Genomic DNA, 57,362 nt, shown 5'->3' with positions numbered 1-57,362 from the left:
AAAGAGTGTTGATGATGTGCCACCTGTGAGGCAAGGCCTCTCCGCGATCTCGCGGGCCCGGTGACCGCACCCCGATCAGCACACCAACTTGACTTGCACGTCTTGACGTTGACGGACACTCAGGTCTACAACTCTCCCTTGTTTGCCGGATCCGTGGCGCCGGATCCGGCACGTGGCAGGAGCCGCGTTCCCGGACTTCCCTTTCCACCAGGGCACTTCAGCCCACAGAGTCCGAAACCCCCGCGGCCCGGCACGGCCGCTTCCCCCCTGGCCCGTGCCGTCCGCCCCACCGCCCGGCCCGGCCGGAAGCCTTCAACCCCCGTGGGCCTCCGGCCGGTCACCGGCCGGCCGGCGTTGTCGGCCCGTCGCGTACGGAGAAGGCGTCACGGGCCGGCCACGGCGAACTCGCGCGCCCCAACCCCCAGTTCACCCACCCTCGAAACACCCCCAGTTCCCCACCCCCCAAAGAACCCCCCGGTTCCACTTCGGAAGAAGAGGTACACCCGCATGCGCACTCGCACCGTCCTCACCCTCGTCGGCTCCGTCGCCGCGCTCACCCTCCCCTTCACCGTCCCGGCGTCCGCCGCCGACACCCCGGTGCTCACCACCGGCAGCCTCGCCGGTACGCCCGTCGCCGTCGGCGATGTGCTGACCGCGCCCCTGGCCACCGGCACCAGCGCCACCCTGTACTCCAGCGCGACCGGCACCAGCGGCATCAAGTGCACCTCGTCGCAGTTCACCGCGACCGTCACCGACAACCCGACCGCGCCGGGCACCGCCACCGAGTCCGTCTCCGGGCAGAGCTTCGACAGCAGCAGCTGCACGAGCAACGTCCTCGGCGTCACCGGTGTCACCAGCATCACGGTCGACAACCTGCCCTACACCACCGCGGCCGCCTCGGACGGCACCCTGACCGTCACCCCGGCCAGCGGCTCCACCATCCAGACCACGGTCAAGCTGAAGACCCTGCTGGGCAGCATCACCTGTGTCTACCAGGCACCCAGCCTGAGCGGCACGGCCAGCAACACCGACACCAGCATCAACTTCACCAACCAGGCCTTCACCAAGACCTCGGGCTCGTCGCTGTGCTTCAGCGCGGGCTACTTCACCGCGAAGTACGCCCCGGTGACGGACAACGGCGCGGCGGTCTACACCAACTAGGCAGTAAACAGGGCCTGTTCGCGCCGAGCTAGCGTCGGCGCAGTCGCAGGGCCAGGGCGGCGCCCCCGGTGAGCACCAGCACCGCGGCGGCGCCGCCCGCCAGCATGGGCGCCGAAGGGCCGCCCGAAGAGGCGTCGACGTCGGACGCCACCGGACTGCTGCCCGGCGCGGTGGTCTCCTCGGCGGGGGAGGCCTTCTGCGCCGCGGCGGACGCCGTGGCACTGGCCGAAGTGCTCGCAGCCGTAGAGGACTTGGCTGCCGACGGCGACGGACTCGCCGTCTTCTCCTTCGAACCGGCCGTCCCCGTCGTGGACTTCGACGAAGGAGTCGCGCCACCGGGGAACACCACGTCCGAGCACGAGTAGTACGTGTCCTCGGTGCTGCTGTTCTGCCAGATCGTGTAGATCAGTTGCCGCCCCGTCCGGCCCGTCGGCAGCGTCGCCTTGATGCGGTACGCGCCACCCGTCAGCGGCGGGTCCTTCACCTCGGCGAAGGGCGTCGTCGGCAGCTCGGACCAGGTGAGCGGCTTCGACGGGTCGTAACCGGCCTTCGTCAGATACAACTTGAACGTACCGGTGTGCGCGATCGTCGACGCGTACGTCATCGTCAGCTTCGCCCCCGGAGCCAGCCGCGTCGACGGAAAGTCGCTGCGGGCGAGGTCGAGCCCCTTGTAGTCGGACAGCCCGCCGCTGCACAGCTTCCCGTCCGGGATCAGCTGCCGGTCCCGCCCGTTGATGTTCGGGACCCGGACGTTGTCCCAGAACGTGAAGGGCTGCCCGTTCGCCGCCACGGCCGCCTTGCAGGCCGCCGTCCCGGCCGCGCTGCCGCCGTCCGGCGAGCAGGCGTACACCCGGCTGACCGGATACGTCGGCGCCCCGTGCGCCTGCGCCGGACCCGCCGCCCAGACGGTGAGCAGCAGCGGGGCCATGGCGGCGCCCGCCATGGCGGTGCGATGTGCGGTCATCCGGGACATCCGGAACGTCTCCTCGGCCGGGGCGGGAACGGTCTGTCCGTGTCATACGGCCCCCGGACCCCACGCGTTCAGTCCGCCCCCACCGCCCCCGGACCCCACTCGTTCAGTCCGCGCCACCGCCGTGAACCGGGGCAGATCGGTCAACCGGTCGATGTCGAGGGCGGTTTCCGGCCGGATCGAGGGTTTCCCCCGTATCCATATGACCTTCTCTTTGCCTATCGTTTGGCCGCGGCTGACCCACAGGCAACCCCTGGTGAGGCGGCTCCCGTGCCCGGCGCTCTCTGGTCCGACCCCCCGCCGCTTCGACGACGAAGCGAATCGACCGCCGCTCCGCGCTGCTCGGAGTCCGGCCACGAAAGGCAAGCCCTTGCGCACTCCCACGGCATTCCCCACCGGACGGACCCTGATATCCGTCGCCGCCGTCTCCGCGGCCCTTCTCGCCACAGTGGCCACCTCGGCCGCCGTCGCCCAGGAACCCCCCACCCGGGCCGCCGCACCGGCCCTGCCCGGCCAGACCGAGGCCGCCCCTGGCGCCCTCGCCCAGCGCCTCATCGTCGGCTACAAGTCCGGCGCCGAGGAAGCGAGTTCGAACCGGGCCGCCGAGGCCGACGCCACCGCCAAGGGCAAGGAGACCGGCGAGGACGTCGACTTCCAGCGCCGCCTCGGCACCGGCGCCGCCCTCGTCGGTCTGGGTGACGCGCGTAGCACCACCGAAGTCGCCGACGTCATCGCCGAGTTCAAGTCCGACCCGCAGGTCTCCTACGTCGTGCCGGACCGGCTGAACACCCCGCAGGCCGACCCGAACGACACCGAGTACGGCAAGCAGTGGGACCTCTTCGAGTCCACGGCGGGCATGAACGTCCCCGCCGCGTGGCCGACTTCGACCGGCAGCGGGGTCACCGTCGCCGTCATCGACACCGGCTACGTCACCCACTCCGACCTCGCCGCGAACGTCGTCGCCGGCTACGACTTCATCGCCGACACCGCCGTCTCGGTCGACGGCGACGGCCGCGACAGCAACCCGGCCGACCCCGGCGACTACTACGCCGCGAACGAGTGCGGTACGGGCATCGGGGCGAGCAACTCCTCCTGGCACGGCACTCATGTGGCCGGCACCATCGCCGCCGTCACCAACAACGGCAAGGGCATCGCCGGCATTGCCTACGGCGCGAAGATCTCCCCGCTGCGCGTCCTCGGCAAGTGCGGCGGCTACGACTCCGACATCATCGACGCCATCACCTGGGCCTCCGGCGGCACCGTCTCGGGCGTCCCCGCCAACGGCAACGTCGCCAAGGTCATCAACATGAGCCTGGGCGGCGACGGCGCCTGCACCTCGGCCACCCAGAGCGCGATCACCGCCGCCGTGAACCGCGGCACCACGGTCGTCGTGGCGGCGGGCAACGACAACGACAACGTGGCGAACCACTCGCCGGGCAACTGTGCCAACGTCATCTCGGTGGCCGCCACCAACCGCGCCGGCGCCAAGGCGTCCTACTCCAACTACGGTACGGGCGTGGACATTTCGGCTCCCGGCGGCCAGACCGGCACCGGCACCGCCAACGGCATCTACTCCACGCTGAACTCCGGCACCAAGACGCCGTCCACCGAGTCCTACGCCTACTACCAGGGCACCAGCATGGCCACCCCGCACATCGCGGGCCTGGTCGCGCTCATGAAGTCGGCGAACTCCGCGCTCACCCCGGCCCGGATCGAGTCGGCCATCAAGGCCAACGCCCGTGCCCTTCCCGGCAGTTGCTCGGGCGGCTGCGGTGCGGGACTCGCCGACGCGGCCAAGACCGTCCAGGCCGTGAGCGGCAACGGCGGTACGACGACGGGGACCACCTTCTCCAGCACCGGCGCCGTCGCGATCCCCGACGCGGGCTCGGCCGTCGAGTCCCCGATCGCCGTCGACGGCCGCAGTGGCAACGCGCCTTCGGCCCTCCAGGTCGCCGTCGACATCACCCACACCTACCGCGGCGACCTCGTCCTGGACCTGGTCGCGCCGGACGGTTCGACGTACCGTCTGAAGTCCGCGAGCACCTCGGACTCCGCCGACGACGTCAAGGCCACCTACACGGTGGACGCCTCCGGCGAGACGGCGAACGGAACCTGGAAGCTGCGCGTCCAGGACACCGCCGCCCAGGACACCGGAACCCTCAACGGCTGGAAGCTCACCTTCTGATCCCACGGGTTCTGATCCCACAGGTCACACACAGAAACCGACCGGCCGACCCGTAACGGGAGATGCGCCTTCATGGGCGCCTCCCGCGGGGCGGCCGGTCGTCCGTGTGGCCGAGAACGGTCGCTGACACGTGCCAGGGATACCGAAAGTGGTCAACAGTCGGGGTGGGGGTGACAGAGAGGCGCAAGTGATGGGAACGTGAGGGGACTTGGTGGTCTCCGGGGGCGAGGTCTGCGCCGTCGGACGGTGAGCTACTGTGTACAGGGGGTAAGAAAAAACGGCATGGGCCGTTGTTTTTTCCTTCACGGGAGTGTTTCTGTCGATGGCGAGGCAGCTACGGGCCGAACAGACCCGCACGACGATCATCACGGCCGCCGCCGAGCTGTTCGACCGGCAGGGCTATGAGTCCACCAGCCTCAGTGACATCGTCGACCACGCCCAAGTCACCAAGGGCGCCCTGTACTTCCACTTCGCGGCCAAGGAGGACCTCGCCCACACCATCCTGGAGATGCAGGCCAAGGCATCGCGTCAGATGACCAGGGACATGGACAGCCGGGGCTACTCCTCACTGGAGACACTGATACGTGTCACTTTCGGCATGACCCGGCTGGCCGTCGAGGGCCCCATCTCACGAGCCGGACTCCGGCTCGCCGCAGGGGAGATCGAGGTACGGCCCCCGATGCCGCACCCCTTCACGGAGTGGCTCGACATTGCCGCCCGCAAACTCGCCGGCGCGGTCGCCGAGGCCGACGCGCACCCCGACATCGACGTCGACGCCGTCGCCCGCACCCTCGTGGGACTCTTCGTCGGTATCCGCGTCATCGGGCGTGCCCTGGAACCGGTTGCCCTCCAGCCCCGCAGAACCGCCGAGATGTGGCACCTGGTGATCCGCGGCGTGGTCCCCGTACCGCGCCGCGCCCGCTATCTCAGCCTCGCCGCGCGACTGGAGCGGGAGATCGGCGCCGGCTGACCCGCCCGGTACGGTGAGCCGCATGCCCGAAACCCCCGCCGCGCCCGTGATCCTCGGCAACGAGCCCGGCTCGTTCCCCCACAGCGTGCTGGCCGAACGGCACCCCGCGATCATCCACCAGGTACGCGAAGCCTTCCCCTACGGCCCCGCACAGCACCGCGCCCTCGACGCCCTGCTGAAGAACTGCACCGAGGGCACGATCCAGCCCCTCCCCTCCGACGCGCCCGACCACGGACAGTGGGCCGCCTGGGGCACCGACGAGTACGCCGGACAGTCCTGGTACGACGTCCCCTGGCTCTGGTCCGAGAGCTACTTCTACCGCCAACTCCTGCGCGCCGTAGGCTACTTCGGCCCCGGCGCCTGGCAGGGCATCGACCCGTTCCGCCCCTTCAAACGGGCCGAACTCGACGCACCCGAGACGGACGAGGAACTCGCCGCCCTCGACGCCCTGGAGGGCAAGTCGCCGCAGGAGCGCGGGCGGGCGCTGCTGCACGGCTCCCTCTGGGGCAACCGCGCGGACCTCGGCTTCCGCCTCTCCGCCGCCGGAGCGGAGTCCGCCGCGCAGGCTCCCGTCCCGGCCTTGGTCGCCGACGACGGCGACCGGTTGTGGCCGCTCCTCTCCGGCACCCTGTGCCTCGTCGCCGACAACGCGGGCCGCGAACTCATCCCCGACCTGCTGCTGATCGCCCACCTCCTCGACGAGGGGCGCATCGAGCGGGCGGTCCTGCACATCAAGCCCCACCCGTACTACGTCTCCGACGCCACCACCGCCGACGTCGTGGACGCCCTGCACCGGCTGACCGCCGCGCCGGGCGTGGCGTCGACGTACGGCCGCCGCCTCTGGTCGGCCATGGCGGACGGCCGCCTCACCGTGCGCGCCCACCCCTTCTCCTGCGCCCCGCTGCCCTACGCCGACATGCCTGCCGACCTCCGCGCCGAGTTCGCCGCGGCCACGCTGACGATCGTGAAGGGCGACCTCAACTACCGCCGCCTGGTGGGCGATTGCCGCTGGTCCCCGACCACACCCTTCGCGGACGTCACCGCGTACTTCCCGGGGCCGGTCGCCGCCCTGCGCACCCTCAAGTCCGATGTGATCACCGGCCTCGACGCCGACACGGAGGCCGCGCTGGTTGCGGCGGAGGGGCAGCGCTGGCGGACGGGTGGCACCCATGCGCTGATCCAGGTGCGGGCGTGAACGGGGTGTCCCCGGCGCTCGTCGTGCTGTTGGGTCGTTACTGACGTTCTTGTCGCACGAGGGGAGTACGACCGGGATGCGTATCGGAGTGGCACCGCACCGCCTGTGGCCCGACCGGGACGAGGAGGTGGACGCGGTCCTTCAAGTCGCCGTCCAGGCCGAGGAGTTGGGGCTCGACCACGTCTTCGCGAGCGGCCACGCGGTGGCCGGTCCGACAGGCGTGACCCCGGACCCGCTGATCCTGCTGTCCGCCGTGGCCGGGGCGACACGGCGGATCGGGCTGGTCACCAGCGTGCTGGTGCTGCCGCTGTACAACCCGCTGATCCTGGCCCACCAGACCGCCACCCTCGACCGCCTCTCCGGCGGCCGTTTCACGCTCGGCGTGGGCACCGGCTGGGACACCGAGGAGTACGCGGCCGTCGGCGTCCCGTTCGCGGGCCGGGGCCGCCGGACCGACGAACAGCTCGCTGTCGTACGGCAGTTGTGGAGAGGAGAGGGCTCCGCGCGGCTCGGAGTGCTGCCCCTCACCGAGGGCGGACCCGGCGTCTGGATCGGCGGGCAGAGCGACGCGGCACTGCGCCGGGCCCTGCGGTTCGGCGACGCCTGGCACGGCTCCGGGGTCGACGCGGAAGGGCTCACGCAGGTACAGGCGCGGCTCGACGCGCTCGGTGTCGAGGTGGGACGCGATCCCGGTGAACTGGCCCTGACGGCGGGCCTGTTCCTCGTGCCGCCCGGGTTCACTCCCGCGGTCGAGGTGCCGGGCCGCCCGCTGGGCGGAGCCGGCGCGAGCGCCGAGAGCGTACGGGACGAGTTGGGGCGGCTGGCCGACGCAGGACTGGTCTCCGCGTCCCTGTGGCTGCCGGTGGCCACGGAGGCGCTGCCGGACGCGCTCGCGTGGGTCGCCGGGGAACTCGTTTCGCATTTTTCCAAACAGTGAAGGTTTGTCCGACCGGCATGTGGTGATCATGTCAAAACGCTGGTATTTCTTGCTCGCATGACGACTTCGCGTCCATTACAAGTGGGAACAGGAAGGCCGGCGGCGGGCGCGATCGCGCTGGCACTCGTGCTCGTCGCCTGCGGGGACGGTGGGGACTCCGGCTCCGCGGGCGACGGAAAGCAGAAGATCCGGGTGGCCGCGTTGCCGCTGACCGACGCGGCGGCGCTCTACATCGCGCGGGACCGGGGACTGTTCGTCAAGGAGGGGCTGGACGTCACCGTCCAGCCCGTCCAGCAGAGCATCCAGGCTCTGCCCGCCCTGTCCAAGGGGCAGGTCGACGTGATCGCGAGCGCGAACTACGTCACCTTCCTCCAGGCCGACGAGAAGGGCACCCTCGATCTCCGCATCCTGGCCGAGGGTGTCCGCACGGCGCCGCACATGATGGACGTCCTGGTCCCCAAGGACTCGCCCATCAAGACCCCCGCCGACCTCAAGGGCAGGACGGTCGCCGTCAACATCCTCAACAACATCCAGTCGCTCACCCTCGACGCGATCCTGGACCAGCAGGGCGCCGGACACCCCACCTACCGGCAGATCGCCTTCCCGCAGATGGGTCCCGCCCTGCAGAAGGGCCAGGTCGACGCCGTGCACGCGGTCGAGCCCTTCGACAGCGCGATCCAGGGCGAGTTGAAGGCACGGGTGCTGCTCGACGGCGGGTCCGCGCCCGTCCGGTCCCTGCCGATCAGCGGCTACGTCACCACCCGCGCCTTCGCGGAGAAGCACGCCAAGGCCGCGGCGGCGTTCAAGCGCGCGATCGAGGCCGCCTCGAACATCGCGGCCCAGGACCCCTCGGCCGTACGCGCCGAACTCCCCAAGTACACCAAGGTGACCGCGGACCAGGCCAAGACCATCAACCTGCCCGCCTACCCGACCGCCACCGATGCCGCCCAACTGCGTCGGCTCACCGAACTCATGCGGAAACAGGGACTGTTGAAGAAACCGATCGACCCGGCCACGCTCCTCGTCAAGTGAACCGCCGCCAGGAACTCACTCTGGGCGCCCTCGGCGTCCTCCTGGCCTTCGGTGCCTGTGAGGCGGTCGGCAGAGCAGGCCTCGTACGACGGAGTTACCTGCCGCCCGCCTCGGAAGTCCTCGCGCGGGCAGTCGAGTTGGCGGCGGACCACGCATTCCTGGACGACGTGGCGGTCACCCTCCGGGCCTGGGCCCTCGGCCTGGGCATCGCCTGCGCGATCGCTATTCCCCTCGGTCTGCTGCTGGGCAGCGTCCCGGTGGTCGACGACGCGGTACGCGCGGTGATCGAATTCCTGCGCCCGCTTCCGTCCGTCGCCCTGATCCCCCTCGTCTCGCTCCTCCTCGGCTCCGGCACCGGGACCGAGGTCACGCTGATCGCCTACGCCTCGATCTGGCCCATCCTCTTCAACACCGTCTACGGCCTGGGCGAGACCGACCCCCTCGCCAAGGACACCCTGCGCGCCTTCGGCTTCGGCCGCCTGTCGATACTCCTGCGCGTCGAACTCCCCGCCACAGCCCCCTTCATCGCCGCCGGCCTCCGCATCTCCGCCGCCACGGCCCTCATCCTCGCGACAGCCACCGAACTCCTCTCCGGCTTCGGCCAGGGCCTCGGCATCTTCATCGCCCAGGCCCAACTGGCCACGGACGGCACGAAGGATGTGCTGGCGGGGGTGGTGTGGGCGGGGGTGCTGGGGCTGGTCGTCAATGGGGTGCTGGTGTGGGGGGAGCGGAGGGCCTTTCCCTGGACGGCGGGGGCTCGGGGGACGGCGGGGGCGGTGCGCGGGAAGCCGCGCGCGGCGGGCGCGGGCGCTCCGGGCGGCCCCGGGGCGTGGAGGGGATTCGGCCGGGGCGGCGCACGGCGGGACGGTCACGGCGTCGCGCGGCGAGGTGGTTCCCGCGGGGCGGGGCAGACCGGGTCCGCTGCGGGGATCCGGGGCGGGCCTGACGAACCCGGTGCTCTACCGGCGGACGGCGCCACCGGCCGTCCGCCGGAACGCGGCGGTGGGGCCGCCGACAGCGGGACGTCGCCGTGAGCGGGGCATCGACCTCCGAGTCGCGCCGCCCCGCAGACCGTGGCGCGCCAGGTCGGACCGCACGCCTGGTCGGCGGTACCGCACACCTTGCCCGCGGTGCCCTCCCGCGTCTGCTGGTCCTCGTACTCGCTCTGGCCGCCTGGCAGTTGGCGGCCAGAGCACACGGCAGCGTCTACTTCCCGACGCCCGCCCGTATCGCACGCCATGCCTACGACCTGTGGTTCTCGGGGCCGGTCGGACACGCGTTCCTCACCCCGGCCGCCGTCGACACCATCCTGCCCAGCCTCGGGCGGATGTCCGCGGGGTTCGTGCTCGCCGCCGTCGCCGGGATCGGCCTCGGCATCCTGGTCGGGCGTTCGCCCCGGGCCTACGCCCTCTGCGACCCGGTGCTCCAGTTCGCGCGCGCGGTGCCACCGCCCACGCTCGTGCCGGTGTTCGTCGTCGTCTTCGACTTCGGTACGCCCATGCAGCTCGCGTCGATCGTGTTCAGCGCCGTCTGGCCGGTGCTGATCAACACCGCGGAGGGCGCCCGCGACACCGACCCGCTCCGGCTCGACGTCGCCGCCGTACTGCGACTGACCGCGGTCGAACGCCTGTGGTTCCTGCTGCTGCCCTCCGCGCTGCCCCGCATCTTCGCGGGCCTGCGGCTCAGCCTGTCGCTCTGCCTGATCCTCATGGTCTTCTCCGAGCTGCTGCCGGGCACCGCGAACGGCATCGGCTTCGCGCTCACCGACGCCCAGTCGCGCTCCGACCTGCTGACCGTGTGGGCGGTACTGGTCCTGCTCGGCGCCCTGGGATATCTGCTCAACTCCGGCCTGCTGGCGGTCGAGAGACGGCTCACCGGCAGGGGAAGCAGTAAGGAAAGGACCACATGAAGGGCACCGTCCTGGACGCCGTCGTCCAGTTCCTCCGCGACACCGGGATGACCACGGTCTTCGGCAACCCGGGCTCCACCGAACTGCGCATGTTCCGTGACTGGCCGGACGACTTCACCTACGTCCTCGGCCTCCAGGAGTCCACCGCCCTCGCCATGGCCGCGGGCCACGCGCTGGGCACCCGCAGTGCCGCGTTCGTCAGCCTGCACTCGGCCGGCGGTGTCGGCCACGCGCTCGGCGCCGTCTTCAACGCCCACCGCGACCGCGTCCCGCTGGTGATCCTGGCCGGCCAGCAGGCACGCTCCCTGCTCCAACTGCGCCCGTTCCTCGGCGCCGACCGGCCGGCCGAATTCCCGCGCCCCTACGTCAAGTTCGCCCACCAGCCGGAACGCGCCGCCGACGTGCCCGCCGTGCTCGCCGAGGCCCACCGCATCGCGATGACACCCCCGCGCGGGCCGGTGTTCGTCTCCGTCCCCGAGGACGACTGGGACCAACCGGCCGTCCCCGTCGAGCCGCGCACCGTGCACGCCGGCTTCACCGCCGCCCCGCACGCCCTGACCGCCCTCGCGGCCCGACTGGACGACTGCGCCCGCCCCGCACTGGTCGTCGGCCCGGGCGTCGACGACGAGGACGCCCTCCCCGAGGCCCGCGCCCTGGCCGAACGCACCCGCGCCGGCGTCTGGATCAGCCCCCTCTCCGGCCGCTCGGGATTCCCCGAGTCCCACCCCCTCTTCCAGGGCTTCCTGCCACCGGTCGCCGGCCAACTGGCCGCGCGGCTGAGGCCGTACGACCTCGTCGTGGCCCTCGGCGCGCCCGTGTTCACCTACCACTTCGACGACGGCGGACCGCTCCTGCACTCCGGCACCGAACTCCACCACCTGGACTGCGACCCCGCGCAGGCGGCCTGGCTGCCGACCGGCACCAGCATCGTCACCACCCTCAAGCCCGCCCTCGCCCAACTCACCTCGCTGCTCGGGCAGTCGGACCGCGAACCGCCCCCGCCCCGCCCTGCACCCACGCCACCGGAACCCGGCGCGGGACTCACCGCGGAACTGGTCCTGGACCACCTCCGCGCCCGGCTGCCCCGCGACCGCGTCCTCGTCGAGGAGGCCCCCAGCCACCGGGACGCCCTCCACGCGCGCGTGCCCGTCGAGACCTCGGGCGGCTTCCTCACCACGGGCAGCGGCGCCCTCGGCTGGGGCCTGCCGCTCGCGGTCGGCCGCGCGCTCGCCGACCGGCGCCGACTGGTCTGCGTGATTGGGGACGGTTCCGCGCTCTACTCGGTGCAGGCCCTGTGGACCGCGGCCCGGCACCGGGCGCCGGTCACCTACCTCGTCCTCGACAACGGCGGCTACGCGGCCGTCCGCGCCCTGGGCCACCGCATCGGCATCGCCCCGGTGCCCGGCACCGACATCGAAGGCGTCGACTTCGTCGCCCTGGCCCGGTCCTTCGGCTGCCCCGCGACCTACGTCGACGACCCCGCCGTACTCCCCGAGACCCTCGACCGGACCCTCCACGCGCCCGACGAGGACGGCCCGCACCTGCTGCACCTCCGGGTCGCCGCGCGCGGGGGCGCGCTCTACACCGAACCCTGGGCCAGGTGACCGACCCCGATGCTCCGCCTCGACTCCCTGAGCCAGCACTACGGCGACCAGCCCGTCCTGCGCGACATCACCCTCACCGTGCCGGACGGCCAACTCCTCTGCGTGGTGGGCCCGTCGGGCTGCGGCAAGTCCACGCTGCTGCGCACCGTCGCCGGGCTGCTGCCCGCGCGCGAGGGCACGATCACGATCGACGGCACACCCGTCACCGGCGTACCCGACCGCCTGGCCGTCGTCTTCCAGGACTACGGCCGCTCGCTGCTGCCCTGGCTCACCGTCCGCGACAACGTCGCCCTGCCGCTGCGCCGCCAGGGCCTGCGCCGGGCCGAGCGGCGCGCCGAGGCGGAACACATCCTGGACCGCGTCGGTCTCACCGCCGCCGCCCGCCGCCACCCCTGGCAGCTCTCCGGCGGTATGCAGCAGCGCGTGGCCATCGCCCGCGCCCTGGTCTGCCGCCCCTCCCTGCTGCTGATGGACGAACCCTTCGGCTCCCTCGACGCCCAGACCCGCGAGGACCTGGAGGACCTCCTCCTGGAGGTGCACCGCACGGACCGCACGACCATCGTGTTCGTCACCCACGACATCGACGAAAGCGTTTACGTCGGAGATCGTGTCGTCGTCCTCACGCCGGGCCCCGGAGCGAAGGTGGCATTGGACCTGCCGGTCGAACTCCCTTGTCCCCGCGACCAGATCGGCACACGGGGACTGCCGGAGTTCGTCGCCCTGCGCACCAGGGTGGGCCGCGCGGTGCGCACGCCTAGCCCAGCCGTACGTCCTGCCACACCATCCGGTGGTCCGACGTGACGACCGTTCTGCCGTCGCCGACCAGGCGGTACAGCGGGTCGTCGGAGGTCGGCCAGAACACACCGTTGCCGCGCGGTACCAGGCCCTTGGACGGCAGGACGTGGTCCACGCGCAGATTGCCCGGCGCCGTGTCGCCGAAGTCGCCCGTGTCGTAGGCGGGGTTGCCGATCTGGCCCGCGTTCACGCCGCCCTGGAGCTGCGCCGCCTCTACCCCGCCCGCGCTGGCCGGCGGCTTCGCGGGCAGGTTGACCGCCGGGTGGTCCAGGAGCTGTCGTACGGCGTGGGCGTAGCTGTCGCCGTCGTACGGATCGGCGTTCTGGTCGCCCGCGATCACGAACCGCGCGCCGGGCCGCAGCCCGCCCCGGACGCCCTTGTCGTCGTAGAGATAGGTGCTGCGGGCCTGGCCGCCGACGTAGTCCGCCCACAGGCGGATCTCGTCGTGGTTGCGGCGGCCGTTGCGGTCCTCCGGGCCGTCGAAGGTGGGCGGCGTCGGGTGCGAGACCAGGAAGTGCACGGTCTCGTGGCCGAGGCGGACCGGCACGTCCCAGTGGCTCTTGGAGGAGAGCCGGAAGACCGCGCGGGCCGCGTCGCTGTAGTAGCCCGGCGGGATCACGTTGCCCGGCATGTCCTTCCACAGGAAGTGCTGGAAGGTGCGCACCGCGCGGGTGTCGATCGGGAACTTGGAGAGGACGACCATGCCGTACTGCCCCGGGAAGAAGCCGTAGCCGAACGCGTCCTGCCCGTACGCGTCCGAACCCGGCGTCGTCACCACGCCGTTCTTGCCGTCGAGGTCCACACCGGACGGCACGCCCGTGTTCACCGGGCCGGTGAAGTGGTACGGGAAGTGGATCGGGCGGGCGCCGTTGTGGCCCCGGGACAGGTAGTTGTCGAGGAACAGGCGGACCGCGGTACCGCCCTCGACGTAGTCGAACTCGTTGATCAGCAGGACGTCCGGGTTCACCCGCTGGATCGTCTCGGCGACGTTGCGCGCCTGGGCGTTGTCCGGTGTCGACAGGTCCGTGACCAGCGCGCCCTGTGTGCCGCGGTTCAGCGAGGCGTTGAACGTGGCGAACCGCACGGTCCGCCCGGACCCGTACCGCCCGGCCGCCGACGCCGGGAACGCGGCGGTGCCGGCCAGCGTCGCCCCGGCCAGGGAGGCGAGCGCGGTGCGGCGGGAGAAGGCTCTGGGATGGTTCATCGGGACTCCGGTGAAGGAGGGGACGAGTGAACCCCCGTAGTCTGCGCGCGTAGAAGTGAACGTCACAAGATGCGGGCGAAACTCATGGGTTCACCGTCGATTCACGCGATGGTGTGATCATGTCCCCTGCCCGGGATGGCCGTTGAGGCGCGCGGGTAGGGCCCGGCCATGACCCAGCCGTTCGAACTCCCGCACTTCTACATGCCGTATCCCGCGCGACTCAACCCGCATCTGGAGGAGGCCCGCGCCCACTCCTCCGCGTGGGCCCGCGAGATGGGCATGCTGGAGGGCTCCGGGATCTGGGAGCAGGCCGACCTCGACGCGCACGACTACGGCCTGCTCTGCGCCTACACCCACCCCGACTGCGACGGGCCCGCGCTCTCGCTGATCACCGACTGGTACGTGTGGGTGTTCTTCTTCGACGACCACTTCCTGGAGATCTTCAAACGCAGCCAGGACCGCGCGGGCGGCAAGGCCTACCTGGACCGGCTCCCGCTGTTCATGCCCCTCGACCTCTCGACTCCCGTACCGGAGCCGGAGAATCCGGTCGAGGCGGGGCTCGCCGACCTGTGGGCACGCACGGTGCCGTCGATGTCCGTCGACTGGCGCCGCCGTTTCGCCGTCGCCACCGAGCACCTCCTCAACGAGTCCCTGTGGGAGCTGTCCAACATCAACGAGGGGCGCATCGCCAACCCCGTCGAGTACATCGAGATGCGCCGCAAGGTCGGCGGCGCGCCCTGGTCGGCGGGCCTGGTGGAGTACGCGACCGCCGAAGTGCCCGCGTCCGTCGCCGGATCGAGGCCGCTGCGGGTGCTGATGGAGACCTTCTCCGACGGCGTCCATCTGCGCAACGACCTCTTCTCCTACCAGCGGGAGGTCGAGGAGGAGGGGGAGAACAGCAACGGCGTGCTCGTCCTGGAGACCTTCTTCGGCTGCACCACCCAGGAGGCCGCCGACACCGTCAACGACGTCCTCACCTCCCGGCTCCACCAGTTCGAGCACACCGCGTTCACCGAAGTGCCCGCCGTGGCCCTGGAGAACGGGCTCACCCCGGACGAGGTCCGCGCGGTCGCCGCCTACACCCAGGGCCTCCAGGACTGGCAGTCCGGCGGCCACGAGTGGCACCTGCGCTCCAGCCGCTACATGAACGAAGGCGCCCTCGACAACTCGCCGTTGAACGGACCGACCGGCATCGGCACCTCCGCCGCCGACATCGGCGCCCTGCTCGCCTCGGCCGGCGCCGAACGGCTCCGCGCCTACACCCACGTCCCCTTCCAGAAGGTCGGACCGTCCCAACTCCCCGACTTCTACATGCCGTTCCAGGTCGAACTGAGCCCGCACCTCGACGGCGCCCGGCACCGCCTCGTCGACTGGATGCACACCATGGGCATGCTGGAGGAAGGCGTCTGGGACGAGGAGAAACTCGCCGCCGCCGACCTCCCGCTCTGCGCGGCCGGCATCGACCCGGACGCCACCGAGGAGGCCCTCGACCTCAGCTCGCGCTGGCTAGCCTGGGGCACCTACGGCGACGACTACTACCCCCTCGTCTACGGCGTCCGGGGCGACCTCGCCGCCGCCCGCGTCACCACGGCCCGCCTCTCCGACTGCATGCCCGTCGAGGGCCCGGTGACCCTGATCCCGGTCAACGGCATGGAACGTGGACTCATCGACCTCTGGGTCCTCACCACCGCCGAGATGCCCGTGGACGACCGGCGCACCCTGAAGAACGCGATCAACACCATGACCGAGAGCTGGGTCTGGGAGCTCTCCAACCAGATCCAGCACCGCATCCCCGACCCGGTCGACTACCTGGAGATGCGCCGCGCCACCTTCGGCTCCGACCTCACCCTCAGCATGTGCCGCATGGGCCACGGCCCGAAGGTCCCGCCCGAGGTCTACCGCACCGGCCCGGTCCGCGCCCTGGAGAACGCGGCCATCGACTACGGCTGTCTCATCAACGACGTCTTCTCCTACCAGAAGGAGATCGAGTACGAGGGCGAGGTCCACAACGCCGTCCTCGTCGTCCAGAACTTCTTCGGCATCGACTACCCGACCGCGCTCGGTGTCGTCCACGACCTCATGACCCAGCGCATGCGCCAGTTCGAACACGTCGCCGCGAACGAACTGCCCGTCGTCTACGACGACTTCGGCCTCTCGGACGAGGCCCGCGAGATCATGCGGGGCTATGTGACCGACCTCCAGCACTGGATGGCGGGCATCCTGAACTGGCACCGCGAGGTCGACCGCTACAAGTCCGCCCACCTGGCCCGCCGTTCGCACGGCTTCGTGCCGGACCGGGTACCGGCCATGCCGTTCGGCTGAGAACGAGCACCCGGTGGTGGGCGGCACGCGCGTGCCGATCGCGTACAAGCCCGCGACGCAGCTGCCGCTCGCGCCCGACGAACACGGCTACAAGGACGTCCTCCGCGTCCCCGGCGGCCAGATCCTGCGCGTCATGGGCCGCTTCGACGGCGCGTACGGACGGTTCATGTACCACTGCCATCTGCTGGAGCACGAGGACATGGGCATGATGCGGCCGTACCTGGTCATGCTGCCCGAGGCCATGAAGTTCGACCACGGCGCCGGGCACGGCGGCCACGAAGGACACACCGGCTGACACCCGCGCCGAGTCACGCGGGCCGGCGCTCCACCCGGCCCGCGTGCTCGCGCGTGGTCCCCCGCCGCCGCGAGGCCCGTGGCCTTCCGCTCCTGAACTCCGGTCAGTCTCACTCGTTCGTGGCACGTCGGGCGCCGGTGCACCGGGTAGAGCACCAGCCGGAGGCGATCCATGGAACAGACTGCGTTGCGTCCCAAGCCGATGCCCGGTCAGGAACCCGGCGACGGCACCAAGCCCGCGACCGGCCGCCGACCGCATGCCGCACGGCGTCGCGGCCGACGGCTCATGACCGGCCTGTTCGGCCTGTTCGTCGGGACCGTCCTGGTCCTGTCGGGGGTCGGGCTCGGCACGGTCGGCGCCACCGTGATCGGCATGAGCAGACTCGCCGAGATGCAGCGCCAGGCGGCCCACCAGCCGGCCCGGACGGCCCACCCGCCAGGCCCGTCCTCCACGAGCCCGACACCGTCGCCCACGTCCGTCGCCGCCGCGACCCTCGGTGTGGAGGCAGTGGACGCCGAGAAGGCGGGCGCCCTGATCGTCGGCGTCCACCTGCCCGGCCCCGGCTACACGGCGGGCCTGGTCCGCGGCGACGTCCTGCTCACGTTCGGCGGCACCCGTGTCGACTCGGCGGCCGACCTCGCGCGCGCCGTGGCCCGCGCCCACCCGGGGAAGGAGATCACCGTCACGGTGCGCCACCACAGCGGCGGCTACCAGCAGTTCACCGTGGTCCCCGGCTTCGTCGTCTGACGGCCCCGCGAGGGGTCGGCGAACGCACGGGCCCCGAAGTGCGCGGGCCGCGAGGCGCACGGGCCCCGAAGTGCGCGGGCCACGAAAAGCACTGGTCCCGCCGCCCCTCCCGGGGCCACGATGACCTCATGCTGAGCACCCTCCTTGCCTTCCTCGGCGCCTGCACCCTGATCGCCGCCTCGCCGGGCCCGAGCACCGTGCTGATCATCAAGCAGTCGCTGCGCAGCAGGCGTTCGGGCTTCCTCACCGTCCTCGGCAACGAGACCGGCGTCTTCGTCTGGGGTGTCGTCGCCGCCTTCGGCCTCACCGCGCTGCTGGCCGCCTCCGAGGTGGCCTACGACGTGACGCGCGTCGTCGGCGCGATCGTCCTCGTCGGCTTCGGCATCCAGACCCTGCGGCACGCGCGCCGCACCGGGGACGGTGCCGGCGACGACGACTGGGACGGCCCCGAGCGCAGCGGGTGGTCCTCCTACCGGGGCGGACTGCTGCTGAACCTCGCCAACCCCAAGGCCGCGATCTTCGCGATGTCCTTCCTCCCGCAGTTCGTACCCGCGGGCGCCCCGCACCTGCCCGCCATGATCGGGCTCGCCGCGCTGTGGGCGGTCTACGAAGTCGGCTACTACGGCCTCTACGTCTGGTTCGTCGGCCGGCTCAGGAACGTGCTGTCCCGGTCCGGTGTGCGCCGGCGCCTGGAGCAGGTCTCCGGAGGTGTGCTGCTGCTCCTGGGGGCCCGCATGGCCCTGGAGAGCTGACGCCGTGACCGCGTCCGGGGCGGAAAGGGGCGCCGATCGGCTCGCGTGGGCCTCCGGGTGCGGGCAGGATGCTGCCCGTAGCCACCTTTCGCCCGCTCTCGGAGGCCCGAATGACCGGTAGCACGCCCGCGCCCTTCACCTCCGCCGACTACCGGGCCCGCATGGACCGCGCCGCGCGGGCCGCCGCCGACGCCGGTCTCGCGGGACTGCTGGTCGCTCCCGGGCCGGACCTGGTGTGGCTCACCGGCTACGCGCCCACCGCGATCACCGAACGGCTCACCGTCCTCGTCCTGGCCCCCGGACGCTCCCCGGTCCTCGTCGTCCCCACCCTGGAGGCCCCCGACGCCGCCAAGGCACCCGGTGCCGACGCCCTCACCCTGCGCGACTGGACCGACGGCAAGGACCCCTACGCGGCCACCGCGGCGCTGCTCGACGCGACGGGCCGCTTCGGCATCAGCGACAACGCCTGGGCGATGCATCTGCTGGCACTCCAGAGGACGCTGCCCGACACGACCTACGCCTCCCTCACCGACGCGCTGCCGATGCTGCGGGCCGTGAAGGACGCGGCCGAACTGCGGCTCATGGCAGCCGCCGGAGCGGCCGCGGACGCGGCGTACGAGGAGATCCGCAAGGTTCCCTTCGCCGGCCGCCGCGAGTCCGACGTCGGCGCCGATCTGGCCGATCTGCTACGGCAGTTCGGGCACTCGCAGGTCGACTTCACCATCGTCGCCTCGGGCCCCAACGGAGCCGACCCGCACCACGAGGTCGGCGACCGCGTCATCCAGCGGGGCGACATGATCGTCCTCGACTTCGGCGGCCTCAAGGACGGCTACGGCTCCGACACCTCGCGCACGGTCCACGTCGGCGAACCCGACGACGAGGAACAGCGTGTCCACGACCTCGTCCGTGAGGCCCAGGAGGCCGGGTTCCGCGCGGTGCGCCCCGGAGTCGCCTGTCAGGAGGTCGACCGGGCGGCCCGCGCGGTCATCGACGACGCCGGGTACGGCCCCTACTTCATCCACCGCACAGGCCACGGCATCGGCGTCACCACGCACGAACCGCCGTACATGATCGAGGGCGAGGAACAGCCCCTCGTGCCCGGGATGTGCTTCTCCGTGGAGCCCGGCATTTATCTGCCCGGCCGCTTCGGGGTACGCATCGAGGACATCGTCACGGTGACCGCGGACGGCGGTCGCCGGCTCAACAACACGGCCCGCGAGATGGCCCTGGTGGACTGACGACGACCAGGAGCCCCGACACCCCGAACGGCGACGGCGCGACCATGACCCAGGCACCGACACCCACCGCGGACACCGTCCGACAACTGGTCCGTTCCCTGCTCAAGGACAGCGCGGCCGACAGCACCGGCCCCGAGGTCCGGCCCGTCGCCGAGGGCGGCGAGCACTCCACGTGGTGGGTCGGCACCCGCCATGTGCTGCGCCTCGCCCCGAACCGCGAGGCCACCCTCCGGCAACGCCGTGAACTGCGTCTGCGCGACCTCGTACGGCCGTACCTGCCCGTCGCCGTCCCGACGAGCGTGGCGCACGGCGAGTGGGCGCCCGGACTCACCTACACGCTGGACACCAAGGTGCCCGGCCGGTCCGGCGAGGCCCAGGACGTCTCCGCCGTCGGCGAGGCCGACCTCGCCGGGCTGCTCACGGGACTGCGCGAGGTACCGGTCCGGCAGGCCGAGGCGCTCGGCGTCCCGCGCGCCGCCCCGCGCTCCCTGGAGGCACTGCGCCGCGCCGCCGAGCGGGCGGCCGAACGGCTGGCCGCCGCCGACGAATTCGACGCCGCCCGCCTCCACCAGCTCACCCAGCCCGGCGCGGTCCAGCTCGCCGCGCAGTCCGCCACCGCGGTCCTCGTCCACCACGACCTCAAGGGCGAGCACCTCGTGGTGAGCGCGGACGGCCGGGTGCGCGGCGTCCTGGACTGGACCGACGCGGTCCTCGGCGACCCCGCCGAGGACATCGCCGGGCTCGCGCTGGCCGTCGGCGCCCCCGCAGCCGTACGCGCCGCCACCCTCGCCGGCTACGGCGCCCGCCCCTGCCTGCGCGGCCTGTGGCTCGCCCGCTGCGACACGGTGGTCCGCCTCGCCGACCGCCTCAAGGGCCGCGGCACCGACCTCGACCCCGACACCGGCCCCCTGCCGCTCCTCAGGACCCAGCTGCGCCGCACCTGGGAGGCGATCCTGCTGGAGCGCGTGACGGAACTGCGGGACGGGGAAGGGGAGTTGTAGCGCGTAAACGTCTACGTAAACGCTTGCGCAAACGTCTGCGCAAGCGTGTGCGCAAACGCTTACGCAAGCCTTTGCGCAAGCGTTTACGCCTGCGCCAGCACCACGCACGACTCACCGGGCAGCCGCAGCAACCCGTCCGCCCCGGGCGCCACCACCGGCTCCCACGCGGCCAGGACCTCCGCCGGGCGGGTGCCCAGAGGGATCGCGGCCGGTTCCTTGCCGAGGTTCACGGCGACGCGTACGTCGCCGCGTCGGAGGGCGAGCCAGCGGGCGTCCTCGTCGTAGGCCACCTTGGTGTCGCTGAGGTCGGGATCGGTGAGGTCGGGCTGCTCGTGCCGGAGCGCGACGAGCCGCCGGTACCAGGCCAGCATGCGCGCGTGGGGCTCGCGCTCCGGTTCCGACCAGTCCAGGCAGGAGCGGTCGCGGGTCGCCGGGTCCTGCGGGTCGGGCACGTCCTCCTCGGCCCAGCCGTGCGCCGCGAACTCCCGCCGCCTGCCCCGCCGTACGGCGTCCGCGAGGTCCGGGTCGGTGTGGTCGGTGAAGAACTGCCAGGGTGTACCGGCCGCCCATTCCTCGCCCATGAACAGCATCGGGGTGAAGGGGCCGGTGAGCGTCAGCGCCGCCGCACAGGCCAGCAGACCGGGGGAGAGGGTCGCCGAAAGGCGGTCCCCCTGGGCGCGGTTGCCGATCTGGTCGTGGGTCTGGCTGTAGCCGAGCAGCCGGTGGGCGGCCACACGCGCGCGGTCCAGGGGGCGGCCGTGGTGCCGGCCCCGGAAGCTCGAATAGGTGCCGTCGTGGAAGAAGCCGCCCGTGAGCGTCTTGGCGACCGCATCGAGCGGGGCCCGCGCGAAGTCCGCGTAGTAACCCTGCGATTCACCCGTCAGCGCGGTGTGCAGAGAGTGGTGGAAGTCGTCGTTCCACTGCGCGTGCAGTCCGAGACCGTTCTCCGCGCGGGGGGTGACCACGCGCGGGTCGTTCAGGTCGGACTCGGCGACCAGGAAGAGCGGCCGGCCCGTCTCGGCGGCCAACGCGTCGACGGCGGCGGACAGTTCCTCCAGGAAGTGGCACGCGCGCGTGTCCTTCAGCGCGTGCACCGCGTCGAGCCGCAGCCCGTCGATCCGGTAGTCGCGCAGCCACGCCAGCGCGCTGCCCAGGAGGAAGGCACGCACCTCGTCCGAGCCGGGCGCGTCCAGGTTCACGGCGCTGCCCCAGGGGGTCTGGTGGGTGTCCGTGAAGTAGGGGCCGAACGCGGGCAGGTAGTTCCCGGACGGGCCGAGGTGGTTGTGCACCACGTCGAGCACGACGCCCAGACCGAGTTCGTGGGCGCGGTCGACGAACCGCTTCAACCCCTCGGGACCGCCGTAGGGTTCGTGCACGGCCCACAGGGAGACGCCCTCGTAACCCCAGCCGTGCCGGCCGGGGAACGGGCACAGGGGCATCAACTCGACGTGGGTGACGCCCAGTTCGACGAGGTGGCCGAGCCGGTCGGCCGCCGCGTCCAGGGTGCCCTCGGGCGTGTACGTGCCGACGTGCAGCTCGTAGAGCACCGCTCCCGGGAGCGGGCGCCCCGGCCAGGCGGCGGTGCGCCACGCGTACCGCTCGTGCTCGACGACGGCGCTCAGGCCGTCCGGGCCGTCCGGTTGGCGGCGCGAGCGCGGGTCGGGCAGCGGCGGGCCGTCGTCGACCGCGAACCCGTACCGCGTGCCGTCACTCGCCTCGGCCTCGCCGCTCCACCACCCCACGCGCCCGGGATCGCGTTCCAACGCGCGCGTGGCGTCGTCGCGATGGAGCGTCACACGGTCTGCCTCTGGTGCCCACACCTCGAACTGCACGGACGGTTCCCCTTCGTCTGCTCACCGGGATGTAGCCCGTCCATCGTGCTTCAAACGAGATCAATCCGCTTTTGAATCCACCCCTTTGGAGCAGGTGTCGTCATCTTCGCGCGCGTGCGGGCCGTTTCCGCGTCTTCTGGACACCCGGGGTTCACTGCCCGACAATCACGAGCGTGACGTCGTCCTTCGAGTTCCACACGTACCCCGCGCGGCTGTCCGACGCGGAGCGCGACAAGGCGCTCAAGGTCCTCCATGACGGCGTCGCCATGGGACGGCTCTCGCACGACACGTTCATCCGCCGCATGGAGCTGGCGCTCGCCGCCCGGCGGTCCGAGGAACTCGTGGCCCTCACCGCCGACCTGCCCACCGAAAGCCGCCTCTCGCGCGCCCTGTTCGGCACCGTTGAGGCCGTCTCCGGGTTCACGGTACGGCTGCGCAGGGCCTGGCAGGCCGAGCGGCTCCCCAAGCTGCTGCTGCCCCACCCGGGCAACGGACACCCGCTGCGCATCGGCCGTGACCCCGCCAACGGGCTGCGGCTGACCCACGAGACGGTGTCCCGGGTGCACGCCGAACTCAGCCGCCAGGGCGGCATGTGGGTGCTGCGCGACCTCGGTTCGACCAACGGCACGACGGTCAACGGTCGTCGGGTGATCGGCGCGGCCGTCGTCCGGGAGGGCGATCAGATCGGCTTCGGACGGATGGCGTTCCGGCTCGCCGTGAACTGAGCCCGACGCGATCCCGACCCGGGCTCGACGCGATCCCGACCCGGGCTCGAACTCAGCTCCACCTCACCTCTGGCCTGGGCTTTACCCGATGTGGCGATCTTGGGTGTGCGTGAAATCCCTTTGCGTACGGCGGTGTTGACGTACCCCTCGGGCCGTGACTGACTGTGCGTACACCATGCACATCAGGTGAACCGACGGCACCACTTTCGTGGAGGTGTGCCCTGCCACCACTCCTCCGCTACCCGTCCGTGGACGAGCTGGGGGCCCAGGCCGCCGCGCTCGTCGCCCGCCGCCCCCGGGACGCCCGGCTTCGCCGTGTCGGGACCTCCCGCGCCGGTACGCCCCTGTGGCTGCTCTCCGTGGGCCACGGCAGCCGCCAGGCCCTCGTGGTCGCCGGACCGCACGCCAACGAGCCCGTGGGCGGCGCGACGGTGCTGCGCCTGGCCGAACGGGTCCTCGCCGACCCCCGGTTGAGCGAGGGCGCCGACGCCACCTGGAACCTGCTGCTGTCCCTCGACCCCGACGGCTCGCGCCGCAACGAGGGCTGGCTGTCCGGCCCCTACAGTCTCGGCCGCTACTTCCGGAACTTCTTCCGGCCCGGCTTCCTGGAACAGCCCGAGTGGCTGCCGGACGGCGCGGCCGGGGCCCGACTCCCGGAAACCCGCGCCCTGTTGGAGGTCCAGGACGAGCTGCGGCCCTTCCTCCAGTGCTCCCTGCACGGCGTCGACGTGGGCGGCGGTTTCGTCGAACTGACCCGCGACCTCCCGGGCCTCGCCCAACGCGTCGCGCACACCGCGGCCCGCCTCGGCATCCCGCGTGAACTCGGGCCGTACGACACCCTGTACTGGCCCAGCATCGGCCCCGCCGTCTACCGCATCCCACCACCGCGCCGGGGCGATCTGGCCGCCGCCATCACCGAGGCCGCCGTCGAGTCGACCTGGTTCCACCCGCACCGGCACGGCACGGTCACCGCGGTCGTGGAGGCACCGATGTGGGGCGTGGCCGGCGTCGAGGACGGCACCCCGCCCGCCGACGCGGACGCGGTCCTGCGCACCGTGAGCCACACCCTGCGCCGCGACACCCGCATCCTGGAACAACTCCTCGCGCGGATACGGCCGTTCGTGCAGGGCGGGGCGGCGACGGAGCCGGGGGAGGTCCGGCCGTGCGCGGGCGTCGGGGAGGCGGGGACGCTCTCCCGTGCCGGCGTGGCGGGACCCCCGACACCGGACGCGGCCGAGAGCCGCCCCCGGCACGACACCGTTCGTCCCGCTCCCGCTCCCGCTCCGGCGCCCGCGCCTGCTGCCACGTCCGGTCGGCTGCCCCGAACCCTTCTCGTGCCCGACGCGGCGCGGCTGCTCGCGCCGGTCGACGACTATTTACTGGTGTGCCCCGGACTCGCGGACGCGTGGGACCCCGATGTCGACACCAGTGCCGCGCGCCCGCTGCCGCCGCTCAACACCGCGCATCTCGCGGCCCTGCGCATCGCGGGCCGGCGCCTCGCCCTGCGCACGGCCGGGCTGCTGTACCAGCTCGTCGTCTCCTCCGGGAGCGACCCGGCCGGTGTGCTGCCGGAGCTGGACCGGCTGATCGACGAGTGGTGCGCCGACTACCGGGACGGCTTCGGGGCGCGCTGGATCCCGGTCGCACGCCAGGTCGAGTACCAGTCGCGCGTGGTGCTCAGCGCGTTCGAACTGGCCCGGCGGCACCCGCCCGCGCGCTCCCGTACGGGTGAGGCGGGCTGGGGTACCGAGGAGACGGTGCCGATGCATCTGGAATGACGTACACCTCCCGAACCACCGCCCTCCGGGGTGCCCTGCTCGCAGCGACCGTGCTCCTCGCCGCCGGTCAAACACCCGCCCAGGCGGCGCCCCGGCACGGCCTCCGGGGCGACTGGCTCTACCTCACCGTCACCCGGGGCGACGGCCGTTCCAGTGACACACGCGGGACCCTCCTCCTGTGCGACCCGCCCCAGGGCCACGCCCACGCGGCCGAGGCCTGCGCCGAACTGGCCGCGGCGGGCGGTGACATCGACGCCGTCCCGGCCAGAAGCGTGCTCTGCCCGATGATCTACGCCCCGGTGACCGCCCACGCGCGCGGGGAGTGGAAGGGACGCCAGGTCGACTACACGAGGACCTTCTCGAACCGCTGCGTCCTGGGGGCGCGGACGGGAGACGTGTTCGCGCTGGACGGCTGAGCGGCGCGGCGCGGGCGGGGTCAGGCCGAGCGTCGGGCACGCGCGTGTGGGGCCTCGCCGATCGTCCCCGCCTGCTCCGCCTGCTCGCGCGCGTACAGCGCCGCCGCCACGACCGTGCGGGACTGATGCTCCACCTGGTGCTCCAACGGCACCCAGCGGGCGCGGAAGCGCTCCGCGAAGGCGTCGCTCCAGGACGCGACGAGGTGCTCCAGCCGAGGCGCCGCGCGGTCGTCGGTCTCCCGCAGCACTCGCAGCAGCATCGCCGCCGCCCGTAACGGCAGCCGCCGCCCGAAGGCGTCCACACTGCCGACGTACGCCATCGTGGTGTCGGCCGGCGCGGTGTGCGTCCAGTCCGCGGCCAGGCCGGGCACCAGCTCCAGCGCCCACTTGGCGGCCCGCAGCAGCGGCCCGTCGACGCCCTGGAGCCGCGGCAGCGCCTCGGCGAGCACCCGCTCCACCTCCCGCCCGTCCCGCAGCAGCCGGCGCGCCAGCCGCCGTAACGCCGCCGCCGGGGCGGGATGCGGTGCCGGGTCGTCCACCAGGTCGCTCGCCCACATCGGGACCTCCACGACCGCGGTCAGGCCGCCGTAGCGGTGCGCGTGGTACCAGGTGCTGTGCCGGGCGTCGTCCGGCATGCTCGGGTAGGCCGCGTCCGAACCGGGCGCCGGCATCACATGCACCCCGGGCCCCGCGGCGGGCCAGCCCGCCGCGTCCGAGGCGCCCCTCTCCACCGGGATGTGCAGCTCCGCCGCCGACTTGGCGAACGGTTCGGCGAGCCCCGGTATGTCCTTCGTCAGCTGCACCCAGCTGCCGCCCAGATCGGTGCCGTGCAGGGTCACCTGGAGATAGGGCCGCAGCTCGTCGATCACCCGGGTCAAGGCTCGCGTCTCCGGGGGCAGTTGATCGGGCGGCAGCACGGAGGGCGACCACTCGGGCTGCTCCGGGCCCGCCGGGCGGAAGAAGCCGAGGTGGTAGTCGAACAGGCTGCGCGGCGCCGGGGTGACGTGCAGGCTCGCCCCGTCCGGGTCCGCGCAGAGCAGGAAGTGCCAGGCGGTGTCCGACCTCAACTCCCGATCGCGGACCACCCGTTCGGCGAGTGCGAGGAGTGTTGAGCCGCCGGTCGGCTCGTTGGCGTGGGCGCCCGCGACCACCAGGACGGCGCGCCGGGCGTGCCCCACGGACAGCAGATGAAGGGGTCTGCCCGCGCGGGAGACACCTACTTGGCGCAGGGTGCACAAGGCCGGCCGGTGAGCGGCCAACGCCCGCGCGGACGAGACCAGTTCGGCCACACTGGGGTATCGCAACTCCGGCAGGAGACTCACCCCCGACTACTCCGCCCCGGCTTTGCAACCGCAGTACTTCATGGCCTCTGTGAACTGTCAAGAAGACCGCGGGGGAGGCTACAGGGGGCGCCCAGGGGCATTTACCGGCAGCCGGTAGGCGCGTTGGTGCCAGCAGGGGCCCGGAGATTTCCAGGGGGCTTCGCAGGCCCCCGCGCTCCCCTCCGGTGATGTCGTCGTCGTGCACACGCGCGTGCCCCCGTATCACGAACACCGCCCTCCCGGCCCGCCACCGCACGCCCGCCGCCCGACCCGCGCCCCGGGTCCGTACGCGGGTGCGAGCCGGTGGCCGGGGACCCGCCGCACGCCGTAGGCCGTGGCGCGGCCGCCTCACTCGAACGGCCGTAAGGGAGGTGCGGTCGGCGCGGTGCGGTGGTCGGCTGGGGGAAGCCGCGTGCGCGCAGGACGCGGACGACCGGCCGCGCGCCTCCTGGACGGTGCGGGGCGCAGCTGCGACCACGGGAGCGGACGGCGGTGCTGTGTCTCACGGACGTGACCGTCCCCCGGACAGCGGGCGCCCCGCCCCGCCCACCGGGACCGCCGAGCCTGCGGACTGCCGTACAGGACCCGTATCGGCTCTACCGCACCCTCCGCACGCACTACCCGCTCGTGTACGACGAGCCGTTCGGAGCCTGGCTCCTCAGCCGCTACGACGATGTCCGCGCGGCCCTCGCCGACCCGCGGCTGGTCGCCCTGCCCGGTGACGGGCACCCGGCCGCCCCCGAGGCGGGGCGGCTCCTGGACCGGGCCCTGCACGGGCCCGCGCTCGCCGCCCTGACCGCCGCCGTCGAACGCAGCGCCCACGTCCTCGCCCGCCGCCTCGCCGCCCGCGAGGACGCCGACCTGGTGGCCGAGTTCTGCGACTGGCTGCCCACCGCCACGGCCGTGGCCGCGCTCGGGCTGCCGTACGAGGAGACCGCGCGGGTGCACCGCTGGTGCCGCACCGGGCTCGGCCCCTCCGGGGGCGGCCGTCCCGAACTGGGCGCCTTCCTGCGCCCGTTGACGGCCCGGCGCCGAGCCCACCCGGGCGGTGACCTGCTGTCCGTGCTGTGCACCGCGCGGCGCGGCGGCGCCCCGCTCTCGGACGACACCGTCACCGGGCTGGTGGGCACGCTGCTCGGCGCGGCCGGCGAGAGCACCGCGCGGGCGCTCGCGTCCTTCCTCGCCAACCTCCTCGACCATCCGCGCCAGTTGGATGTGCTGCGCGCCCGCCCCGAGCTCACGCCGGGCGCCTGGGCGGAGTCCCTGCGCCGTGATCCGCCGCTGCACATCGTGCTGCGCCGGGCCGTCGCGCCCGTCGGCCCGATACCCGCCGGAGCCACCGTCGCCTGTCTGCTCGGCGCCGCGGGACGCGACCCGGAACGCTTCACCGACCCGGACCGCTACGACGCCTTCCGCACCGACCCCGGACCGCTCGCCCACGGCACCGGCCCCGACGCCCTGCTCGCCCGTCTCACGGCCGAACACGGACTGCGGGCCCTCCTGACCGCCCTGCCGGGCCTGCGCCGCGCACCGGGCGCCCCGCACGTGCCCGACGACCTGGTCCGCCGCTCACCCCGGACCCTCCGGGTACGGACCTAGTCGGAGATCTCCAGCAGCACCACCGGCGACAGCTCGAAAAGCTCCGCCACGCGCGCGTGCCCCGCGAACCGCCGCTCCGGAGCGAGCACATCGGCCCACCGGCCCGGCGGCAGCGGGAGCACCGTGTCGCGCCAGCCGCCCGCCTCCGCGAGGCGTGACGACAGCCGGGTCACGGCCGTGACCGCTGCCCCGGAACGGGCGAACGCCACACAGTGCGCCGCCGCCGGGCCCTGAGCCGCCAGCGGGGCGTACGTCGCCGCGTCGCCGAAGGCCTCGGGGCGCCGGGCCCGCAGCCGCAGCGCGGCGGCCGTCACCGCACCCTTGGCGCCCGCCTCCGGGGGCGGGAACGACACGGGCCGCCGGTTGTCGGGGTCGACCAGGGCCAGGTACTCGGCCTCGGTGCCCTGGTAGAGGTCCGGCACGCCCGGCATCGTCAGCTGGAGCAGCGCGGCGCCCAGCACGTTCGCCCGGATGTGCGGCTCCAGCGCCGCGCGGAAGGCGGCCACGCGCTCACCGGGCGGCCCGCACGGGCCCGCCGCGACGAACGCCGCCACCGCCTCCTCGTACGCCGGCTGCTGCTCCGTCCAGCTGGTGTGCAGGCCCGCCTCCCGCACATGCTTCAACAGGGCCCCCTGGACGCGCTCCGCGTCCGCCGGGCCGAGACCGAACACCGTCTGCCAGGCCGCCCACGCCAGTTGCGCGTCCGGCACACCGTCACCGGTACGGGTCACCTCGGTCAGCACGTCCGCCCACCGCTCCGGCACCTCGGTGAGCACGGCCAGCGCGGCCCGTACGTCGGCACTGCGCTTGGTGTCGTGGGTCGACAGCACCGTGCCCGCCGCCGGCCAGTCGCGCTGCACGCGCGCGCAGTACGCCTGGAAGTCCTCCGGGGACACCGCCGGGCTGCCCGGGTCGCCGCCCACCTCGGTCGCCGACAGCAGCGGCACATAGCGGTAGAAGGCCGTGTCCTCCACGGACTTGGCCCGCAGCGCGGACGCCGTCTGCGCGAACCGGACCCGGAACTCGACCTCCTCGGGCCCGTCCCCGTACCGCCCCAGCAGCAGATCCCGTACGACGTCGACGGCGTCCGCCTCCTCCGCGACGACGAACGCCTGCCGGGCCTCGGCGGCGGCCTCCTCGGTGACGACGGCCGCGGTGTCGCCCGAGGTGTACGGCCGGTAGACCTCCAGGCGCACCAGGAGCTCCACCAGCGCGGTCCGCAGCGCCCAGGGGGCCCGGTCGCGCAGCGCGGGCTCCGGGGACGCGGCACACAGCCGGCTCGCGACCCGGGTCAGCCGGTCCGTCTCGGCGTCCAGCTCGTGTGTGATCACCTTGTACGCCGCCCGCCGCACCGTCGCCTCCCAGTGCCCGCCGCGGTCCGGCTGCGGGGCCGCGAACCTCCGGTACTGGCCCAGGAGTTCCCCCGCCCCCGCCGGGTCCGTGAACAGCCCGTCGACGTGCCTGAGGGCGTCGTAGCCGGTGGTGCCCGCGACGGGCCAGGACGCCGGCAGCCGCTCCCCGTCCGCGAGGATCTTCTCCACGACCGTCCAGCGGCCCCCGGTCGCCTCGTGCAGCCGCCGGAGGTAGTCGTCGGGGTCGGCGAGGCCGTCGGGGTGGTCGACGCGCAGCCCGTCCACGACGCCCTCGCGCAGCAGCTGCAGGATCTTGCCGTGCGTGGCGTCGAAGACCTCCGGGTCCTCCACGCGCACCCCGATCAGCTCCGAAATGCTGAAGAAGCGCCGGTAGTTGAGCTCGGTGCGGGCCAGCCGCCACCACCCCAGGCGGTACCACTGCGCGTCCAGGAGCCGCGGCAACGGCAGCTCCCCGGTGCCCGCACGCAGCGGGAACACATGGTCGTAGTAGCGCAGCACGTCACCGTCGACCTCCAGATGCTCCATCTCGGAGCCGACCGGTCCGCCCAGCACAGGCAGCAGCAACCGCCCGCCCTGCGCCTCCCAGTCGATGTCGAACCAGCGCGCGTACGGCGACTTGGGGCCCTCCCTGAGCACCTCCCACAGGGCGTGGTTGTGGGACGGGGCCATGGCCATGTGGTTCGGCACGATGTCCACCACCAGACCGAGACCGTGCTCCCGCGCGGTCCGCGCGAGGGCCCGCAGACCGTCCTCGCCGCCGAGTTCGTCCCGCACGCGCGCGTGGTCCACGACGTCGTAGCCGTGCGTCGAACCGGGGACGGACTCCAGGACGGGGGACAGGTGCAGGTGCGAGACGCCGAGCGACGCCAGGTACGGCACGGCCGCCGCGGCCGCCGCGAACGGGAACTCGGGCTGCAGCTGCAGCCGGTAGGTGGCCGTGGGCACTGCCGGGTCGGGTCGTTCAGGTGTCATGCAGACCTGTCTACCCGCCCGGCCGCCCTTCGTGTCATCGACCCCGGCATCCGGTCCACGGACCGGGAGCCCTCCTAGGTGGGCCGTTGCAGCACCGTCATGCTGCGGTCCACCAGGGTGAGCCGGTCCCCGGCCTTCACCTTCGCGCCCGTGCCCGCCGGCACCCCCTCCGCGCGGCCCGTGTCCACGATCACCTCCCACTGGCGCCCGTGATTGACCGGCACCACGAAGTCCAGCGTCTCCGGGGAGGCGTTGAACATCATCAGGAAGGAGTCGTCGGCGATGCGCTCCCCGCGCTGCCCGGGCTCCGAGATGGCGTTGCCGTTCAGGAACACCGAGAGCGCGGACGCCTGCGCCGAGTCCCAGTCCCGCTGGGCCATCTCCTTGCCCTCCGGGGTGAACCAGGCGATGTCCGACAGCTCGTCGTGGGTGCCCTCCACGGGCCGCCCGTGGAAGAAGCGCCGGCGCCGGAACACCGGATGCTCCTTGCGCAGCCACACCAACGCGCGCGTGAAGGCCAGCAGCCCCGAAGGCTCGGTGCCCTCCTCGGGCCAGTTCACCCAGGCCAGCTCGCTGTCCTGGCAGTACGCGTTGTTGTTGCCGCCCTGGGTGCGCGCGAACTCATCCCCGTGGCTGACCATCGGCACGCCCTGGGACAGCATCAGCGTGGCCACGAAGTTGCGCATCTGGCGGGCGCGCAGCTCCAGGACGGCCGGGTCGTCGGTCTCGCCCTCGGCACCGCAGTTCCACGACCGGTTGTGGCTCTCGCCGTCGCGGTTGTCCTCGCCGTTGGCGTCGTTGCGCTTCTCGTTGTACGACACCAGGTCGTTCAGCGTGAACCCGTCGTGGCAGGTCACGAAGTTGATGGAGGCCAGGGGGCGACGGCCGTCGTCCTGGTAGAGGTCGGAGGAGCCGGTCAGCCGGGACGCGAACTCCGCGAGCGCCCGTCCCTCGCCCCGCCACAGGTCCCGCACGGTGTCGCGGTACTTGCCGTTCCACTCGGTCCACAGCGGCGGGAAGTTGCCCACCTGGTAGCCGCCCTCGCCGACGTCCCAGGGCTCCGCGATCAGCTTCACCTGGGAGACCACCGGGTCCTGCTGGACGAGGTCGAAGAACGACGACAGCCGGTCCACCTCGTGGAACTGCCGGGCCAGGGTGGCCGCGAGGTCGAAGCGGAAGCCGTCGACGTGCATCTCGGTGACCCAGTAGCGCAGCGAGTCCATGATCAGCTGGAGCACGTGCGGGGACCGCATGAGCAGCGAGTTGCCCGTCCCCGTGGTGTCCATGTAGTAGCGGGGATCGTCCGCGAGCCGGTAGTAGGACGGGTTGTCGAGGCCCCTGAAGGACAGCGTCGGGCCCAGGTGGTTGCCCTCGGCGGTGTGGTTGTAGACGACGTCCAGGATGACCTCGATCCCGGCCTCGTGCAGCGCCCGCACCGCCGACTTGAACTCCAGGACCTGCTGGCCGCGGTCGCCCCAGGAGGCGTACGCGTTGTGCGGGGCGAAGAAGCCGATCGTGTTGTAGCCCCAGTAGTTGTTCAGCCCCATGTCGACCAGCCGGTGGTCGTTCACGAACTGGTGCACCGGCATCAGCTCCAGGGCGGTCACCCCCAGCTCCACCAGGTGCTCGATCACCGCCGGGTGCGCGAGCGCCGCGTACGTGCCGCGAAGCTCGTCCGGCAGCCCCGGGTGGAGCATGGTCAGACCCTTGACGTGGGCCTCGTAGAGCACCGTCTCGTGGTAGCCGCGCCGGGGCCGCCGGTCGTCGCCCCAGTCGAAGTACGGGTTGACCACGACCGACGACATCGTGTGCGGGGCCGAGTCCAGGTCGTTGCGCTTGTCGGGGGCGTCGAAGTGGTAGCCGTACACCTCCTCGCCCCAGGCGATCGATCCGCTGACGGCCTTCGCGTACGGGTCGAGCAGCAGCTTCGCGGAGTTGCACCGCTGGCCGCGCTCGGGAGCGTACGGGCCGTGCGCGCGGAAGCCGTAGCGCTGTCCGGGCATGATGCCGGGCACGTACGCGTGCCGCACGAACGCGTCGCTCTCGCGCAGTTCCACCGCCGTCTCCGAGCCGTCGTCGTGCAGCAGACACAGCTCTACTCTGTCCGCGGCCTCCGTGAAGACCGCGAAGTTGGTGCCGGCGCCGTCGTACGTGGCACCGAGTGGATACGCCTCTCCAGGCCAGACCTGCATGGTCACGACTCTTTCAGCCGGGCCCCGCCACCGGGGCGCCTTGCCCCTGAGTCTCCCCGAAAGTGAGGGAACCACCTATGACTTACATCCCTCTTACCAAATGACCAGTGCATACGACGTATGCCGTATGCGGAACCAAGTGGGACAGACACCACTCCCAGAGGTCCGGGGATGGACCCAGGGGGAGTAGGGGGAGATGTGCGAAGGACAGTGCACCGCCACCTGGGCAAAGTGGTGGCGGGTACGGCCATAGCGGTGGCCGGGACCGCCGTGATGGTCGCCGTCACCCTGCCGGGCACGGCGGGGGCCGACGAGTCGGGGGGCACCGGAAAGGCCGCCGGATCCGCCCAGCAGGCGGCGGACGGAGTGGGCGCGGCACCCGGTGTCGTGCAACAGGCCCCGGCCGAGGGCGAGAAGGGCAAGGGCCGCGACCCGCTCACCGAGGACGAGACCAAGCGGGTCGAACAGCTCGCTGTGAACCAGCAGTTCCTCAACTCCAGTGAGAACGTGGACGGGAAGCGCGGCCCGCAGCGCCTCGACGTCGAACTCGCCGACCCGAACCCCGACGAGCTGGACAACCCGAACGCGCCGCGCCGCGCGGACGTGACGTTCTACGACTACAAGGACGACACGGTCGTCACCAAGACCGTCAACCTGGACACCGGCAAGGTCGAGCAGACCGGCACCCAGCACGGAGTGCAGCCGCCGGCGAGCCACGCCGAGGACGTCGAGGCGGCCCAGCTGCTCCTCGCCGACCCGCTCGGCGCGGGCCTGAAGGCCGACTACAAGGACGCCACCGGCAACGAACTCACCTCACCGGACCAGCTGTTGGTGACCGCCATGATCTACAAGGCCACTCCGGGACGGCAGTCCGGCGTCCTCGACAAGTGCGGCGAGCACCGCTGCGTGCGGCTGTTCCCGAAGGTCAAGAACGGGCCGTGGATCGACGCCCGTGACTTCGTCATCGACCTGAGCGCCCGCAAGGTCGGCAAGCTCACCGGCTGAGCCGATCGCGCCGTCCGCACCGACCCACGTGGATCGCGCCCTCCTTCGTTCACTGTCCCAACTTGCTTCTCCTGTAAGGGAGTCACTTCTTCATGCGCGTCAACAGAATCAGCCGTGCCCGCAGTCGGGGGGCCGTGGCCCTCACGGTGGCCGCCCTGGCCGCCGGTGCCACCGCGGGCGCGGGCCCGGCCGTCGCCCAGCCGAAGGCCGCGCCGAGCGCCGCCGCCCCCGGCTGCAGCGCCGCCTACACCATCGAGCAGAAGCTCTCCACCGGCACCACCTGGCGGATGTGCTGGCACTACGAGCGCGAGGCCGGCCTCGTCCTGGAGAACATCTCCTACCAGCCGCCCGGCGAGGCCGCCCCCATCAAGGTGCTCGCCGACGCGAAGCTCGCCCAGATCCACGTCCCGTACGACGACGGCAAGAACGAGTACAGCGACCTCACGCAGTACGGCTTCGGCACCGGCCTGATGAACATGCAGCCCGGCGAGTGTCCCGGCGGCACCATCAAGACCGTCAAGGTCCCCGACGCGATCGACCCGGCCCACCCGAACGTCAAGGGCCTCTGCACGACGACCCGTTCGCGCGGCCACGCCTTCCGTATGCAGGGCGACAGCGCCAACAAGGTCTTCCAGACCCAGGGCAAGGACTTCCTCGTCTACACGGTCAACCAGGTCGGCTGGTACGAGTACATCACCGAGTGGCGCTTCCAGGACGACGGCACCATCAACATGAACGTCGGTGCCACCGGCAGCCTTTCGCCCTACGACTACGACGCGGGCGACGGCCGCGGCTGGCCCCTCGGCAAGGGCGCCACGGCGTACGCGACGAGCCACCAGCACGACGTCTTCTGGAAGTTGGACTTCGCGCTCGACGGCTCCTCCAAGGGCCGTGTCGAGCAGTACGACTCCGTGGTCACCCCGCGCGGCGCCAACACCCCCACCAACAAGACCACGTTGACCAAGGTCACCAAGGAACTCGTGGGCGACGCGAAGAACATGCGCTGGTGGCGCATCGTCAGCGCGACCGGCAAGAACAAGGACAACCACGCCCGGTCCTACGAGATAGTCCCCGGCCCCACCACCAAGTACCCGGGCCGCAGCTTCACCCAGCACGACGTGTACTTCACCCAGTACAACAAGTGCGAGCAGTTCGCCAGCGACAACCTGCCCAACTGCGGTGCGGGGCACCCGAAGCAGGTCGACAAGTGGGTCAACGGACAGACCCTCACCCAGCCCGTGGTCTGGGTGAACGTCGGCTTCCACCACATCGCCCGCGACGAGGACCAGCAGCCGATGCCGGTCCACTGGCAGGGATTCTCCATCGCCCCGCGCGACGTCACCGCTATGAATCCGCTCACTCCGGCCGCGCTCGCCGACCAGAACGGCAATGTGAACGGCGGAAGTTGAGAAACGACCCTGTCCATCCGGCTGCACCGCCGACCGGTCCCGGAGTACCCTTCCTTGATCGTTGAGACTGGGGAGAGCTCGGGGGAGCGGAAGGCGGTGCACGGGTGGGCTCGGGAGGGCTGGAGTTGCCCCCTGGTGACGAGAGTCACGAGGGGAACTCCGCAGAAGTCCCGCCCGGCGCGGTGTCCCTGGCACGTCCGATGGACGCGGCTGGTTCCATTGGGCCGGAGTTGGACTGGGACGCCGACGCCTGGCGCGAGGTGCGTACGCGCGCCCAGCGAGCCGGCCGCGCCTACATCTGGCTGAACCTGGTCGAACAGCGGCTGCGCGCCGTCGTGGCCGCCGTCCTCCGTCCCATCTACGAACCCGTCCACGGCGACGAGTGGGTCGTCGCCGCGGCCGGTCCGGCCGGCCAGGAGTGGGTGCAGCGCGCGGTCGCCGTCCGCGAAGTCAGCCGGCGCAAGGGCTACTTGCTCGACCCGGCCGACGACAACGTCCTCAGCTTCCTGACCCTGCCGCAGCTGCGCGAGCTGATGGTGCAGCACTGGCCCTGCTTCGAGCCGTACTTCGACGAGCGCCGGGATGTCGAACTCGCCCTGGACGAACTCGAAGTGACGCGCAACGTCGTCTCCCGCAACCGTGCCCTCTCCGAGGCCGTCCTCAACCAGGCCGAGCGGGCCTCCGCGAAACTCCTGGAGACCCTCGGCGCCGGCAGCGACGTGCCCTCGGCCCGCCGGCTGCCCGTCGACGCGGTCGAGGAACTGATCGGCGACCGCTTCGCCGACGTGGTCGCCGTCCACCCCGACCGGGTACGGCTGATGCGGCAGTTCCCGGCCGAGGACATCTTCGGCGGCGCCCGCCGCGTCGACGCCATCGGCATCGGCCTCAACCTCCTCGTGCAGAACTTCTCCGGCCGACGGCTGGTCCGCCTCGCCGAGTCGGGCTGTCGCGTACGGCTGCTGTTCCTCAACCCGGCCTCCAGCGCGGTGAAGCGGCGCGAGCGTGAACTCGGCATAAAGCGGGGCGAGTTGAGCCGCGCCGTCGAGATGAACATCCTGCACATGCGACGGGTGCGGTCCCGGCTGCACGACCCGGGCGCCTTCGAGATCCAGGTCTTCGACGAGACACCGCGCTTCACGGCGTACCTCGTCGACGGCGACGGCTCGGACGGCATAGCCGTCGTGCAGTCCTATCTGCGCCGCAGCCGCGGCATGGAGGCGCCGGTGCTGGTGCTGCGAAACGGAAGCCGGCTCGTCAAGTCGGATGAAATGGACGACAGCGGTCTTTTCCCCACCTATCGCGATGAGTTCGAGCAGATGTGGGCGGATTCGCGACCGGTGTCCTGACCTGTCCGAGGCCGGTCCGGCGGTAAGCGGAACGCGGTCCTCGGATTGTCAGTGGCTCATGCGAAGGTGGAGACCACTGGGGGAAAGCACCACCGAGAAGGGGGGCCGTCATGGCCTGGCACCAGGAGCTGCTCATCGGCTTCGACCTGGAGACGACCGGCACGGAGCCGCGCGAGGCGCGCATCGTCACCGGCGCGGTCATAGAGGTCAGGGGCGGACGGCCGGCGGGCCGTCGCGAGTGGCTGGCGGATCCCGGCGTGGAGATCCCGGCCGACGCCGTCGCCGTGCACGGCATCACGAACGAACGCGCCACCGCCGAGGGCCGCCCGGCCGACGAGGTCGCCGACGCGATCGCGGACGTCCTCACGACCTACTGGAAGACGGGCGTCCCCGTCGTCGCCTACAACGCGGCCTTCGACCTCACCCTGCTCTCCGCCGAGCTGCGCCGACACGGACTGCCGTCCCTGCGCGACCGCCTGGGCGGCACCGACCCCGCCCCGGTCATCGACCCGTACACGATCGACCGCTCCGTCGACCGCTACCGCCGCGGCAAGCGCAACCTCGAAGCGGTCTGCCAGGAGTACGGCGTGGTCCTCGACACCGCCCACGACGCCTCGGCCGACGCCCTCGCCGCCGCCCGGCTGGCCGGTGCGATAGCCGACCGCCATCCCAAGGTCGCCGCCCTCGGCCCCGCCGAACTCCACCGCCGCCAGATCGAGTGGTACGCCGAATGGGCCGCCGACTTCCAGAGCTTCCTGCGCCGCAAGGGCGACCAGGACGCGGTGGTGGACGGCACCTGGCCGCTGCGCGAGCTTGAGGACGAGACGGTCTGAACCCGGGAGCTCCGAAAGCGCCCCGAGGGGCAGCGCCCCAAAGGGGCGCGGGGAACTGCGCGACCAGCCACACCGGACCGTCGGTCGCCCGAATCCCTGTTGCCCCCGATCAATAGGCGCTCAGAACGGAAACCACCGCACCGTCTCGTCCCCGTCCCGCAAAGACCCCACCCGACGCTCGAACTCGGCCAACGCCTCAGGGTTGCTCGGCGCATGCTGGGCAACCCAGGCGCAGCTGGCCGTCTCCCGGGCACCGCGCAGCACCCCGCAGCCGTCCCACTCCCGCACGTCCCAGCCATACGCCTCGGTGAACGAGTCGTAGGCCCGGGCCGGGAAGCCGTACCGGTCGCGGGACAGAGCCATCACCACCAGGTCGTGCTCGCGCAGATCCGCGGAGAAGGTCTCCAGGTCGACCAGAACCGGCCCGTCCGGACCGACGTGCACATTGCGGGGCAGCGCGTCGCCGTGGATCGGCCCCGGCGGCAGATGGGGCGTGAGCGCGGCGGCAGCAGCCGCGAAACCGTCGCGACGCTCCCGCAGATACGCCGAGTCCGCCGGATCGATCGCGTCGCCCGCGAGTCGCAGCCAGCGCTCCACACCGCCCAGCAGCTCGCGGGGCGGGAGTTCGAAGGAGGGGGAGGGAAGCGCGTGGACGAGGCGTAGCAGTTCGGCCAAATCCCGGGGTTCGGCCGGACGTACGGAATCGGCCAGCCGGTGCCACACGGTCACCGGGTGTCCCTCGACGAGGCGCGGCTTCGGGTCGGCGGCCCGCACCGCGGGCACGCCCGCCTCGGCCAGCCACACCGCGACGTCCAGCTCGCGCCGCGCACGGTCGAGGAGTTCGGCGTCGCGGCCCACCTTGACGACCAGGTCACCGGCGGCGAACACCGCGTTCTCGCCGAGGGCGAGGAGCCGCGCGTCCCGCGCCGGAGCGGACAGTACGTCCGCCGCGGCCAGTACGTCCCGGGCCCGTGCCTCGTCCATCGTCCGCCTCCGTGTCGTCCCTGTGCGTGTGCGTACGGCGTCGGGTTCCCGCCATCCGACGGCCAGTGTCGCATTCGCACAGGTGGGACGGCATGCGAGGTGCCTTGACGAGGCACACGGCCTTCACGACCATGACGGGGCCCGACCGGGCCGTGCAAAGGGGCTGATTCCATGACATCGGTGACGGGGGTATCGGTGCCGGAGGTGCGGAGACCGCCGGGCCGCGCGCGCAGCCGGGGCCGGCAGGGGCGCGGCTCCGACCACGCGGCCTGGTTCCTGGTGTTGCCCGCCCTGATCCCGATCCTCGTGCTCAGCGTCGGCCCCCTCCTCTACGGCGTCCTGCTCGCCTTCACCGACTCCCAGTCGGGCCGGACCGCGCCAACGCAGTGGATCGGCGGCCTCAACTTCCGGGACCTGTTGCACGACACGCTGTTCTGGGAGTCGTTCCGTATCGGGCTGGTGTGGGCGGTCGGGGTGACCGTGCCGCAGTTCCTGCTGGCCCTCGGCCTCGCCCTGCTGCTCAACCAGGACCTGCGGCTGAGATGGCTCGCCCGTGCGCTGGCGATCGTCCCGTGGGCGATGCCCGAGGTCGTCGTCGGCATCATGTGGCGGATCGTCTACAACCCGGACGCCGGCATTCTCAACGAGACCCTGCGCAACGTCGGCCTCGGTGACGGCCGGGACTGGCTCAGCAGTCTGTCGACCGCACTGCCCGCCGTGATCGTCGTCGGCGTCTGGGCCGGCATGCCCCAGACGACGGTCGCCCTGCTCGCCGGACTGCAGAACACCCCGCGCGAACTCCACGAGGCGGCGGCGGTCGACGGCGCCGGAGCCTGGCGCCGCTTCCGCACGGTCACCTGGCCCGCCCTCAGACCGGTGGCACTGTCGATCACGGCCCTCAACCTGATCTGGAACTTCAACTCGTTCGCCCTGGTCTACGTCCTGACCAGCGGCGGACCCGGCGGCCGCACCCGGCTGCCCATGCTCTTCGCCTACGAAGAGGCCTTCCGCTACGGCCAGTTCGGGTATGCGGCGGCGATGGGATGCGTGATGGTCGCGGTGATCTCGGTGCTGCTCGCCGTCTTCCTCGTAGGCCGACTTCGGGGAGGAGACGACTCGTGAGAACCAGGACCAGGACCAGGACCAGAACCACGACCAGCAGCACCACAGGCTTGAGAACGAGCACCGGGGCGCGCGCCGGACAGTACGTCGCCCTGCTCGCGTATCTCGTCTTCCTCGCCTTCCCCTTCCTCTGGCTGCTCTCCACCGCCTTCAAGTCCCCGCGCGAGCTGGGCAGTCTGCACCCCACCTGGATCCCCCGGCACCCCACCCTCGCCAACTTCCGCCAGGCCTTCGACGAACAGCCGCTGCTGCACGCCGCGTCGAACTCCCTGCTCGCCGCGCTCGGGGCCGCACTGATCGCCGTGGTGATCGCGACACCGATGGCGTGGGTCATGGCCCGGCGCCGCACACTGCTCGCGCGGGCCGCCACCGGGTGGGTGGTGGTCAGCCAGGCGTTCCCGTTCGTGCTGGTGATCATCCCGCTGTTCCTGGTGCTGAAGAACCTGCGGCTGATCGACTCACTGGCCGGGCTGGTGCTGGTCTACGTGGTGTGGTCGCTGCCGTTCGCGCTGTGGATGCTCGTCGGCTATGTCCGGGCGGTACCGGCCGAGTTGGAGGAGGCGGCGGCGGTCGACGGCGCCGGAAGACTCCGCACCCTCGTGTCGGTGACGGCACCGCTGCTCGCGCCCGGCATCGTGGCGACGGCGCTGTTCGCGTTCGTCACCGCGTGGAACGAGTTCTTCTTCGCACTGGTCCTGCTCAAGACCCCGGAGCACCAGACCCTGCCGGTCGTCCTCACCCACTTCATCGGCGCGGAGGGCGTCGCCGACCTCGGCCCGCTCGCCGCCGCCGCGTTCCTCGCGACCCTCCCCTCCCTGCTCGTCTTCGCCCTGATCCAGCGCCGGATCACGGGCGGCATGCTCACCGGGGCGGTGAAGAGCTGATGCGCCCCCGCTGGATCCTCGCCCTCGCCCTGACCCTGCTCCTCGCCGGCTGTACGGGCGGCGGCGGAGACAACTCCGCGAACGGCAGGATCACCCTCCGCTTCCAGTCCCTCGCCTGGCAGGAGGAGTCCGTCACCGCCAACAAGGAGTTGGTGAAGGAGTGGAACGCGACCCATCCGGACGTCAAGGTCGACTACGTACAAGGCAGTTGGGACAGTGTTCACGACCAGCTGCTCACCTCCTTCGAGGGCGGTGAGGCGCCGGACATCATCCACGACGCCTCCGACGACCTCGCGGACTTCGCATACGGCGGCTACCTCGCCGACCTCCGGGACCTGCTCCCGGCCCGGCTCAAGTCCGAGATACCGCAGCGCAGTTGGGAGACGGCGACCTTCGGGAACGGGATCTACGGCGTGCCGTTCCTCCAGGAACCACGGGTACTCGTCGCCAACGCGACCTGGCTGAAGAAGGCGGGCGTACGCATCCCGACCCCCGAACACCCTTGGACCTGGCCGGAGTTCAGGGCCGTCACCCGGCAGCTGAGCGGTGACGGAAAGTACGGCGTGGCCTGGCCGCTGAAGGAACCCGTGTCCGCCACGCTCAACCTGTCTCTCTCGACGGGCGGTGAACTGTTCCGGCGGGGCGCGGACGGCAAGGTGACTGTCCGCTTCGACGCGGCCGACCAGGTCGTCCCCCGCACGATCCACGACCAGGCGGACGTGGACCACAGTGCCTCGCCCACCACCCTCGGCAGCGGCGGCTCGGACACCCTGCCCGGGTTCTTCGGCGGCAAGTACGCGATGGTCCCGCTCGGCTTCTCCTACCGCCAGCAGATCGCGCAGCAGGCGCCGAAGGGCTTCGACTGGCAGGTGCTGCCCGCACCCGCCGGCGTCGACGGCCTGGCCCAGGGCGTCAGCCCGCAGACCCTGTCCATCGCCGAGGACAGCCCGCACAAGAAGGAGGCCGCCGAGTTCGTCGACTTCCTCCTCCAGCCCAAGAACATGGTCCGCCTGGCCCTCGGCGACTGGATGCTCCCCACCGGCACGCAGGCCCTCAAGGACCCGGCCCTGCACACCACGAAGGACGACTGGGCCACCGGTACGGCACTCGCCGACGACCTCGTCCCGGCTCCCGCACAGTCGGTACGCGGCTACCCGGAATGGAAGGACAAGGTGGCCACCCCGGCCTTCCAGGAGTACTACAACGGCGCGATCACTCTGACCGGCCTACGCCAACGCCTGGAGAGGGACGGCAACTTGGTGCTGGCGAGATATCAACGATGAGACGAGGCCTTCAGGGGCGCGGGGAAGTGCGCGACCAGCCACAACGCACCCGCACCCGCCGAACAACCACACCAGCCTCCCCGGATGGCGTCTCCCACCACGAAATTCCGTTGCCCCACGCCATGCGACGCCCTAGCGTTCCTCACATGTCAGCCGCGAACGCGATCACGAACTCCGGTCTCGGCCGGAGCTGCACGTATGCGATCCGCATGCGCCGCGGCCCCGGTGCCCTGACCGGCCCGGGCGCCCACGCCCGCTGACACCTCCGCGGACCCGACTCGACGCTCGTCCGGTCCGCGGTCGGTTCTCCCTGTTCTTCCGGTCGGGGCCTTCGTCTGCCCGTATGCCCTTCACGGAAGACAAGGACCGCAGGCCATGGCCCGCCCCACCCGCGTTTCCCGCGCGCTCTCGCAGAACTTCCTCGCCGACCGCGCCACCGCAGAGTTCGTCGCCCGCCTGGCCGTCCCCCACGGCCACCAGATCCCCCTCCTCCTCGAAGTAGGCGCGGGAAAAGGCGCGTTGACCGCGAAACTCGCGCCCCACTGCCACGAACTCCACGCCCACGAGATCGACCCCCGACTGGTACCGAAACTCCGCACCCGCTTCGCGGAGACACCCCAAGTGCGGGTCGTCGCCGGTGACTTCATGGACACCCGGCCCCCACGCACCCCGTTCGCCGTAGCCGGGAACGTGCCCTTCTCCCGCACCGCCGACATCGTCGATTGGTGCCTGCGCGCCCCCGCCCTCACCGACGCCACCCTCCTCACCCAACTGGAGTACGCCCGCAAACGCACCGGGGACTACGGGAGTTGGACCCTGCTGACGGTACGCAGCTGGCCGCGCCACGACTGGCGGCTGGTCGGACGGGTCGACCGGCGCCGGTTCAGTCCCGTGCCGCGCGTCGACGCCGGGATCGTTAGGATCGAACGGCGCCGGACCCCGCTCCTCGAACCCGCCGAACTGCGCGGCTGGCGGCACCTGGTCGAGCTGGGCTTCTCGGGAGTGGGCGGCTCGCTGCACGCCTCGCTCCGCCGGGCACACCCGAGGCACCGCGTGGACGCCGCGTTCCGTGCCGCACGCCTCGACCCGCACGTCCTCGTCGGCGAGGTGTCGCCGGACCACTGGCTAAGGCTGCACAAGGAGTTGACGTCGTAGCCCCACCGTGCTCCGTATGATGCCCGGGTTCTGGCACAGGCGTGACTCATGGCCTGGCGAGGGCCTCCGGGCTCGGGCCGGGCCATGTATCGCGAGGAGAGAGCAGTGGATCGGATCAAACGGATGTTCTTCGCCATTGATCGGGCCTTCGGTGGGCATCTGCCTCCGTCCGAGGCCCGCAAGCGAGCCGTTCGGCATCCGCTGCCCTTCGGTCTCGTCGGTGCCGTGTTCTTCGGCGGGGTGGCCGCGTGGGCGATCGGGCGGATCGATCTCCCGGCAGTGCTGTACTCGCCGGCCATGGGCACGCTCGCCGGCCTGGCCGTCGTCCTTGAGCGCAAGCGGATGATCCACTACGGCTTTCTGCCCCGCCCGGACCGTCCGGACCGCCTAGACCGGTCCGACCCATCGACACCTACGAGTTGACCGACCAGGGGAGCCGACCGGAAGTGCAGGACAAGATCATCGGTCTGATGGACGAGCACCGTCGTAGGAACGGGTTCCTGACGCTCGCCGGAATGGCCGCACTGGCCGAGACGAACACCGTCTTCGATGGAGCCGGCCTGGCCCGCGGGATCCGGCTGGAGGCCGGTGAGGTGGTGAACGGCCTCGGTGACTTCGTCGCGGCGAGCGTCGAGCGCCAGCTCGCCTACCATCCGCGGAGCACGTGACGAGCAGGACGCCGAACCACCGGGTCCGGACAGGCCGGACCCGGTGGGCGTACGTCCCTTTGCTGTGCCCTGGACACGAACAAGTCCTCAGCTCAACGGAGTTACACCCGCACCGGCTCTCCCTCGCCCGCCACAGTGGACGTGATCTCCTCCGGCGACTCGTCGTGCGTGAGGTCGGGAAGGCGGTGGAGCCACTTCGGGAAGTACCAGTTGCGCTCGCCCAGCAGCGCCATCACCGCGGGGAGCAGGACGCCCCGGATGACCGTGGCGTCGATGAGGACCGCCGCCGCGAGGCCCACGCCCATCTGCTTCATGGACTGCATGGACAGCGTGCCGAAGATCGCGAAGACGGCGACCATGATGATCGCGGCGCTGGTGACGACGCCCGCCGTGGTGACCACGCCGTGCTGGATCGCGTCCCGTGTCGTACGGCCGCGCAGCCTCGCCTCACGGATGCGGGAGACGACGAACACGTGGTAGTCCATCGACAGGCCGAACAGGATCACGAAGAGGAACAGCGGCAGCCAGGTGACGATCGCGCCGACACCCTCCGCGCCCACCAGCGAGGCGCCCCAGCCGTGCTGGAACACGCCGACGAGGATGCCGTAAGCGGCGCCCACCGAAAGGAGGTTGAGGGCGATCGAAGTGATCGCGACCGTCAGCGAGCGGAACGACAGGAGCATCAGCAGGAAGGCGAAGACCACGACGAACGCGAAGACCGGGACGACCGATCCGAGGAGCTGGTCGTTGAAGTCGTGCGAACCGGCGACCTGCCCGGTGATCGGTGCCTCGACCCCGTCGACCTTGCCGAGGGTGGCGGGCCGCACGTCGTCGCGCAGTTTCTCCAGGCTCTTCGCGGCCTTGTCCTGGTCGGAGCCGCCGACGAGCGGGACGTCGACGAAGGCGACGTTCTGCGCGTCGTGCAGCTTGATGTCGACCGGGCCGAGCGAGGCGCCCGAACTGACCGCCTGCGCCTTGAAGTCGGCCAACGCCTGCTTGACCTCGGGGGAGTTGATGTCCTTGGCCCTGACGACCACCTCGGCCGGTTCGGAGCCGCCGGGGAAGGCGTCGTTGACCCGGTTGTAAGTCCCCACGATCGGGAGGGAGTTGCCGAACTCCTGGTCCAGGGTGAGGTTCTCGGTCTTCATGCCGAGTGCGGGAGCGGCGATCGCCAGCAGCGCGCCGGCCGCGACCAGGACGGAGACGAGCGGCTTGGCGAGCACGCCCTTGAGGACGGCGGTCCAGAACCGGCTCTCGCCGTTGCCCCGGCGGCTGCGCCGGCGCAGGAACGGGATACGGCCCTTCTCGACCCGCTCGCCCAGCAGCGAGAGCAGCGCGGGCAGTACGGTCACCGAGCCGACCATGGCGACCGCGACGACCATCAGCGAGGCCAGGCCCATCGCCTCGAACTCGGCGAGCCCGGTGAACAGCATGCCCGCCATCGCCACGCACACCGTGACCCCGGAGACGATGATCGCGCGGCCACTGGTCGCGGCGGCGATCCGCAGCGCGGCCCCGGCGTCCCGGCCGGCCTCGCGCTCCTCGCGTTCGCGGCGCAGATAGAACAGGCAGTAGTCGACGCCGACGGCCAGACCGACCAGCAGCATCACGGAGTTGGCGGTGTCGCTCATCGGCTGGACGTGGCTGACGATGCCCATCAGACCCATCGTCGCGATGATCGCGGTGAGGGCGAGCGCCACCGGCAGCAGCGCCGCGACCAGCGCGCCGAAGGCGATCAGCAGGATGCCGAGGGCCACGGGTACGGCGGAGTACTCGGCCTTCTTGAAGTCGTCGCCGAACGCGTCCTTGTACTGCTTCGCCATGCTGGCGCCGCCGATCTCCTCGATCCGCAGCGAGTCGTGGTCCTTCTGCACCCCGGCGACGGCCTTCAGCACCGGCTCCACCCGGTCGCCCGCGGTGTCCGAGTCCCCGCGCATGTCGAACTGGACGAGCGCGCTCCGGCCGTCCTTCGAGATCGTCTTCGTGTCGTAGGGCGAGGTCACGTCCGTGACCTCGCCGGTGCCGTTCACCGCCGTGACGACCGCGCCGACCGCGGAGCGGAACTCGGCGTCCGTGGAGGTGAGCGCCCCGTCCTTCGACTGGATCAGGATCGTCTCACTGGCCGGCTCCTTGATCCCGGCGTCGTCGATGATCCGGGCGGCGGTGTGCGTCTCGCCCTTCAGCTGGTCGTTCTCGTCGACGTCCACCCGGCCCGCCGCCGAACCGATTCCCATCGCCAGCACCACGAACAGCACCCAGATGCCGACCGCGGCCCACCGGTGCCGGGCGCTCCAGCCGCCGGCCCGGGCGGCGAGACCCCGCACCCGCGAATCTCCGTTCCCCATGACGGGCTTGCCCCCTTGTGCACGGTGACAGCCCCCTGCCGCCACCTCATGGATCGAAGATATGTGCGGAATAAGAACGGCCCCTCGTGCTGACCGGTGAAGTACCGGCGGCGCGGCTCCTCCGCACGGACCCCGGGCCCTCACCACTGGGGAGGACAGCGGCCCCTTACATCTATCCGGGCGTCTCGGGGGTGGCGATCAGGGTGTCCGATGCGTCGGCAGGGGTCCGCTTTGTTATTAAGGAACCTTGTTGAACAAGTCACAGGTGCTTGTAGGTGTGCCCGTAGGTGTTGATCCGGAGCCACCTCATCCGCGAGAGTTTCCGCGCACCCGCGCACCACAGGAAGCGGCCGTCGTGCCCACCCCCACGGGGCACGAAGGCCGCTTTATGGTGTGCGGATGACGACGACGTATGCGGCGCTGCTGCGCGGGATCAATGTGGGCGGCAACAAGAAGCTCCCGATGGCCGAGCTGCGCACACTCCTCGAAGGCCTCGGACACGGCGACGTCCGCACCTACCTCCAGAGCGGCCAGGCCGTGTTCACGAGCGGCCACGGGGACGAGGACTCCCACGCGGCGGAGATCGCCCGGGCCATCGAGGAGCGGTTCGGCTTCACGGTCGACGTCGTCGTCCGCGACCACGCCTACCTCAAGGCCATCGCCGACAACTGCCCTTTCCCCGCCGCAGAGTTGGAGGCCAAGCAGCTCCACGTCACCTACTACTCGCAGCCGGTCGCCGAGGACCGCTTCGCGGAATTCGACCGATCCGCCTTCCTCCCCGAGGAGTTCCGCCTCGGCGACCGCGCGCTGTACCTCTACGTCCCCGACGGCCTCGGCCGCTCCAGGCTCGCCGTCGAACTGGCCCGGCCGCGCCTGAACAAGGGACTGATCGCCACCACCCGCAACTGGAACACCGTGGTCAAACTCGTGGAGCTGACCGGCGGTTGAGATCCCTCCTGGAGGGAGAGATCCACTCTGTGCGAGGCTCGTCCCCATGCGCTACATCATCATCGGAGCGGGGGCGGTCGGCGGAGCCGTCGGTGGCCGGCTGGCCGGGACGGGCTGCGAGGTCGTCCTCGTCGCGCGGGGTGCGCAACGGGCCGCGCTGGCCGGGCACGGACTGCGGCTCAAGGTGCCGGACGGCGACTCGACCTACCGGCTGCCGGTCGTCCAAGAGCCCGCGGAACTCGGCGAGTTGAGGCCCGACGACGTCCTCCTGCTCGCCGTCAAGACGCAGGACAGCGAGACCGCGCTCGCGGCCTGGGGACCCGCGCCGGTCGCCGGCGGCGGTACGGCCGCCGAACGGCTGCCCGTCGTCTGCGCGCAGAACGGGGTGGAGAGCCAGCGCCTGGCCCTGCGTCGCTTCCGGCGGGTGTACGGCGTCTGCGTCTGGCTGCCCGCGACCTTCGTCGAACCGGGCGTGGTCGCCGCCGGGGGTGCTCCCCTCACCGGCATCCTGCACCTCGGCCGCTATCCCCACGGCACGGACGAGACCGCCCGGCTGATCGCGGCCGACCTGGAGAAGTCGAGCTTCGAGGCGCCGGTCGTGCCCGACGTCACGCGCTGGCAGTACTCCAAGCTGCTCGGCAATCTCGCCAACGCGATCGAGGCGGTCTCCGGGCCGCTCGGCAGCGAGGAGAGCTTCGTGTTCCACGGGCGGGTGCGGGCCGAGGGCGCGGCCGTGCTCGACGCGGCCGGTATCGCGTACGCGAGCGACGAGGAGGCGGAGGAGGCGCGCGGCGACAAGATCCGGCTCGTGGAGATCGACGGCGCACCGCGCGGCGGCGGCTCCTCCTGGCAGTCGCTGAACCGGGGCACCGGCACCATCGAGGCCGACTACCTCAACGGCGAGATCGCGCTGCTGGGGCGGCTGCACGGCGTACCGACACCACTCAACGACCTGCTGCAACGGCTCGCGAACGACTTCGCACGCGAGCGCCGGGCAGCCGGTTCGCTGCCGTTCGACGAGCTGGTCCGCCTCGCCGACGAGGCTGTCGCGTTTGTTCAAGAGTCCTGACGGCGCGCTGCCTAGCGTGGGGCACATGACCGACGACGACCTGCACCCGGACCGAACGAACCACCACGACCTGCACCCGTACATGATCGAATGTGCCGCCGAGGCGGCCCGGGTCGCGCGCGGTGTCCGTGCGACCCAGCTCGACGACCCCACGCACTGCCCCGACTGGGACGTCCGCGCGATGGTCAACCACTGGGTCCTCTACACCTCGCACGGCCTGGAGCACCGCGCCCTGCGCAAGCAGCTCTCCGAGGAACTCACCGCCCGCGACTTCACCGCAGACCCGGACTGGGCACGGGCCTACGCCGCCCAGCTGGACCGGGCCGTCGCCGCCTGGGCCGACCCGGCGGTGTGGGAGGGCGAGGTCGACCTCGGCATGGCGAAGATGCCGGCCGACGAACTCGCCGCGATGATCATCAAGGAGCTGGCGGTGCACGGCTGGGACGTCGCCACGGCCACCGGCCAGGAGTACCGCGTCTCGGACGGCGCCGCCCGCCTCGTCCTCGACGTGGTCGAGAAGCACGGCGCGCTCTACCGCCAGTACGACGGTTTCGCCGACCCGGTGCCGGTACCGGACGACGCCCCGGTGTTCGAGCGGGCCCTCGCGTCCAGCGGACGGGACCCGAGGCAACGGGCCATGAGCGAATTGGACCACTGAGATACCGGGTGATTGGACCGAGTATTCGGCCCAATCGACGGCTAGCGTTCCGTGTATGAGCACTGACACCGCCGTCCGCGTCGACTTCTACTTCGACCCCGCCTGCCCCTTCGCCTGGATCACCTCCCGCTGGCTGCTGGAGGTCGAGCGCGAGCGCCCGCTCGACCTCCGCTTCCACGCGATGAGCCTCTACCTCCACAACATCGGCAACGAACTCCCCGACTGGTACCGGGAGTTGGTCGACAAGTCGATCGGCCCGGTCCGCGTCGCCGTGGCCGCCGCCGAACAGCACGGCGACAAGGTCCTGCGCGACCTGTACACGGCCTTCGGCGTCCGCATCCACGAGCGGCGCCACGACGACTTCGACGCCGTGATCGCCGAGTCCCTCGCCGAACTCGGTCTTCCCGCCGCCCTCGCCGAGGCCGCCCACGATCCGTCGTACGACGACGCCGTGCGCCGCAGTCACGAGGCGGGCGTCGAGGAGGAGTCGGGCGGGTACGTGGGCACGCCGACCCTGCACGTCGACGGGACGGTGTGGTTCGGCCCGGTGCTGCGGGCCATTCCGCGCGGCGCGAAGGCGGCCGAACTCTTCGACAGCTTCCGGGTGTTGGCCACGCACCCCGACCTCTTCGAGCTGAAGCGGACGCGTACCGGGGGACTGTCCTTCGACTGACTCCGGCGAGTTGAAGTCGCCCAGTGACATAAACGCGGCGAGTGACGCAGTACGGAGAGCGACCCCCGCGACACGGCTCACGCCGGCGGGGGCCGTGCTACGGACGGGCCGTCCGGGGTCCGACATCACAGGGGAGTGCCGGACTTCGGGCGGCGCCTCCCCGCCGGCCACCGGGCCGGTCACACACCGGGATGTTCCGCACGCCGGCCCCGCCCCGACAGCCGTCCCGCGAGACGCCCGAGCGTGCCCGGGCGGTTCCAGGCACGGAACGCGTCGAGTTTGCCGCGGCCCGAGCGGTCCAGCGCCGCCTCGACCTCGCCCTGCTCCCGCGCGGACAGCGCCCGCACGACCGGCCGCAACACCTTGGCCAGCAGGGCGCTCCGGGTCTCGTCCCAGCCGGGATACGTCCCCGGGAACGCGGTCCAGTCGCGGAACCGGTCGGCGAGATACCCGGGGTCGGCCCGCAATCGGTCCCCCACCCGCTCCGAGCGGGCCGCCCGCTCGTACGCCGCGAGCAGCCGCGGCTCGCCCGAACGGGCCAGCGAGTACAGCTCGTTCTCCGGTGCCGCCCCCTCCAGAAGCCGTGCCGCCAGGGCCTGGAAGGCGCGTTCGGCGACGGTGTCCGGCACCGGATCGGCGACGGCGCCGGCCGTGAGGTCCAGCACCCGGCCGACCCACTCCTCGCCCTCGCTCCCGGTGCCCAGCCGCCCGGTGAACTCCAGCAGGAGCAGGGCCGTGCGCCGCCCCGGCCCCAGTTCCGTGGTGAAGCAGCGCAGCAGATCGGTGGCGAGCGCCGGAATGCCGGGGTCGTCCGGGGGAGCGGCGAGCGCCGCCTCGATCAGCAACTCCCGGGTGCCGGCGGCGCGGTGGGTGTCGGAACCCAGTTCCTTCAGCAGCAGGCCCGCCTCCGCGCCGGTCGGCAGGTCACCACCGGGCCAGGTGAGGCGGAGAGCCGTGCGCAGCACGGTCGGATCGGCGTGCGGCGAGATCCCGGCCATGCGGAGCAGACCGTGGAACCGGTCGAGCCGGTCGTCCGACCCCTCCGGTGCGACGCACATCCGCAGATGCGGAAAGCCGGACTGCTGGAGGTCCAGCGGCAGCCCCGAACCCTTCAACACCCTTGCCGCGGCCGCCGGTTCCGCGGCGGCGAGCGTGTCGAGCGAACCGAACAGCGCGACCCGCAGCCCGGGGTGGGTGTGCACCGCGTCCAGGAGCGCGGGCGGACAGCCCACGCCGGGAGTCCCGCCGTTCGACGGGGACGCCGCCGAGGCGTTCACCAACTCCCGCGCCAACCGCTCGGCCAGCTCCGGCAGTTCGTCCTGGCAGTCGACGTCGAGCAGGTCGGCGGCACGCAGCAGCGCGAGGGGCCGTCCGGCGGCCGGTTCGGCCGTGTCCGCGATCCCGGCCCGCAGGGCGGGTGCGAGATCGCGGGCCAGGTCGTCGTGGTCCCGCGCGGTGAGGGAACCGGCGCGCAGAGTGGGTACCGGCCCATGGGCGAGGACCGCCGACGCCAGCACCCGCGCGGCGAGCGGCGCCGACACCGCGGCCGTCACCCGTCCGTCCAACCGGGCCAACAGCGCGGCCAGCGCGACGAGTTCGGCCTCACCGGGCAGGGTCTGCGAGGGGGAACCCAGGTGCGGCACCGGACCACGGCACAACCCGGCCACCAATGCCGTCAGCCTCTCGTCCGGCACCACGCCCACCTGCTCGGCCGCCCAACTCGCCGCCGCCGCACGGGCATCCGTACGCAGATCGACCCCCGCGACGAGAGCGCTCACCGTCAACGGGCCCAGATCGTCTGGGGCGTTGTGGAACAGATCGGGGCGGCCCGCGCGCCAGACGCGGGCGCACACCTCGGCCCAGGTGTCCGTGACCGGCCCGGACGGCCGTCGGCCCGCACAGTTGTGCACCCGGTAGCGCCCGTCGTCGGTGACGGGCTCGGAGGACGGCAGCACGCCGACGAGCTGGTGACGGACCTGCCGAGGGTCGCGGGTGTACGTCGTGAAGGTGAGCCGGTGCGCCTGTTCACGCGGCAGGACCGTACAGGCGAGGGCGATCCAGCGGGCCACGTCGGCGCTGTCCTGCTCCACCACCACGATCTGTCCGGCACCCGGGTCCGCGGCCACCGCCCGCAGATCGGCGAAGAACGCGGCGAGCCGCTCGGCCCGCGACACCGCGAAGGGGACCAGCGCCTCCCCGCGCAGCAGCCCCGACGGTTCGAACCGGTCGACGGGACCGGCCCTGCCGTCCGGGGGAGTCGCCTCGGCCCAACGCGGCGACTCCCACGTGGAGATGGGCAGGACACCGTCCGGCAGCCGGGTCCCGGTCGGCAGCAGAACGGCGTGCGCGTGGAAGGAGACCGGGCCCCCGGCCCAGTCCGTGCCGGTGCACACGGAACGGCTCAACAGCCGCCCGCCGTCGGCGAGTTCACTGAAGCTGAAGACCGTCGGGAATCTCTTGAGCTGCTCCGCGTCGGGCTGCTGCGGGCTGTCGGGCGGTGGCTCGTACCCGAGGAGCCGCTCGGCCTCCCGCAGTACCCCGGGCGGCACCTCCGCGCCGACCGCCGTGAACCGGGGGCCGGAATCCTCGGAGCCGGACGGCGCCGAGGCGTAGTGCAGCTGGGCCGGCGCAGGCCCTTCATGATGCCCGAACTCCTGACCCGCCACGTCTACTTGCTCCCCACTAGCCCTCAGAGGCACCATCCCAGCAGATCCGGGAGCCGGGGGAGACCCCTTTCCGGGAATCCGGGCAGGTGGGAACCGTGAAGACGCTACGCTCCGACGGCCGTGAGCGCCGGAGCCAGGGCCGCCGCGTCGTAGCGCTCCAGCAGCACCCGCGCCACCTCCGGCGCCGGACCCAGCACCTCGGCGAGCACATCCGCGCCCGCCGCGCCCCGCGCGATGCGGTCGGGGAGGAAGCCGGGGGCCAGGACGTAGGGGGCGACGGCGACGCGTTCGCAGCCCAGGGCACGGAGTTCCCGTACCGCGTCCTCCGTGCGCGGCAGGGCCGCGGAGGCGAACGCGGGCCGTACCGCGCACCAGCCGGTACGCCGCCACTGGTGCGCGAGGTCCGCGATCACCGCGGTCGCCTCCGGGTCGGTCGACCCCGCCGAGGCCAGCACGATTCCGGTCGAGGACTTGTCGGCGGGCGTCAACCCGGCCTCGTACAAACGCCGTTCGAGAGCCCGCAACAACAACGGAGACGGGCCCAGTACCTCCGCCTGCCGGATCCGCAGCCGTGCCGGTGCCTCCCGCAGGACCGCGGGGATGTCCGCCTTCGCGTGGAACGCGCGGGTCAGGAGGAGGGGGAGCGCCACCACGTCCCGCACGCCCTCCGCCGCCAGTGACTCCAACACCCCCTGCACGGAAGGGATGTTGAAGTCCAGGAAGCCGACCTCCACGCGCAGCCCGGGCCGCCGTGACCGTACCCGCCGGACCAGGGCGTGGACGGTCGCGGCGTGCCGCGGATCGCGGCTGCCGTGGGCGATGACGAGGAGGACCGGCCTCTGGTGCACGGGAATCAGCTCAGCTCTTCACCAGCAGACCGCGGCTGCGCAGTACCCACCGCTCCAGCGGGCTGAAGATCAGCAGGTCGATGGCGATACCGACGAACAGGATCAGGATGATGGCCTCGAAGACCATCGCCATGTCGCTGTTGGTACGGCCGTTCTCCAGCAGTTGGCCGAGACCCACGCCCAAGTCCGGGAACTGGGCGATGATCTCCGCCGCCATCAGCGAGCGCCAGGAGAACGCCCAGCCCTGCTTCAGGCCGGCCACATAGCCGGGGAGCGCGGCGGGCAGGGTGACGTGCCAGATGCCCTTGACGCCGGTCGCGCCCATCGTGCGGCCCGCCCGCAGGAACAGCGGCGGCACCTGGTCGACGCCGGAGACCAGGCCGTTGGCGATCGAGGGGACCGCGCCGAGCAGGATCACCGCGTACATCATCGAGTTGTTCAGACCCAGCCAGATCACGGCCGGCGGCACCCAGGCCACCGACGGCAGCGACTGGAGGCCGGACAGGATCGGGCCGATCGCCGCGCGGACGAACTTCACCCGCGCCACGATCAGACCCAGCGGGGTGCCGATCAGCAGCGCGAAGAAGAAGCCCAGCAGACCGCGCGAGACGCTGGTCCAGATGTAGCCGAGGAGATCGCCCTGCAGCCAGGCGTTCTTGAACTCGGTGCCCACGGCACCCGGCGAGGGCAGCTTGCTCGGGTCGTCGACGATCGGGGTCAGGATCAGCCAGACGACCATCACCACCGCGAGGGCGACGATCGGCGGGAAGATCTTGTTGACGAAGGTCTGCCGGAAGCTCGGACGGCCGGTGACCGTGGTCTCCAGGGCGTCGAGGCCGGCCTCGACGCTCCCGGCGTCCTTGACCGTCGTCGTCTCAGTGCTGGCCATGACGGCGGATCTCCCCACGCAGTACATCGGTGATCTCAAGGGACAGTTCGGCCACGGGCGCGTCCTCGATGCGGCGCGGCTGCGGGATGTCGACGGTCCACTCGCGGGCGATCCGGCCGGGCCGCGATGACAGCAGGATCACCCGCTGGGCGAGCCGTACCGCCTCGCGCACGTTGTGCGTGACGAACAGGACCGAGAGCCCCGTCTCGCCCCAGATGCGCGTCAGTTCGTCGTGCAGGACGTCCCGCGTGATGGCGTCCAGGGCCGCGAACGGCTCGTCCATCAGCAGGATGCGGCTCTCCTGGGCGAGCGCGCGGGCCATGGCGACGCGTTGCCGCATACCGCCGGACAGTTCGTGCACCCGCTTGCCGTACGCGCCCGGCAGCCGGACCAGTTCGAGCAGTTCCTCGGTCCGGCCGCGTCGCTCGTCCTTCGGAACTCCTCTGAGTTTCAGGGCGAGTTCGATGTTCTTGCCCGCGGTGAGCCACGGGAACAGGGCGTGCTCCTGGAACATCAGGGCGGGGCGGCCGTCCGTGGTGATGGACCCGGTGGTGGGCCGGTCGAGGCCCGCCACCAGGTTCAGCAGGGTGGACTTGCCGCAGCCCGAGGCCCCCAGGAGGGTGACGAACTCGCCGGGCGCGACATCGATGGTGATGTCGTCCAGGACGAGCTGCTGCCCGCCCGGCGTCGCGAAGGACTTCGAGACGTGCTCAAGGCGTGCCGCGTGCTCGACCGACGCGGTGGTCTCCTTGGCGAGGGTCGTGGCCATGGTCGTCACCTCCTGGGAAGTCATCGGGATCCCTCGATCAGCTCGTGCCGAGACCGGCGGCGTCGACCGTGCTCTCACCGTCGGCCTTGAGGACCTTGTTGAGGAGCGTGAGGTCGTAGATGCCGCTCAGGTCGGGCTTCTCCAGCAGGCCGGCCTTCACCGCGTGCGCCGCCTCGGTGTTGAGCGTCGAGGCCAGCGGGTCGTTGGTGAACTGGATCGAACTCCACGCCGGGTCCAGGACGTTGGCGGGCAGCGCCTTGCCGGAGTCGGCCTCCAGTTGCTTGTTCGCCGCGGCCTTCGCCTCGGTCGGGTTGGCGTTGATCCACTTGTTGGCCGCGACCGAGCCCTTCAGCACCGCCTCGACGACCTTCGGGTGCGCCTTCAGGAACTTCTGCGACACGATGATGTTCGTGATCACGAACTTCTTGTCGGGCCACAGCGTCGACTCGTCGAGCAGTACCTTGCCGCCCTCGGCGACCAGCTTCGACGCGGTCGGCTCCGGCACCCAGGCGCCGTCGATCGAACCGGCCTTGAAGGCGTCCGGCGTGATCTTGTTGTCGGTGCGGACGACGGTGACATCACCCTTGCCGCTCTGCGCGTCGACCTTCCAGCCCTGGTCCGCGATCCAGTTGAGGAACGCCACGTCCTGCGTGTTGCCCAGCTGAGGCGTCGCGATCTTCTTGCCCTTGACGTCCTTCAAGGACTTGATCTTCTTCGGGTTGACGACCAGCTTCACGCCGCCCGACGCCGAACCGCCGATGATCTTCAGGCTCTTGCCGTCGGACTTGGTGTAACCGTTGATCGCCGGGGAGGGGCCGATCCAACCGATGTCGATGGAGCCCGAGTTGAGCGCCTCGATCTCGGACGGGCCGGCGTTGAAGGTCGCGTACTCGGCCTTGGTGGCGCCCAGTTCCTTCTGGAACAGACCCTGCTCACGGCCGACGAGCGCGGTCCCGTGGGTCAGGTTGCCGAAGTAGCCGATCTTCACGGAGGCGAGACCGTCGATCTTGGAGGACCCGGCGGCGACCTTCTCCTTGGAGTTGGTGCTCTTGGAGTCCGACCCGTAACCGCACGCGGCGAGGGTGAGCAGAGGGAGCGCGGCGACCACGGCTGTGCCGCGGCGCAGAAGTGTTGAGCGGTTGACAGGCACGGGAGGGGTTCCTCTCGTTGGCCCGGCGGTCACGGTCTCAGGTCGTGGCCGGGAGGTCGGCAGGTCTTCGTCGCGTCCGGGACGGCGGGTGGGGGGACGGGGCGCGCAGGCAGTGCGCGTACGTCAGCCCGCACATCGCGCCACTCCGCCCTGCCCGCTGCCGAGGGCGCCGCTGCCGACCCGGCCGCCCTCCTTCGCGAACGTGGAGTAGAAGTCCCTGGACGTCATGTCAGAAGTCCCAACCGTCGTCGTCCGTACCGTCCTTGACGGGCTCCGGCGCCGCGAACGACTCCCCGACCATGCCGGCGGTCAGCGTGGTGCCGTCCGCCGGGTCGATCAGGATGAACGATCCCGTACGGCGCGAGTCCGCGTACGAGTCCACCGGCAGCGGCTCCGCGGTGCGGATCTTCACGCGGCCGATGTCGTTGGCGACGAGCTGTCCCGGGTGCGGGTGCAGGGACAGGTCGTCGAGCGTGAGGCGGGACGGGATGTCCTTGACGATCGCCTTGACCGTGCGGGTGCCGTGCTTGAGGAGGACCCGGTGGCCCACGGTCAGCGGCTGGTCGGCGACATGGCAGACGGTCGCCTCGATGTCCTGCGTGGTCGCCGGGGCGTCCTTGCTGGGCACGATGAGATCGCCGCGCGAGATGTCGATGTCGTCCTCCAGGAGGACGGTCACCGACTGCGTGGTCCACGCGGTGTTGACCGGCTTGCCGAGCAGGTCGATGCCGGAGATCCTCGTGGCCCGCCCGGACGGCAGCACCGTGACCGCCTCGCCCACACGGAACGTACCGGCCGCGATCTGGCCCGCGTACCCCCGGTAGTCCGGCAGGTCGGCGCTCTGCGGCCGGATCACGTACTGCACGGGCAGCCGCGCGTGGCAGTGGCTCAGGTCGTGCGCGACCGGCACCGACTCCAGGTGCTCCAGGAAGGTCGGCCCGCCGTACCAGTCCATGTGCGCGGACGGCTCCACCACGTTGTCCCCGGCCAGCGCCGAGATCGGGATCGCGGTGATCTCCGGGACGCCCAGCTCGCTCGCGTACGCCGTGAACTCCTCGGCGATCGCCGCGAACACGGACTCCTTGTACTCGACGAGGTCCATCTTGTTCACCGCGAGCACCACGTGCGGGACCCGCAGCAGCGCCGCGATCGCCGCGTGCCGCCGGGTCTGCTCGACGACTCCGTTGCGCGCGTCGATCAGGATCACCGTCAGCTCGGCGGTGGAGGCACCCGTCACCATGTTGCGGGTGTACTGCACGTGACCGGGGGTGTCGGCGAGGATGAACCGGCGCTTGGGCGTGGCGAAGTAGCGGTACGCCACGTCGATGGTGATGCCCTGTTCCCGTTCGGCGCGCAGGCCGTCGGTGAGCAGTGCGAGGTCGGGTGCGTCCTGGCCGCGGTCGGCCGACACCCGTTGTACGGCTTCGAGTTGGTCGGTGAGGACCGACTTGGAGTCGTGCAACAGCCGTCCTACGAGCGTGGACTTGCCGTCGTCGACCGAACCGGCCGTCGCGAACCGCAGGAGGGTCGTCTCGGTGAGTTCCGTGATGGTGCTCATGGTTAGAAGTACCCCTCGCGCTTGCGGTCTTCCATCGCGGCCTCGGACAGCTTGTCGTCGGCGCGCGTGGCGCCCCGCTCGGTCAGCCGGGAGGCGGCGATTTCGGTGATGACCTGCTCCAGGGTCACCGCGTCGGAGTCGACGGCGCCCGTGCAGGACATGTCACCGACGGTCCGGTACCGGATGAGCCGCTTCTCGACGGTCTCGGCCGCCTTCGGCCCGCCCCACTCACCCGCGGTCAGCCACATACCGCCCCGGTTGAAGACCTCCCGCTCGTGCGCGAAGTAGATCTGCGGGAGTTCGATGCCCTCGCGGGCGATGTACTGCCAGACGTCCAGCTCGGTCCAGTTGGACAGCGGGAAGACGCGGACGTGCTCACCGGGCGCGTGCCGCCCGTTGTAGAGGTTCCACAGCTCGGGCCGCTGCCGGCGCGGGTCCCACTGCGAGAACTCGTCCCGGAGGCTGAACACCCGCTCCTTCGCCCGGGCCTTCTCCTCGTCCCGACGGCCGCCACCGAACACCGCGTCGAACTTCTCGGCCTGGATCTTCTCCGTCAACGGCAGCGTCTGGAGCG

48 protein-coding genes and 1 pseudogene are annotated in these 57,362 nt (G+C 71.5%); 34 read left to right on the top strand and 15 right to left on the bottom strand.

All coding sequences use genetic code 11. The features are described 5' to 3' along the window. Positions 1 to 507: 507 nt before the first annotated feature. On the top strand, positions 508 to 1,161 hold the full coding sequence (locus tag ACWDEW_RS16555) for a Tat pathway signal sequence domain protein (RefSeq protein WP_450513480.1): 654 nt from the start codon (positions 508 to 510) through the stop codon (positions 1,159 to 1,161). Between the two features lie 28 nt (positions 1,162 to 1,189). Here ACWDEW_RS16555 and ACWDEW_RS16550 read toward each other — a convergent pair whose 3' ends face one another. Then, positions 1,190 to 2,134 carry a lytic polysaccharide monooxygenase auxiliary activity family 9 protein gene (locus ACWDEW_RS16550; protein ID WP_450513478.1) on the bottom strand — a complete coding sequence of 315 codons (945 nt, stop codon included), beginning with the start codon at positions 2,132 to 2,134 and terminating at the stop codon, positions 1,190 to 1,192. A 367-nt stretch (positions 2,135 to 2,501) separates the two neighbouring features. Here ACWDEW_RS16550 and ACWDEW_RS16545 point away from each other — a divergent pair, with 367 nt between their 5' ends. The 9 genes from ACWDEW_RS16545 (at position 2,502) to ACWDEW_RS16505 (ending at position 12,764) form a co-directional block, all read left to right on the top strand. Continuing rightward, positions 2,502 to 4,316, top strand: coding sequence for a S8 family peptidase (locus ACWDEW_RS16545; protein WP_450513476.1), 1,815 nt, complete (start codon positions 2,502 to 2,504; stop codon positions 4,314 to 4,316). Positions 4,317 to 4,638: 322 nt separating this feature from the next. Beyond that, complete coding sequence (locus ACWDEW_RS16540) at positions 4,639 to 5,286, top strand: ScbR family autoregulator-binding transcription factor (protein WP_450513475.1); 648 nt, start codon at positions 4,639 to 4,641, stop codon at positions 5,284 to 5,286. A gap of 22 nt (positions 5,287 to 5,308) precedes the next feature. Next, positions 5,309 to 6,481, top strand: coding sequence for a damage-control phosphatase ARMT1 family protein (locus tag ACWDEW_RS16535; protein ID WP_450513473.1), 1,173 nt, complete (start codon positions 5,309 to 5,311; stop codon positions 6,479 to 6,481). 76 nt (positions 6,482 to 6,557) lie between these two features. Beyond that, the gene (locus ACWDEW_RS16530; protein ID WP_450513471.1) at positions 6,558 to 7,418 is read left to right on the top strand and encodes an LLM class flavin-dependent oxidoreductase; all 861 of its coding nucleotides are present in this window, start codon (positions 6,558 to 6,560) and stop codon (positions 7,416 to 7,418) included. A 57-nt stretch (positions 7,419 to 7,475) separates the two neighbouring features. Next, a complete protein-coding gene (locus ACWDEW_RS16525) occupies positions 7,476 to 8,450 on the top strand; it encodes an ABC transporter substrate-binding protein (RefSeq protein WP_450513470.1) in 975 nt (324 codons plus the stop codon). After that, positions 8,447 to 9,484 carry an ABC transporter permease gene (locus ACWDEW_RS16520; protein WP_450513468.1) on the top strand — a complete coding sequence of 346 codons (1,038 nt, stop codon included), beginning with the start codon at positions 8,447 to 8,449 and terminating at the stop codon, positions 9,482 to 9,484. The genes ACWDEW_RS16525 and ACWDEW_RS16520 overlap by 4 nt, the downstream gene beginning before the upstream one ends. Continuing rightward, complete coding sequence (locus tag ACWDEW_RS16515) at positions 9,481 to 10,359, top strand: ABC transporter permease (RefSeq protein WP_450513466.1); 879 nt, start codon at positions 9,481 to 9,483, stop codon at positions 10,357 to 10,359. Before ACWDEW_RS16520 ends, ACWDEW_RS16515 begins: the two co-directional genes overlap by 4 nt. Further along, positions 10,356 to 11,963 carry a benzoylformate decarboxylase gene (gene mdlC, locus ACWDEW_RS16510; RefSeq protein ID WP_450513464.1) on the top strand — a complete coding sequence of 536 codons (1,608 nt, stop codon included), beginning with the start codon at positions 10,356 to 10,358 and terminating at the stop codon, positions 11,961 to 11,963. The genes ACWDEW_RS16515 and mdlC overlap by 4 nt, the downstream gene beginning before the upstream one ends. A 9-nt stretch (positions 11,964 to 11,972) precedes the next feature. Beyond that, a complete protein-coding gene (locus tag ACWDEW_RS16505) occupies positions 11,973 to 12,764 on the top strand; it encodes an ABC transporter ATP-binding protein (RefSeq protein WP_450513462.1) in 792 nt (263 codons plus the stop codon). On the opposite strand, the gene ACWDEW_RS16500 is transcribed toward ACWDEW_RS16505, so the two are convergent. Further along, positions 12,718 to 13,962 (bottom strand): endonuclease/exonuclease/phosphatase family protein, encoded by a 1,245-nt coding sequence (locus tag ACWDEW_RS16500; RefSeq protein WP_450513461.1) that lies wholly within the window; start codon positions 13,960 to 13,962, stop codon positions 12,718 to 12,720. The genes ACWDEW_RS16505 and ACWDEW_RS16500 overlap by 47 nt on opposite strands. Positions 13,963 to 14,130: 168 nt before the next feature. Between ACWDEW_RS16500 and cyc2 the strand changes: the two genes are divergently transcribed. The 6 genes and pseudogenes from cyc2 (at position 14,131) to ACWDEW_RS16470 (ending at position 20,317) form a co-directional block, all read left to right on the top strand. Further along, positions 14,131 to 16,284: a germacradienol/geosmin synthase Cyc2 gene (gene cyc2, locus ACWDEW_RS16495; protein ID WP_450513459.1), complete on the top strand. Its 2,154-nt coding sequence runs from the start codon at positions 14,131 to 14,133 to the stop codon at positions 16,282 to 16,284. Positions 16,285 to 16,294: 10 nt separating this feature from the next. Then, positions 16,295 to 16,579: pseudogene (locus ACWDEW_RS16490) on the top strand (multicopper oxidase domain-containing protein); the annotation flags it as partial. A 171-nt stretch (positions 16,580 to 16,750) separates the two neighbouring features. Further along, positions 16,751 to 17,326, top strand: coding sequence for a PDZ domain-containing protein (locus tag ACWDEW_RS16485; protein ID WP_450513457.1), 576 nt, complete (start codon positions 16,751 to 16,753; stop codon positions 17,324 to 17,326). A 128-nt stretch (positions 17,327 to 17,454) separates the two neighbouring features. Next, on the top strand, positions 17,455 to 18,078 hold the full coding sequence (locus tag ACWDEW_RS16480) for a LysE family translocator (RefSeq protein WP_450513455.1): 624 nt from the start codon (positions 17,455 to 17,457) through the stop codon (positions 18,076 to 18,078). A gap of 110 nt (positions 18,079 to 18,188) precedes the next feature. Continuing rightward, positions 18,189 to 19,316 (top strand): M24 family metallopeptidase, encoded by a 1,128-nt coding sequence (locus tag ACWDEW_RS16475; RefSeq protein ID WP_450513453.1) that lies wholly within the window; start codon positions 18,189 to 18,191, stop codon positions 19,314 to 19,316. 44 nt (positions 19,317 to 19,360) lie between these two features. Next, on the top strand, positions 19,361 to 20,317 hold the full coding sequence (locus ACWDEW_RS16470; protein WP_450513451.1) for a phosphotransferase family protein: 957 nt from the start codon (positions 19,361 to 19,363) through the stop codon (positions 20,315 to 20,317). Positions 20,318 to 20,400: 83 nt separating this feature from the next. Here ACWDEW_RS16470 and treZ read toward each other — a convergent pair whose 3' ends face one another. After that, on the bottom strand, positions 20,401 to 22,149 hold the full coding sequence (treZ, locus tag ACWDEW_RS16465) for a malto-oligosyltrehalose trehalohydrolase (RefSeq protein ID WP_450513449.1): 1,749 nt from the start codon (positions 22,147 to 22,149) through the stop codon (positions 20,401 to 20,403). Between the two features lie 173 nt (positions 22,150 to 22,322). Here treZ and ACWDEW_RS16460 point away from each other — a divergent pair, with 173 nt between their 5' ends. The 3 genes from ACWDEW_RS16460 (at position 22,323) to ACWDEW_RS16450 (ending at position 25,068) form a co-directional block, all read left to right on the top strand. After that, positions 22,323 to 22,874, top strand: coding sequence for a DUF1707 and FHA domain-containing protein (locus ACWDEW_RS16460; protein ID WP_019071455.1), 552 nt, complete (start codon positions 22,323 to 22,325; stop codon positions 22,872 to 22,874). 248 nt (positions 22,875 to 23,122) lie between these two features. Then, a complete protein-coding gene (locus tag ACWDEW_RS16455; RefSeq protein ID WP_450513447.1) occupies positions 23,123 to 24,652 on the top strand; it encodes a M14 family zinc carboxypeptidase in 1,530 nt (509 codons plus the stop codon). Further along, the gene (locus tag ACWDEW_RS16450) at positions 24,649 to 25,068 is read left to right on the top strand and encodes an SSI family serine proteinase inhibitor (protein ID WP_450513445.1); all 420 of its coding nucleotides are present in this window, start codon (positions 24,649 to 24,651) and stop codon (positions 25,066 to 25,068) included. Before ACWDEW_RS16455 ends, ACWDEW_RS16450 begins: the two co-directional genes overlap by 4 nt. 20 nt (positions 25,069 to 25,088) lie before the next feature. On the opposite strand, the gene ACWDEW_RS16445 is transcribed toward ACWDEW_RS16450, so the two are convergent. Beyond that, the gene (locus ACWDEW_RS16445) at positions 25,089 to 26,390 is read right to left on the bottom strand and encodes a M14 family zinc carboxypeptidase (RefSeq protein WP_450513443.1); all 1,302 of its coding nucleotides are present in this window, start codon (positions 26,388 to 26,390) and stop codon (positions 25,089 to 25,091) included. 492 nt (positions 26,391 to 26,882) lie between these two features. Here ACWDEW_RS16445 and ACWDEW_RS16440 point away from each other — a divergent pair, with 492 nt between their 5' ends. Then, the gene (locus ACWDEW_RS16440) at positions 26,883 to 27,989 is read left to right on the top strand and encodes a cytochrome P450 (protein ID WP_450513442.1); all 1,107 of its coding nucleotides are present in this window, start codon (positions 26,883 to 26,885) and stop codon (positions 27,987 to 27,989) included. Here ACWDEW_RS16440 and treY read toward each other — a convergent pair. Both treY and glgX read right to left on the bottom strand, forming a co-directional pair. Next, entirely contained in the window at positions 27,986 to 30,334 is a 2,349-nt protein-coding gene (gene treY / locus ACWDEW_RS16435; protein ID WP_450513440.1) for a malto-oligosyltrehalose synthase, read from the bottom strand. The genes ACWDEW_RS16440 and treY overlap by 4 nt on opposite strands. A gap of 74 nt (positions 30,335 to 30,408) precedes the next feature. Further along, positions 30,409 to 32,526, bottom strand: a complete 2,118-nt coding sequence (gene glgX, locus ACWDEW_RS16430; protein WP_450513438.1) for a glycogen debranching protein GlgX — start codon at positions 32,524 to 32,526, stop codon at positions 30,409 to 30,411. Positions 32,527 to 32,724: 198 nt separating this feature from the next. Here glgX and ACWDEW_RS16425 point away from each other — a divergent pair, with 198 nt between their 5' ends. The 4 genes from ACWDEW_RS16425 (at position 32,725) to ACWDEW_RS16410 (ending at position 37,119) form a co-directional block, all read left to right on the top strand. Then, the gene (locus ACWDEW_RS16425; RefSeq protein ID WP_450513436.1) at positions 32,725 to 33,531 is read left to right on the top strand and encodes a Tat pathway signal sequence domain protein; all 807 of its coding nucleotides are present in this window, start codon (positions 32,725 to 32,727) and stop codon (positions 33,529 to 33,531) included. Positions 33,532 to 33,623: 92 nt separating this feature from the next. Beyond that, the gene (locus tag ACWDEW_RS16420) at positions 33,624 to 34,940 is read left to right on the top strand and encodes a copper amine oxidase (RefSeq protein ID WP_450513434.1); all 1,317 of its coding nucleotides are present in this window, start codon (positions 33,624 to 33,626) and stop codon (positions 34,938 to 34,940) included. A gap of 104 nt (positions 34,941 to 35,044) precedes the next feature. Then, positions 35,045 to 36,286: an SAV2148 family HEPN domain-containing protein gene (locus ACWDEW_RS16415; protein WP_450513433.1), complete on the top strand. Its 1,242-nt coding sequence runs from the start codon at positions 35,045 to 35,047 to the stop codon at positions 36,284 to 36,286. Positions 36,287 to 36,396: 110 nt separating this feature from the next. Next, a complete protein-coding gene (locus tag ACWDEW_RS16410; protein ID WP_450513431.1) occupies positions 36,397 to 37,119 on the top strand; it encodes an exonuclease domain-containing protein in 723 nt (240 codons plus the stop codon). A 120-nt stretch (positions 37,120 to 37,239) separates the two neighbouring features. Here ACWDEW_RS16410 and ACWDEW_RS16405 read toward each other — a convergent pair whose 3' ends face one another. Continuing rightward, on the bottom strand, positions 37,240 to 38,103 hold the full coding sequence (locus ACWDEW_RS16405) for a phosphotransferase enzyme family protein (RefSeq protein WP_450513429.1): 864 nt from the start codon (positions 38,101 to 38,103) through the stop codon (positions 37,240 to 37,242). A 171-nt stretch (positions 38,104 to 38,274) separates the two neighbouring features. Between ACWDEW_RS16405 and ACWDEW_RS16400 the strand changes: the two genes are divergently transcribed. The 6 genes from ACWDEW_RS16400 to ACWDEW_RS16375 all read left to right on the top strand — a co-directional run bounded on the left by ACWDEW_RS16400 (position 38,275) and on the right by ACWDEW_RS16375 (position 43,215). Beyond that, positions 38,275 to 39,225, top strand: a complete 951-nt coding sequence (locus ACWDEW_RS16400; RefSeq protein ID WP_450513427.1) for a carbohydrate ABC transporter permease — start codon at positions 38,275 to 38,277, stop codon at positions 39,223 to 39,225. A gap of 50 nt (positions 39,226 to 39,275) precedes the next feature. Next, entirely contained in the window at positions 39,276 to 40,109 is an 834-nt protein-coding gene (locus ACWDEW_RS16395) for a carbohydrate ABC transporter permease (protein WP_450513425.1), read from the top strand. Beyond that, on the top strand, positions 40,109 to 41,392 hold the full coding sequence (locus ACWDEW_RS16390) for an ABC transporter substrate-binding protein (protein WP_450513423.1): 1,284 nt from the start codon (positions 40,109 to 40,111) through the stop codon (positions 41,390 to 41,392). The genes ACWDEW_RS16395 and ACWDEW_RS16390 overlap by 1 nt, the downstream gene beginning before the upstream one ends. A 375-nt stretch (positions 41,393 to 41,767) precedes the next feature. Further along, a complete protein-coding gene (gene erm, locus ACWDEW_RS16385) occupies positions 41,768 to 42,547 on the top strand; it encodes an ErmE/ErmH/ErmO/ErmR family 23S rRNA (adenine(2058)-N(6))-methyltransferase (RefSeq protein WP_450513421.1) in 780 nt (259 codons plus the stop codon). 105 nt (positions 42,548 to 42,652) lie between these two features. Then, a complete protein-coding gene (locus ACWDEW_RS16380; RefSeq protein WP_450513419.1) occupies positions 42,653 to 42,970 on the top strand; it encodes a hypothetical protein in 318 nt (105 codons plus the stop codon). 23 nt (positions 42,971 to 42,993) lie between these two features. Continuing rightward, a complete protein-coding gene (locus tag ACWDEW_RS16375) occupies positions 42,994 to 43,215 on the top strand; it encodes a hypothetical protein (protein WP_450513417.1) in 222 nt (73 codons plus the stop codon). A 101-nt stretch (positions 43,216 to 43,316) separates the two neighbouring features. Here ACWDEW_RS16375 and ACWDEW_RS16370 read toward each other — a convergent pair whose 3' ends face one another. Further along, a complete protein-coding gene (locus tag ACWDEW_RS16370; protein WP_450513415.1) occupies positions 43,317 to 45,560 on the bottom strand; it encodes an MMPL family transporter in 2,244 nt (747 codons plus the stop codon). A 399-nt stretch (positions 45,561 to 45,959) separates the two neighbouring features. On the opposite strand from ACWDEW_RS16370, the gene ACWDEW_RS16365 reads away from it, so the two are divergent. The 4 genes from ACWDEW_RS16365 to ACWDEW_RS16350 are packed head-to-tail and all read left to right on the top strand — an operon-like array spanning position 45,960 to position 48,908. Continuing rightward, on the top strand, positions 45,960 to 46,508 hold the full coding sequence (locus ACWDEW_RS16365) for a DUF1697 domain-containing protein (protein ID WP_450513413.1): 549 nt from the start codon (positions 45,960 to 45,962) through the stop codon (positions 46,506 to 46,508). Between the two features lie 46 nt (positions 46,509 to 46,554). After that, positions 46,555 to 47,577: a ketopantoate reductase family protein gene (locus tag ACWDEW_RS16360; protein WP_450513411.1), complete on the top strand. Its 1,023-nt coding sequence runs from the start codon at positions 46,555 to 46,557 to the stop codon at positions 47,575 to 47,577. Between the two features lie 25 nt (positions 47,578 to 47,602). Then, positions 47,603 to 48,235 carry a TIGR03086 family metal-binding protein gene (locus ACWDEW_RS16355; protein ID WP_450513409.1) on the top strand — a complete coding sequence of 211 codons (633 nt, stop codon included), beginning with the start codon at positions 47,603 to 47,605 and terminating at the stop codon, positions 48,233 to 48,235. A 55-nt stretch (positions 48,236 to 48,290) separates the two neighbouring features. Then, on the top strand, positions 48,291 to 48,908 hold the full coding sequence (locus ACWDEW_RS16350; protein ID WP_450513407.1) for a mycothiol-dependent nitroreductase Rv2466c family protein: 618 nt from the start codon (positions 48,291 to 48,293) through the stop codon (positions 48,906 to 48,908). Positions 48,909 to 49,087: 179 nt separating this feature from the next. On the opposite strand, the gene ACWDEW_RS16345 is transcribed toward ACWDEW_RS16350, so the two are convergent. From ACWDEW_RS16345 to cysD, 7 genes are all read right to left on the bottom strand, one after another. Continuing rightward, a complete protein-coding gene (locus ACWDEW_RS16345) occupies positions 49,088 to 51,574 on the bottom strand; it encodes a GTPase-associated protein 1-related protein (protein WP_450513405.1) in 2,487 nt (828 codons plus the stop codon). Positions 51,575 to 51,678: 104 nt separating this feature from the next. Then, a complete protein-coding gene (locus ACWDEW_RS16340) occupies positions 51,679 to 52,422 on the bottom strand; it encodes a sirohydrochlorin chelatase (RefSeq protein ID WP_450513403.1) in 744 nt (247 codons plus the stop codon). A gap of 10 nt (positions 52,423 to 52,432) precedes the next feature. Beyond that, positions 52,433 to 53,311: an ABC transporter permease gene (locus ACWDEW_RS16335; RefSeq protein WP_450513401.1), complete on the bottom strand. Its 879-nt coding sequence runs from the start codon at positions 53,309 to 53,311 to the stop codon at positions 52,433 to 52,435. Continuing rightward, positions 53,298 to 54,080 (bottom strand): ABC transporter ATP-binding protein, encoded by a 783-nt coding sequence (locus tag ACWDEW_RS16330; protein WP_450513399.1) that lies wholly within the window; start codon positions 54,078 to 54,080, stop codon positions 53,298 to 53,300. Before ACWDEW_RS16330 ends, ACWDEW_RS16335 begins: the two co-directional genes overlap by 14 nt. 37 nt (positions 54,081 to 54,117) lie before the next feature. Further along, positions 54,118 to 55,230, bottom strand: a complete 1,113-nt coding sequence (locus tag ACWDEW_RS16325; protein ID WP_450513398.1) for an aliphatic sulfonate ABC transporter substrate-binding protein — start codon at positions 55,228 to 55,230, stop codon at positions 54,118 to 54,120. A 229-nt stretch (positions 55,231 to 55,459) separates the two neighbouring features. Next, positions 55,460 to 56,788 carry a sulfate adenylyltransferase subunit 1 gene (locus ACWDEW_RS16320; RefSeq protein ID WP_450513397.1) on the bottom strand — a complete coding sequence of 443 codons (1,329 nt, stop codon included), beginning with the start codon at positions 56,786 to 56,788 and terminating at the stop codon, positions 55,460 to 55,462. A 2-nt stretch (positions 56,789 to 56,790) separates the two neighbouring features. After that, on the bottom strand, positions 56,791 to 57,362 hold a 572-nt coding region (cysD, locus tag ACWDEW_RS16315), incomplete at its 5' end, for a sulfate adenylyltransferase subunit CysD (RefSeq protein ID WP_450513395.1).

This window comes from Streptomyces sp. NPDC001100 (assembly GCF_053598575.1).
Note: the sequence above shows the minus strand (reverse complement) of the source record. Positions and strands in the feature narration are given on the sequence as shown.

What these genes read in the sequence shown, in the direction of transcription:
- ACWDEW_RS16555 (WP_450513480.1), top strand. Translation starts at nt 508, where the DNA reads ATGCGCACTCGCACCGTCCTCACCCTCGTCGGCTCCGTCGCCGCGCTC.
- ACWDEW_RS16550 (WP_450513478.1), bottom strand. Translation starts at nt 2,134, where the DNA reads ATGTCCCGGATGACCGCACATCGCACCGCCATGGCGGGCGCCGCCATG.
- ACWDEW_RS16540 (WP_450513475.1), top strand. Translation starts at nt 4,639, where the DNA reads ATGGCGAGGCAGCTACGGGCCGAACAGACCCGCACGACGATCATCACG.
- ACWDEW_RS16535 (WP_450513473.1), top strand. Translation starts at nt 5,309, where the DNA reads ATGCCCGAAACCCCCGCCGCGCCCGTGATCCTCGGCAACGAGCCCGGC.
- ACWDEW_RS16530 (WP_450513471.1), top strand. Translation starts at nt 6,558, where the DNA reads ATGCGTATCGGAGTGGCACCGCACCGCCTGTGGCCCGACCGGGACGAG.
- ACWDEW_RS16525 (WP_450513470.1), top strand. Translation starts at nt 7,476, where the DNA reads ATGACGACTTCGCGTCCATTACAAGTGGGAACAGGAAGGCCGGCGGCG.
- mdlC (WP_450513464.1), top strand. Translation starts at nt 10,356, where the DNA reads ATGAAGGGCACCGTCCTGGACGCCGTCGTCCAGTTCCTCCGCGACACC.
- ACWDEW_RS16505 (WP_450513462.1), top strand. Translation starts at nt 11,973, where the DNA reads ATGCTCCGCCTCGACTCCCTGAGCCAGCACTACGGCGACCAGCCCGTC.
- ACWDEW_RS16500 (WP_450513461.1), bottom strand. Translation starts at nt 13,962, where the DNA reads ATGAACCATCCCAGAGCCTTCTCCCGCCGCACCGCGCTCGCCTCCCTG.
- cyc2 (WP_450513459.1), top strand. Translation starts at nt 14,131, where the DNA reads ATGACCCAGCCGTTCGAACTCCCGCACTTCTACATGCCGTATCCCGCG.
- ACWDEW_RS16485 (WP_450513457.1), top strand. Translation starts at nt 16,751, where the DNA reads ATGGAACAGACTGCGTTGCGTCCCAAGCCGATGCCCGGTCAGGAACCC.
- ACWDEW_RS16480 (WP_450513455.1), top strand. Translation starts at nt 17,455, where the DNA reads ATGCTGAGCACCCTCCTTGCCTTCCTCGGCGCCTGCACCCTGATCGCC.
- ACWDEW_RS16475 (WP_450513453.1), top strand. Translation starts at nt 18,189, where the DNA reads ATGACCGGTAGCACGCCCGCGCCCTTCACCTCCGCCGACTACCGGGCC.
- ACWDEW_RS16470 (WP_450513451.1), top strand. Translation starts at nt 19,361, where the DNA reads ATGACCCAGGCACCGACACCCACCGCGGACACCGTCCGACAACTGGTC.
- ACWDEW_RS16450 (WP_450513445.1), top strand. Translation starts at nt 24,649, where the DNA reads ATGACGTACACCTCCCGAACCACCGCCCTCCGGGGTGCCCTGCTCGCA.
- treY (WP_450513440.1), bottom strand. Translation starts at nt 30,334, where the DNA reads ATGACACCTGAACGACCCGACCCGGCAGTGCCCACGGCCACCTACCGG.
- glgX (WP_450513438.1), bottom strand. Translation starts at nt 32,526, where the DNA reads ATGCAGGTCTGGCCTGGAGAGGCGTATCCACTCGGTGCCACGTACGAC.
- ACWDEW_RS16420 (WP_450513434.1), top strand. Translation starts at nt 33,624, where the DNA reads ATGCGCGTCAACAGAATCAGCCGTGCCCGCAGTCGGGGGGCCGTGGCC.
- ACWDEW_RS16410 (WP_450513431.1), top strand. Translation starts at nt 36,397, where the DNA reads ATGGCCTGGCACCAGGAGCTGCTCATCGGCTTCGACCTGGAGACGACC.
- ACWDEW_RS16405 (WP_450513429.1), bottom strand. Translation starts at nt 38,103, where the DNA reads ATGGACGAGGCACGGGCCCGGGACGTACTGGCCGCGGCGGACGTACTG.
- ACWDEW_RS16400 (WP_450513427.1), top strand. Translation starts at nt 38,275, where the DNA reads ATGACATCGGTGACGGGGGTATCGGTGCCGGAGGTGCGGAGACCGCCG.
- ACWDEW_RS16390 (WP_450513423.1), top strand. Translation starts at nt 40,109, where the DNA reads ATGCGCCCCCGCTGGATCCTCGCCCTCGCCCTGACCCTGCTCCTCGCC.
- erm (WP_450513421.1), top strand. Translation starts at nt 41,768, where the DNA reads ATGGCCCGCCCCACCCGCGTTTCCCGCGCGCTCTCGCAGAACTTCCTC.
- ACWDEW_RS16370 (WP_450513415.1), bottom strand. Translation starts at nt 45,560, where the DNA reads ATGGGGAACGGAGATTCGCGGGTGCGGGGTCTCGCCGCCCGGGCCGGC.
- ACWDEW_RS16365 (WP_450513413.1), top strand. Translation starts at nt 45,960, where the DNA reads ATGACGACGACGTATGCGGCGCTGCTGCGCGGGATCAATGTGGGCGGC.
- ACWDEW_RS16360 (WP_450513411.1), top strand. Translation starts at nt 46,555, where the DNA reads ATGCGCTACATCATCATCGGAGCGGGGGCGGTCGGCGGAGCCGTCGGT.
- ACWDEW_RS16355 (WP_450513409.1), top strand. Translation starts at nt 47,603, where the DNA reads ATGACCGACGACGACCTGCACCCGGACCGAACGAACCACCACGACCTG.
- ACWDEW_RS16350 (WP_450513407.1), top strand. Translation starts at nt 48,291, where the DNA reads ATGAGCACTGACACCGCCGTCCGCGTCGACTTCTACTTCGACCCCGCC.
- ACWDEW_RS16335 (WP_450513401.1), bottom strand. Translation starts at nt 53,311, where the DNA reads ATGGCCAGCACTGAGACGACGACGGTCAAGGACGCCGGGAGCGTCGAG.
- ACWDEW_RS16330 (WP_450513399.1), bottom strand. Translation starts at nt 54,080, where the DNA reads ATGGCCACGACCCTCGCCAAGGAGACCACCGCGTCGGTCGAGCACGCG.
- ACWDEW_RS16320 (WP_450513397.1), bottom strand. Translation starts at nt 56,788, where the DNA reads ATGAGCACCATCACGGAACTCACCGAGACGACCCTCCTGCGGTTCGCG.